This window comes from Duganella violaceipulchra (assembly GCF_019166075.1).
In the GTDB taxonomy this organism is placed as follows: domain Bacteria; phylum Pseudomonadota; class Gammaproteobacteria; order Burkholderiales; family Burkholderiaceae_D; genus Rugamonas; species Rugamonas violaceipulchra.
In genome coordinates this window covers 1-57,671 of the sequence record NZ_JAHTGR010000024.1, presented here as the reverse complement: position 1 = coordinate 57,671, position 57,671 = coordinate 1, and the positions used below count along the sequence as shown (strand labels likewise).

Below are 57,671 nucleotides of genomic sequence, written 5' to 3'. Positions count from 1 at the left end.
AGCTTGCAGCCCTCCAGCCGTTCCGCTGATATCTCCACTTCATAGTCGTCGATGTACTTGGTCGGCACGGCTACCTCCCTGATGGCTGGCGTCACGCTACCAATGTACGCGCTCCGGACCGGTAATGTCGCGCAGTTTCTGCAATCCTTTACAATCGCGGCACTGCTGTCACAAATACAACGATGAACAATACCCAGAATGTCCGCCGGCGCTCGCTGATCGCCGCTTGCAGCGCCCATGCCATTCATGACGGCCTGACCGATGTGATCTACGTGCTGCTGCCGATCTGGCAAGCGCAATTTGCCATCAGCCTGGCGATGGTGGGCCTGCTGCGCGGCGCCTACTCGGGCATGATGGCGGGCTTCCAGCTGCTGGCCAGCCGCATGGCCAGGCGCTGGGGGCGCGAGCGCATGCTGATCGGCGGCACCGCGCTGGCCGGCATCGCCTACCTGATCGCCGGCCTGGCCGGCGGCATGACGGTGCTGCTGATCTCCCTGTTGCTGGGCGGCCTGGGCGCCAGCACCCAGCATCCACTGGCCTCGTCCATCGTCACCGACACGCACGAGGCGGGCGGCGGCGTGAAGGAAGCGCTGGCGCAATACAACTTTGCCGGCGACATCGGCAAGACGCTGGTGCCGGGCGTGGTCGGCCTGTTGCTGGTGGTGGTGAGCTGGCAAGCCAGCGTGACCCTGATCGGCTGCCTGGGCCTGGCGGCGGCCGCGCTGCTGTGGTGGCTGTTGCCGACGGCGGCCGAGTCGGCGCGCCACCAGGCGGCGTCGGCCAAGGTGGCGGGCGGCAAGGGCTCGGCCAGCGGGCTGCGCGCGCTGATCGCGACCGGCGTGCTCGACAGCGCGGTGCGCATGGGCTTCCTGACCTTCTTGCCGTTCCTGTTGCAGAACAAGGGCGCCGGCAGCGCCGGCATCGGCATCGCCTTGTCGCTGCTGTTTGTCGGCGGCGCCTTCGGCAAGCTGCTGTGCGGCTACCTGGGCGCGCGCATCGGCATGATGAAGACGGTGTGGATCACCGAGTCCGCCACGGCGCTGCTGATGCTGCTGTCGGTGTGGTTGCCGCTGGTGGCGATGATGGCCATGCTGCCCTTGCTGGGCCTGGCGCTGAACGGCACCTCGTCGGTGTTGTACGGCACCGTGCCCGAGCTGGCCGGCGCGGGCAAGCGCGAGCAGGCGTTTGCGCGCTTCTATACCGGCACCATCGGCGGCGGCGCGCTGGCGCCGGTGCTGTTCGGACGCCTGGGCGATGTGGCCGGCGTGCCGGTCGCGGTGATGGCGCTGGCGGCGCTGCTGTTGTTGACGCTGCCGTTGTCCTACCGCGTGCAAAGCTCGCTGGACAGCTGAAACGCCGCCAATATCATTGGCCGCCTTGGTGAATTTCGTAATTGCGGCGTGCGGGGGGAGCTTGCAGAATGTACGCACAAGAATTCAAGTGAGACATCCCCCCATGAAATTGACCCGCTGGCGCCTGGCCTTATCCCTGCTCGCCCTGTCGGCATCCGCGCTGGCGGCGCCGATCCCCGACCTGGCGATCTACGCCGGCCATCCGCCGCCATCCTGGCACATCACCGTCGCGGACCCCGACACCCACGTGACCATGGACGGCGCCAGCGCCGCCACGCCGGCGTCGGTCAAGGAACCGAAGCGCCGCGTCGGCGCCCGCCGGGCCGGCAAGGCTGTGAGCCTGCGCTTCAAGGACAGCTGGTACGCCGGCCTGCGCGTGGAGGGCGGCAAGCCGGTCGATCTGCGGCCTTATCTGGCGCATGGCGTGCTGGCGCTGGATGTCAACGTCGCGGAGATGTCGAAAGGCGGCATCAGCTTTGCTCTCGGCTGCGGCGAGCAGTGCAGCCGCAGCGTGTCTTATGTGCTGCCGGCGCGCGCAGACGCCGGCAAGGGCTGGCGGCATGTGGTGTTCCCTGTGAGCTGCTTTGTGCACGAGGGCGACGATCTGAGCGCCGTCGCGCAGCCGTTCAAGCTCGACGCCACCGGCAGCGGCGAGGTGTCGGTGGCCAATATCCGCTACCAGGCCAGCGGCGAGCCCAACACTGCCTGCCCGGACTACAAGACCGTGTCGGTCACGCCGGACAAGCTGAACGAATCCTGGTCTATCGACTGGTGGACCCCGCGCCACGAGCAGAAACTGGCCGAGGCGCGGGCGCTGGGCAAATCGGCCGAAGTGGTGTTCATCGGCGATTCGATCACCGAGGGCTGGGAGAAGCGTGGCGCGCCGGTCTGGGAACGCCACTACAAGCCGCTGAACGGCTTGGCGCTGGGCTTCGGCGGCGACCGCACCGAGAACGTGCTGTGGCGCCTGCTGCACGGCGAGGTGGACGGCCTTGCGCCCAAGGTCGCGGTGCTGATGTTCGGCACCAATAACACCGGCCATCGCCAGGAGGACCCGTGCACCACCGCCGCCGGCATCCAGCGCAATATCGATGAGCTGCGCCGACGTTTGCCCGACACCAAGATCCTGCTGCTGGCGATCTTCCCGCGCGGCGAGAAGCCGGACGACCAGCTCCGCCAGATCAATGAAAAGGTCAACGCCATCATTGCCGGCTTTGCCGACCAGCGGCATGTTTTCTACCTCGACATCAACCAGGCTTTCCTGGCGGCGGATGGCACGCTGTCGAAGGACATCATGCCCGACCTGCTGCACCCGAACCAGCAGGGCTACGAAATCTGGGCCAAGGCCATGGCGCCGACCCTGAAGAAGCTGATGGCCGGCGGTCCGGCCTATGCGTGGGACAACGTCGCCATCGGCGGCAGCGGTTTTGTCTCCGGCATCGTCACCAGCAAGACCGAGCGGGGTCTGGTCTACCTGCGCACCGACGTCGGCGGCGCCTACCGCTGGGATGGCGCCGGCCGGCGCTGGATACCGTTGCTGGACTGGGTATCCGACCAGGAGACCGGCCTGTTGGGCGTGGAGTCGATCGCCATCGATCCTGGCGCGCCGGGCAGGGTGTATCTGTCGGCCGGCATCAGCTACCTGAACGGCGGGGCCAGCGCGATCCTGAAATCGAACGACTATGGCCGCAGCTTCACCAGGATCGACGTGAGCAAGCAGTTCAAGGTACACGGCAACGGCATGGGACGCGGCAATGGCGAGAAGCTGCAAGTGGACCCTGCCAACGGCAAGATTCTCTACATCGGCACGCGCGCCAACGGCATGTTCAAGAGCGTGGACGAGGGCCTGAGCTGGCAGCACCTGGACGGCCTGCCGGTGGCGGCCACGCCCAACCAGAACGGCATCAGTTTCGTCGTGCTGGACCCGGCCAGCGCGGCCGGCGGCGCCACGCAGCGCATCTTCGCCGGCGTGTCGCGCTATGGTTCGGTGGGCGCCAATCTGTATCTGTCCGGCGACGGCGGCAAGCGCTTCACCGCCTTGAGCGGCGGGCCCACCGCGCTGATGCCGCAGCGCGCGGTGCTGGCCAAGGGCAGCCTGGTGGTGGTCTACGCCAAGGGCGCCGGCCCGTGGGGCGACGTGGCGCACGGCGAAGGCATGGAGCAGGGCGCGGTGTGGAAGTACGATATCGCCGCCCGCAAGTGGAGCGACATCTCGCCACCGCTGAACCGCGCCTATGCCGGCATCACCGTCGATCCGGGCAGCCAGGACCGCATGATCGTGTCCACCATCGACTACTACCAGCAGCCCGGCGCCATGGGCGACAAGTTCTTTGAAACGCTGGACGGCGGCAAGAGCTGGAAAAGCATCGTCGACCAGGGCGTGCGGATCGATCCCAACGGCGTGAGCTGGATAGCGGGCAGCTTCATCCACTGGACCGCCAGCATCGAGTTCGATCCCTTCGATACCCGCAGCGTAATGGTCGTGTCGGGCAACGGCATTTTTAAAACAGACGACATCCACGCCGCGCCGGCGGTGTGGAAGTTCGAGGATGCGGGGCTGGAGGAATCGGTGCCGCTCAATTTGGTCAGCATTCCCGGCGGCCCGGTCGTTTCGGCCATCGGCGATTACGACGGCTTCCGTCACACCGACGTGAGCAAGTACGCGCCCATCCACACACCAACCATGGGCACCACCTGGGGTCTGGATTTTGCCGCCGCCAAGCCGAATGTGCTGGCGCGCGTGGGCAGCGCGATGTATGTGTCGCGCGACCTGGGCCTGAGCTGGAAAAAGACCGCCAGCATCAAAGGCCAGCAGGGGCAGCTGGCGCTGAGCGCGGACGGCAAGGTGATCGTGCATAGTCCGGGCAAATCGTCCACCAGCTATTACTCCACCGACGGCGGTGACAGCTGGAACGCCGTCATGGGCCTGAACGGTGCGCGCCCGGTGGCCGATCCGGTCAACGCCAGCAAGTTCTACGCGCTGAGCGGCGCCACCATGCTGGTCAGCACCGACGCAGGCGCCAGCTTCGCGCCGGCAGGCGGCCTGGCCAGCGCCAAGGGCTCGACCGTGGTGCGCGCCGCGCCCGGCCGGGAGGGCGATGTCTGGGTCGCGCTGTATGACGGCGGCCTGGCCCGTTCCACCGATGCCGGCGCTTCATTCGCCAAGCTGGCCAATGTCGGCTACGCGGCGGCGGTGGGCTTCGGCAAGGCAGCGCCGGGCGCAAGCTATCCGGCGGTGTACATCTGGGGCTCGGTGGACGGCGTGCGCGGCGTGTTCCGCTCGATCGACAGCGGCGCCAGCTGGCTGCGGATTAATGACGATAATCATCAATACGGCGGGCCGGGCGATGCCCAATTCGTTATCGGAGATGCCAATACCTACGGGGTGGTGTATATGAGCACGGCGGGTCGCGGCATAGTGACTGGCAAGCCGATTGTCTCCAATTAGGGACGGGTTCGCCTTTTTCATCGGAACAGGATCGGAAACATGCCACAATACTTGGTGCCGAGATTGAGGTCGTTGAAAATGTCGATGAAGTCCCACCGTATTGCGTTGCTGTTCAACGCAAACAAGATTTTTGACCGCGAGGTGATTGCCGGTATCGCCGCTCACCTGAGTAGTACCCGCGCCTCCTGGGATTTGTTCCTGGAGGAAGACTTCCGCCTGCGCCTGCCCGGCATCGAGCACTGGCAGGGTGACGGCATCATCGCCGATTTCGACGATCCCGCCGTGGCGGCCGCCTTGAGCCGCAGCCGCATCCCGGTGGTGGCGGTGGGCGGCTCCTACGCCGACGACAGCAGCTATCCGGACGCCGTGCCCTACGTCGCCACCGACAACTTCAAACTGATCAAGATGGCCCACGATCACCTGATCGAGGCCGGCCTGCGCAATTTTGCGATGTTCAGCCTGCCGGAAGCGCGGGAGAACCGCTGGGCGCAGGAGCGCGAGACCGCGTTCCGCACGCTGATGCGCAAGGACAAGATGGAGCCGCAGATCTACCGCGGCCTGGGCACCAGCGCGCCGTCCTGGGACGAGGCGGTGGAGCAGCAGATCAAGTGGCTGCACAGCCTGCCCAAGCCGGTCGGCATCATCGCCGTCACCGACGCCCGCGCGCGCCAGCTGCTGCAGGCCTGCATCATGGCCGGCATCGAGGTGCCGGAGCAGGTGGCGCTGATCGGCATCGACAACGATCCGCTGGCGCGCATGCTGACGCGCATTCCGCTCAGCTCCGTGATCCAGGGCGCGCAGGAGATGGGCCGCACCGCCGCCCACCTGCTGGACCAGATGCTGCACGGCGTGCGCCTGGGCGGCACGCGCATCCTGGTGCCGCCGGTCGGCATCAACGTGCTGACCTCGACCCGCCACGAAGCGCCCAAGCACCCGCACGTGATGCGGGCGCGCCACTTCATCCGCCAGTACGCCTGCCAGGGCATCAAGACCCACCAGGTGGCCGAATACGTGGGCATTTCGCGCTCGTCGCTGGAATCCTACTTCCGCCAGGAGCTCGATTGCAGCGTGCACGACGTGATCCTGCGCTTCAAGCTCGATGCCGCCACCGAGATCCTGGCGCGCGGGGAGCGCAGCATCGCCGACGTGGCGCTCAGCTGCGGCTTCACGTCGGTGCAGTACATGCACGCGGTGTTCAAGCGGGAGCTGGGTTGCACGCCACGCGCCTACCAGGACCGCGCCATGCTGGGTTGCGCCGATGAGAAATCCGCCGACGGCGCCGCCGTGCCCGAACTGCGCAGCGTCGCCTGAGCGGCGGGCGCGTAAAACATGACCGTGATTGGTGAGTTTCATAATTGCCGTCACTGGGGAATCGGGTCAAAATCCTCCACGCAGTTTGCTTGCCAGCTTGGAGAGAGACCTTGGAAAATAAGATGAAAACGATGCTGCCCGACGATATCGAACGGGCAGTTCTGGTGGGCCGCGTCTGGCGCAATGGCGTCATCGACGGGCCTTGCGTGGTCGCCGTCCGCAACGGCGAGGTGTTCGACATCACCGGCCACGCCCCCACCATGTCCGACCTGCTGGAGCGCGACGATGTCCTCGACATCGCCCGCAGCGCACCCGGCGAGTCGCTGGGCAGCGTGCAGCAGCTGATGGCGCATGCGCTGGAAAGCACCACCGCCGCCGGCGCTCATATCGGTATGCCCCGCCTGCTGGCGCCGTGCGATCTGCAAGCGATCAAGGCCTGCGGCGTCACCTTCGCCGTCAGCCTGCTGGAGCGCGTGATCGAAGAGCAGGCCGGTGGCGACGCCTCCCGCGCCAACGTCCTGCGCGGAGAGATCCAGGCCATCATCGGCTCCGACCTGTCGGCCATCCGTCCCGGCTCGCCGGAAGCGGCGCGGCTGAAGGCGGACCTGATCGAGCGCGGCCTCTGGTCGCCGTACATGGAAGTGGGCATCGGCCCGGACGCCGAGGTGTTCTCCAAGTCGCAGCCCATGTCGGCGGTGGGGCAGGGCGCGGATGTCGGCCTGCATCCCGATTCGAAATGGAACAACCCGGAGCCGGAGATTGTCCTGGCCGTCAACAGCCAGGCGCGCGTGCTGGGCGCCACGCTGGGCAACGACGTCAACCTGCGTGACATCGAAGGCCGCAGCGCGCTCTTGCTGGGCAAGGCCAAGGACAACAACGGCTCCTGCGCCATCGGCCCGTTCATCCGCCTGTTCGACGAGCACTTCACCATCGACACCATCCGCAACGCGGAACTGAGCATGCTGATCGAAGGCATGGACGACGGCTTCCACCTGGCCGGCGCCAGCCGCATGCGCGAAATCAGCCGCGATCCGCTCGACCTGGTGAGCCAGGTCTGCGGCCGTCATCATCAATACCCGGACGGCTTCATGCTCTTCCTCGGCACGATGTTCTCGCCGATCAAGGACCGCGACACGGCCGGCGGCGGCTTCACGCACCACCTGGGCGATCGCGTCAGCATCTCGACGCCGTCGCTGGGCACCTTGGTCAACCATGTGCAGCGTAGCGACACGATCACGCCGTGGACCTTTGGCGTGCGCGCCTTGCTGGCACGGGCGCGCGGCGCGGCCTCGGCGCGCGCCGTGCCGGCCCTGCAGACCAGGGTGCAGCAGGCGATCTATCCCAGCCTGGCCGGCAAGCGCGTGGTCATCACCGGCGGCGGCAGCGGCATCGGCGCCGGCATGGTGGAGGCGTTTGCGCAGCAGGGCGCGCAGGTGCACTTCCTCGACATCGCCGAAGAAGACTCGCTGGCGCTGCAAGGCCGCTTGTCGACCCAGGCGGTACCGCCGACCTTCGTGCGCTGCGACCTGACCAATCTCGATGCGGTGGCTGCGGCCTTCGAGCGTATCGGTTCTGTCGATGTACTGATCAACAACGCCGCCAACGACGACCGCCACAAGCTGGCCGACGTCAGCCCGGAATATTGGGACGAGCGCATGGCCGTCAACCTGCGGCACCAGTACTTCTGCGCCAAGGCTGTCGCCGTCGGCATGCAGCAGCGCGGCGGCGGTGTGATCCTGAACTTCGGTTCGATCTCATGGCACCTGGCGCTGCCGGAGCTGACCCTGTACATGACGGCCAAAGCCGCCATCGAGGGCATGACGCGCGGCCTGGCGCGCGACCTCGGTCCGCACAACGTCCGCGTCAACTGCATCATCCCCGGCGCAGTGCGCACGCCGCGCCAGGAAGCCCTGTGGCACACGCCGGAAGAGGAAGCGCGCATCCTGGCCGGCCAATGCCTGCCGCAGCGCGTGCAGGTGGATGACGTGGCCGCGCTGGCGCTGTTCCTGGCCTCCGACAACGCCGGCCGCTGCACCGGGCGCGATTACTTCGTCGACGCGGGCTGGTACGGCGCATGAGTACCGCACGCCGCTACCGTTCGCAGGATTGGTTCGACAATCCCGAACACATCGACATGACGGCGCTGTACCTGGAGCGCTTCATGAACTACGGGATCACGCCGGAGGAACTGCGATCCGGCCGCCCCATCATCGGCATCGCGCAGAGCGGCAGCGACATCAGCCCCTGCAACCGCATCCATCTGGAGCTGGCCAAGCGCGTGCGCGACGGCATCCGCGATGCGGGCGGTATCGCGATGGAATTTCCACTGCATCCGATCTTTGAGAACTGCCGCCGTCCGACCGCCGCCATCGACCGCAACCTGGCCTACCTCGGGCTGGTGGAAATCCTGCACGGCTACCCGATCGACGCCGTGGTGCTGACCACCGGCTGCGACAAGACCACGCCGGCGCAGCTGATGGCCGCATCGACGGTGGACATCCCCGCCATCGTGCTGTCCGGCGGGCCGATGCTGGATGGCTGGTTCGAAGGCGAACTGGCGGGTTCCGGCACCGCGATCTGGAAAGGCCGCCGCCAGCTGGCCGCCGGTGAGATCGACAACGAAAAATTCCTGCAGATCGCCGCCGCCTCGGCGCCGTCTGCGGGGCACTGCAACACCATGGGCACCGCCTCCACCATGAACGCGATGGCCGAAGCGTTGGGCATGTCGCTGACCGGCTGCTCGGCGATCCCGGCGCCGTACCGCGAACGGGGTCAGATGGCGTATGAAACCGGCCGGCGCATCGTCGAGATGGCGCGGCTCGATATCAAGCCGTCCAGCATCTTGAGCCGCGAGGCGTTCCTCGATGCGATCGTGGTCAACGCCGCCATCGGCGGCTCCACCAATGCGCAGCAGCACATCATGGCGATGGCGCGCCACGCCGGCGTCGAGCTGCACTCGAGCGACTGGATGGAGTACGGCCATGCCGTGCCGCTGCTGCTGAACATGCAGCCGGCCGGCAAATTCCTCGGCGAGCGCTTTCACCGCGCCGGCGGCGTGCCGGCCGTCATGTGGGAGCTGGAGCAGCAGGGCATGCTGCGTTCGGACCGGCCCACCGTCACCGGCCGCAGCATGCGCGACAACCTGGCCGGCCGCGAGACGCATGACCGCGAGGTGATCTTTGCCTTCGACCAGCCGCTGAAGAAGGATGCGGGCTTCTTTGTCCTGAGGGGCAATCTGTTCGACTTCGCCATCATGAAGACCAGCGTGATCTCGGACGCCTTCCGCGCCCGCTATCTGAGCACGCCGGGCAGCGAGAACATCTTCGAGAGCCGCGCCATCGTGTTCGACGGTTCCGGCGATTACCACGCCCGCATCAACGATCCGGCGCTGAATATCGACGAGGACTGCATGCTGGTGATACGCGGCGCCGGCCCGATAGGCTGGCCCGGTTCGGCCGAAGTGGTCAACATGCAGCCGCCCGATGCGTTGGTCAAACGCGGCATCAATGCGCTGCCGACGCTGGGAGACGGGCGCCAGTCCGGCACCTCGGACAGCCCGTCGATACTGAACGCATCGCCGGAGAGCGCGGTTGGCGGCGGCCTTGCCTGGCTGCGTACCGGCGACCGTATCCGCGTCGACCTGAACGCCGGCCGTTGCGATGTGCAGGTCGACCCGGTGGAGTGGGAGGAGCGCAAGAAGGACGGTATTCCGGCCATCCCTGCCAGCCAGACTCCATGGCAGGAAATCTATCGCAGCACCGTCGGACAAATGGAAAACGGCGCTTGCATGGAACTGGCTGTACCATATCGCGGAGTGGCCAATAACCAGGCGCGCCATAACCACTAGTTGGACAAAGATCCACCGAACAAACAGGAGACCGTAAGAATGAAGAAATTACTGAGCGCGGCGGCAGTCGCCGTCATGCTGGTGTGCGCCGGCGGCAACGCCATGGCCGACGCCAAGAACCCGAAAATCGGCTTTTCCATCGACGACCTGCGGCTGGAACGCTGGGCGCGCGACCGCGACTACTTCGTCGCCGCCGCCGAGCAGCAGGGCGCCAAGGTCTATGTCCAGTCGGCGGACGCCAGCGAGCAGCGTCAGATCGCCCAGATCGAGAATCTGATTTCGCGCGGTGTCGATGTGCTGGTGATCGTGCCTTACAACGCCACGGTGCTGAACAACGCGGTGCGCGAGGCGAAGAAGGCCAAGATCAAGGTGGTCTCCTACGACCGCTTGATCCTCAACGCGGATATCGACGCCTATATCTCCTTCGATAACAAGTTGGTCGGCGAAATGCAGGCGCAGGGTGTGGTGGCGGTCAAGCCCAAGGGTAACTTCTACCTGCTGGGCGGCGCGCCAACCGACAACAACGCCAAGATGCTGCGCGAAGGCCAGCTCAAGGTGCTGCAGCCGCTGATCGACAAGGGCGATATCAAGGTGGTCGGCAAGCAGTGGGTCAAGGATTGGAATCCGGCCGAGGCCATGTCCATCGTTGAAAATGCGCTGACCGCCAACGGCAACAAGCTCGATGCGGTGGTGGCGTCGAACGATGCGACCGCCGGCGGCGCGATCCAGGCGCTGGCATCGCAGAAGCTCGATGGCAAGGTAGCCGTGTCCGGGCAGGATGCGGATCTGGCGGCGGTGCGGCGCGTGATCGCCGGCTCGCAGACCATGACGGTGTACAAGCCGTTGAAGTTGATCGCTTCCGAGGCAGCCAAGCTGTCGATCCAATTGGTGCGCAATGAGAAGCCGGCGTTCAACGCCGAGTATCAGAACGGCTTCAAGCAAGTCAGCACGCTGCTGCTGAAACCTACCATGCTGACCAAGGCGAATATCGACCTGGTGGTCACCGATGGTTTCTACACCAAAGCCCAACTCGCGGCCAAGTAATTCTTCTGGCGGGGACGCGTTTCACGGGTTCCCGCACCTCACCTCTGCGAGAATCTGTATGTCCGGCTATTTGCTAGAAATGAAGGGCATCGTCAAGAAGTTCGGCGGTGTTCCCGCGCTCGACGGCATCGACCTGCAAGTCAGGCCCGGCGAGTGCATCGGTTTGTGCGGCGAGAATGGCGCCGGCAAATCGACCCTGATGAAAGTACTGTCCGCCGTCTACCCGCACGGCACCTGGGACGGCGAGATCCTGATGGACGGCCAGCCGCTGAAGGCGCAATCGATACGCGAAAGCGAAGCGGCCGGCATCGTCATCATCCACCAGGAGCTGATGCTGGTCCCCGAATTATCGGTGACCGAAAATCTATTCCTGGGCAACGAGATCACGCTGCCCGGCGGGCGCATGGACTATCCGGCCATGAACCAGCGCGCCGAAACGCTGCTCAAGGAGCTTAAGCTCAACGACGTCAACGTGGTGCTGCCGGTGATGAACTACGGCGGCGGCCATCAGCAGCTGATCGAGATCGCCAAGGCGCTCAACAAGAACGCGCGGCTGCTGATCCTGGACGAGCCATCGTCGTCGCTGACGGCGTCGGAAATCGAAGTGCTGCTCGATATCGTCCGCGGCCTGAAAGCCAAGGGCGTGGCCTGCGTCTACATCTCGCACAAACTCGATGAGGTGGAGGCGATCTGCGACACCATCGTCGTTATCCGCGACGGCAAGCATATCGCCACCACGCCGATGCAGCAGATGGATGTGCGGCAGATCATCGCGCAGATGGTGGGGCGCGAGATGAACCAGCTGTATCCGAAACTGGAGCGCACGCAGGGCGAGGTGATGTTCGAAGCCCGCAACGTGGTGTGCTACGACACCGAGAAGCCGGACCGCCGGAAGGTGGACAACGTCTCCTTCAAGCTGCGCCGGGGCGAGATCCTCGGCATCGCCGGCCTGGTGGGCGCGGGCCGCACGGAGCTGGTGTCCGCGCTGTTCGGCGCCTACAACGGCCGCTGCGAGGCCGAGGTGTGGCTCAACGGCGAGAAGATCGATACCCGCACGCCGCTCAAGGCCATCCGCGCCGGGCTGGCGCTGGTGCCGGAGGACCGCAAGCAGCATGGCATCATCCGTGACCTGGATGTGGGCCAGAACATCACGCTGTCGGTGCTGGGCCGCTATGCGCGCTTCACCCGCATCGACCGCGAGGCCGAACTGAAGACCGTCAGCGAGGAAATCGCGCGGCTAGGCTTGAAGACGGCCAGTCCCTTCCTGCCGATTACGTCGCTCTCCGGCGGCAACCAGCAGAAGGCGGTGCTGTCCAAGATGCTGCTGACGCGGCCCAAGGTGCTGATACTCGACGAGCCCACGCGCGGCGTGGACGTCGGCGCCAAGTACGAGATCTACAAGTTGATGCTGGAACTGGCCAGCCAGGGCGTGTCCATCATCATGGTGTCGTCGGAACTGGCCGAGGTGCTGGGCGTATCCGACCGCGTGCTGGTGATGGGCGAAGGCCGGCTGCGCGGAGACTTCATCAACCAGGACCTGACCCAGGAAATGCTGCTGTCTGCGGCGCTCGATCAATCATAGTGACCATGCATACCAACAAACTCAAACAACTGTTTACGCAGTATAAAATCCTCGCCCTGCTGATCGCCATCGCCATCATCTGGAGCTTCTTCAGCTGGAAGACGGACGGCGGCTTCATTTCGGCGCGCAACCTGTCCAACCTGATGCGGCAGATGTCGGTGACCGGCGTGGTCGCCTGCGGCATGGCCTTCGTCATCATCTCCGGCGAGATCGACCTGTCGGTAGGCTCGTTGCTAGGCCTCCTGGGCGGCGTGGCGGCGGTGCTCGACGTAACCCACCACATGCCGTTGCCCGTGACGGTGGCGGCGGTGCTGGCCTGCGGCCTGCTGCTTGGCCTGTTCAACGGCTATCTGACGGCGTATGCGGGCATACCGTCCTTCATCGTGGGCCTGGGCGGCATGCTGGCGTATCGCGGCATCGTGCTGGGCGTGACGGACGGCGTGACGGTGGCGCCGGTGTCGGAAGCGATGGTGCAGGTGGGGCAGGGCTATCTGTCGCCGGAACTGGGTGTGACGCTGGGCGTGGTGCTGTTCGCGCTGGCCGCCGTGCTGAGCTGGCGCCAGCGACTTAACCTGGGCCGCCACGGCCTGCCGGTGCCGCCGATGTGGCGCGACGGCGTGCGTCTGGCCGCCATCGGCGCCGTGCTGTTCGCCTTCGTGCGGACCTTGAACAGCTACGAAGGCATACCGCTGCCGGTGCTGTTGTTGCTGGTGCTGTTGGGCGCCTTCAGCTACGTCGCCACGCAGACCGTGTTCGGCCGCCGCATCTACGCGGTGGGCAGCAATATGGAGGCGACCCGCTTGTCCGGCGTGAACGTGCAGGCGGTGAAGCTGTGGATCTTCGGGATCATGGGCTTGATGTGCGCTTTGGCTGGCCTGGTCAACACGGCGCGGCTGGCGGCGGGGTCGCCGTCGGCCGGCACCTCGGGCGAGCTGGATGCGATTGCGGCCTGTTTCATCGGCGGCACTTCGATGCGCGGCGGCTCCGGCACCGTCTACGGCGCCTTGATCGGCGCGCTGGTGATGGCCAGCCTGGATAACGGCATGTCCATGCTGGACGTGGACACTTACTGGCAAATGATCGTCAAGGGCTGCATCCTGACGCTGGCCGTCTGGGTCGACGTGGCGACGCGCTCTGGCCGCCGTTGATGTTTTTCGCGCGGCCCATAGCATTAGCTGCGCCGGGCCGCGCGCTTCAGCCGCTACGTTGTCTGATCGACGCTACGCTTGCTGATTATCATTCTCCCGCTTGGTGAATTTCGCAATTGCGGCCAGTTGGCGTAACTTGCAAAATGGTCTCATAACATCGTATGACCTGGCACCCCGCCAGTAAGCCATAACGATAACAAAACCAAAAGCGAGACGCATTCAAATGAAAACTATCTCTTTGCGCTATTCAGCGCCTGTGGGCCCGCACGCCTGATATTTCTAAATTCATAACCGTCGACACTGGGAAGCACCAACAACAAATGGCCGAAGTGCCATGAATAGTCTTATAACTTTGGAGAGCATTAGATGAAACAGTTTAAGAAAACGGCGATTGCGTTGGGCCTGGCCCAGATGGCTGCCATGTCCGGCATGGCGGTCGCACAGACCGCGCCTGCCGATTCCGGCCAGACCGTGATCGTGACCGGCCAGCGCGCAGCGCTGCAATCGGCGCAGAAGATCAAACAGAATTCCGATGAAATCGTTGATTCCATCGTGGCCGACGATATCGGCAAACTGCCGGACCGCTCGGTGACGGAAGTGTTGCAGCGCATCGTGGGCGTGACCATCGACCGCACCATGTCCAAGGGCGATCCGGAGCACTTCTCGGTTGAAGGCTCGGGCGTATCGATCCGCGGCTTGAGCTATGTGCGCTCCGAACTCAATGGCCGCGATTCGTTCTCCGCCAACGGCGGCCGTTCGCTGAACTTCGAAGACGTGCCGCCTGAATTGATGGCCGGCGTCGACATCTACAAGAACCCGTCGGCGGAACAGGTCGAGGGCGCCGTCGGCGGCCTGGTCAACCTGCGCACCGCGATGCCGTTCGACTTCAAGGGCTTCCACGGCGCCATCTCCGGCCAGGAGACCTACTCGGAACTGAAGAAGGGCAAATCGTCGCCGTCGATGTCGGGCATGGTGTCGAACCGCTGGAAGACGCCGATCGGCGAAGTGGGCGCCTTGCTGGACCTGGCCTATTCGGAAAGCGGTACCCGCACCGACGCCTTCCAGGTCGAGCCTTACTATCCATTGAAGGACGCCGCCGGCAAAACCATCTGGGTGCCGAAGGGCGCGCAATGGCGCACGCTGGAGTTCAACCGCCGCCGCGAGGGTGCGTATGGCGCCTTGCAGTGGAAGGCCAACGATCAGCTCAGCAGCTCGCTGACCTACTTCAAATCGCGCTACACCATGACGTGGGACGAGCAGGCGATCTTCGCGCAATCGAGCCCGTACAACATCCAGGTCACCAACGGCACCTATGATTCCAAAGGCGCGCTGCTGACCGGCACCCTGACCGACACCAAGGACGGCGGCATCAACTTCGGCGACGATACCCGTTCCTCCACCCGCAAATCCGACACCACCGACCTGTCGTGGAACCTGCGCTGGCGTCCGAACGACCGCTGGACCGTCACCACCGATCTGCAGCACATCCGCGCCAGCACCCGCAGCCTCGATTCGACCGTGGCCACCGGCGTGCAGATGCCGAAGGAGCAGCTGGACCTGACCGGCAATGTGCCCAACCTGATTTTCGACGCGGCCGACCGCGCCAACCTGGCCGATCCCAAGAACTACTACTGGGCGTTCACGATGGAGCACCAGGACAAGAGCGTGGGCCATGAGACCGCGTGGAAGACCGACGCCAAGTACGACTTCGATCATCCGGTATTGCGCGACATCCGTTTCGGCGTGCGCCTGACCGACCGCGACGCGCTGACGCAGAACACCAACCCGAGCTACAACTGGTCGCCGATCTCGCAACCGTGGCAGCTGGGCTGGAACATCAGTGGCCTGGCTTATTTGAGCGATCCTCGCTTCAGCGGCAACACCAATCTGCACACCTTTAACAATTTCTTCAACGGCAAAGTCTCGGTGCCGTCGGTGGTGTTCCCGAACGTCTCGCTGGCGCAGGGCTTCCCGGACAGCTACGCGGCGCTGCACAAGTATCACGACATCCTGTGCGCGGAAGTGAGCACCTCCTGCGATACGTGGAAGGCTGCGACCTTCGGTACCGACCCTTCCGGCACCAACGACCAGACCGAGAAGACCCAGGCTCTGTATAGCCAGGTTCGTTTTGGCTGGGACAACCTGAAATATCCAATCGACGGCAATGTGGGTGTCCGTTATGTGAAAACCGCCAGCACCGCGCACGGTTACACGGTCTTCAAGTCGACCGCGCCGAATATCCCGGCAGGCAACACCACCACTGGTGTAACGGTGCCGGTCATCGCACCGTTCTCCAAGGCCGAGGACTACGAGAACAACTACCACAACGTGCTGCCTAGCCTGAACCTGCGCATGAAGGCGTCGGATACGCTGCAATTCCGCTTCGCGTTTGCCGGTGCGCTGTCGCGGCCGGACTTCGACAAGCTGCAAGCCTATACCGAGATGGAACAGACGGCCAGCACCACCACCAACACCGCCACGAACGTCACCACCATCAACAGCGTCAGCCAGATGGGTAAAGGTTCCGGCAACCCTTACCTGAAGCCTACCACCTCCAGGCAGATGGACTTGACGGCGGAGTGGTACTTCGCGCCGGCAGGTTCGTTCACCGCGGCGGTGTTCAACAAGCAGCTGAAAGACATCATCGTCAACCAGACCTACCTCTATGCGATCCCGGACGTCAATGGCGTCAAGCAGAACTTCGCGGTGACGGGACCGATCAACGGCGCCAAAGGCCATGCACGCGGTATCGAGCTGGCTTACCAGCAGTACTTCGACAAGCTGCCAGGCTTGTTGTCCGGCTTGGGCTTGCAGGCCAACTTCACCTTCGTCGACAGCAAGCGCGATCTGTACAAGCCCGTGTACCAGGCTTACTGCACCAGCGAGAACTCGGCGGCCAACGTCAACCTGACGTTGAACGGTTGCGACACCAACGGCACCACCTTCGGCAACCTGCCGCTGGAGAACCTGTCGCGTCAATCGTTCAACCTGGCGCTGATGTACGACAAAGGCCCATGGTCGGCGCGCCTGGCCTACAACTGGCGCTCGAAGAGCCTGCAGGCGGTCAATGTCAACGGTACCCAGGGCACCGACGGCACCGACACCAATCCGGCCAGCCCGGACGTCGGCAAGCAGAACGTGGTGTGGGGCCTGCCTGTGTGGGCGGATGCCTACGGCCAGCTGGATGCGTCGATGTTCTACAAGATCAACGAGCATATGTCGTTGGGCTTCGAAGCGCAGAACGTCACCAACTCGCAGTTCAAGCAGCTGATGCAGCAGAGCGTAGGCATGAAGGGCCGCGCATGGTTCGTCACCGGACCGCGCTACACTGCACAACTGCGTTACACCTTCTAACTTGAAAAAGGCCTGATCGCATGAAGCACACCGCCCGCCAGCTCGTCACCGTTTTGAGTTTTACCGCCTTGGCCGCAGCTGGCGCGGCGGCCGCCGATATGCCGCAGATTGTGAAGAAGGACGGCCGCCACGCCCTGATGGTCGATGGCGCGCCGTTTGTGATGTTCGGCGCACAGGTGCACAACTCCAGCAATTATCCGCTGGCCTTGAGCAAGGTGTGGCCGGCCATCCAAGACATGAACGCCAACACCGTTGAAATTCCCGTGGCGTGGGAACAGATCGAACCGGTCGAAGGAAAGTTCGATTTCAGTTATGTCGACACCTTGCTGGCGCAGGCGCGCCAGCACAAGGTGCGCCTGGTGCTGCTGTGGTTCGGCACCTGGAAGAATACAGGCCCGCAGTACACGCCGGAGTGGGTCAAGTTCGATAACAAGCGCTTCCCGCGCATGTTGGACAAGGACGGCAAGTCGATCTACTGCCTGTCGCCGAACAGCGAAGAAACCATGAAGGCCGACCGGAAGGCCTTTGTCGCGCTGATGGAGCATATCAAGAAGGCTGATTCGGCGCAGCGCACCGTCATCATGATGCAGGTCGAGAACGAAGTCGGCACCTACGGCTACGCGCGCGACTTCGCGCCCAAGGCGCAGGCGGCGTTTGAACAGAATGTGCCGCAAGCCGTACTGAATTACAAAAAATCGCCAGTGCCGCTGGCTGTCAGCGGCAGCTGGAAGCAGGTCTACGGCGATTACGCCGACGAATACTTCCACGCCTATTCCATCGCCAGCTACATCGAGGAAATCGCCAAGGCGGGCCGCGCCGTCTACAACCTGCCGATGTACGTCAACAACGCGCTGCGCGATCCGCTGGAGTCGCCGGTGATGCCGTGGAAGGGTAACTTCGCCAGCGGCGGCCCGACCTTCGACGTGATCGATATCTACAAGGCGGCTGCGCCGCATATCGACATCGCCGCGCCGGATGTTTATGCGCCGGAGTCGGACAAATTCCATGCCACGATGGACCGCTTCCAACGCGCCGACAATGCGCTGATGCTGCCGGAGATGAGCAACGCCGCGCAGTACGTGCGCTATGCCTACCTGGTGCTGGGCCGTGGCTCGCTGGCCTTCTCGCCGTTCGGCATCGACTACGCGGACTACAGCAATTTCCCGCTGGGTTCCAAGGCTACCGACAAGACGATGGTGACGCCGTTCGGGAAAATCTACGCCGCCTTCCGGCCAATGGAACGCCAGTGGGCCAAGTGGGCGTTTGAAGGTCGCACCCACGGCGTTGCCGAAGGCGACGACCGCAAGCCGCAGACCGTCGCGTTGAAGAATTGGACGGCCACCGTCAGCTTCCGCATGTGGCAGTTCGGTGATGCGGAGTGGTTGGCCAAGGTCAAGGACGTACCGGTGGATACCGAGCTGCCGAATGGCGGCGTATCGATCGCGCAGATTGGCGACAACGAGTTTATCGTGGTGGGACAGCATGCGCGCGTGAGCTTCGTCAGCAGCGACGGCAAGCCATCCATGCTGGCGCGCGCGGAGGAAGGTCACTTCGACCCGTCCGGCAAATGGATCATGGAACGCAACTGGAACGGCGACCAGACAGATTACGGCTTGAACCTGACCGGCAATCCGGTGGTTCTCAAGGTCAAACTGGGTACATACTGAAAAATACGGAGATTAAATGCGATTCAAATCGATAGTGCCGGCGGCGTCGTGCCTGGCGGTGATGGTGTCGGGCCAAGTGTTGGCCGGCACGTTTGAAAAGACCGCCACCGGCGTGGTGGTCAAGCCTGATTCGGGCGCGGCGAAGGAAGTGCGCCTTGAAGTCATGGGCGAGAACATGATCCACGTGATGAAGCTCGATCGCTCGGGCAAGGAACTGACGCCATCGCTGATGACGGTGGCTGCTCCTGTTAGCGGTAACTTCAGCGTTGCCGCTGCGGGCAAGGACAAGGTCACGCTGAAGGCGAAGAAGATCTCGGTGGAGGTCTCGCTGGCGACCGGCCAGGTGCAGTTCCTCAACGCCGCAGGAAAAGCCTTCCTGAGCCAGGCATCGGAGAGCATGGCGCCGGTCGATGTCGACGGCAAGCCGTTCATGGCGGTCAAGGAAGGCTTCAACCACGGCACCAAGGACGCCTACTACGGCCTGGGTCAGCACCAGAATGCGCAAATGAACCTGAACGGCGAGGACGTTCTGCTCATGCAGCACAACATGGCGATCGCCGTGCCTTTCGTCGTCTCGGACAAGAACTACGGCGTTTTATGGGATAACAATTCGATCTCGCGTTTCGGCGACGCCAAGCCGTATGGCCCGATGGTGCGCGACCTGAAGCTGGTCGATGGTGAAGGCAAGGCCGGCGGCCTGACGGCGCGCTACTACGTTGGCGGCAAGCTGGTACTGACGCGTCACGAGAAGGACATCGCTTACCAATACCTGAAGGACGTGGCCGAGAACTGGCCGAAGGAATTGGGCGACCTGAAAACGCTGAACGACGTCAAAGTAATTTGGGATGCGACGCTGAGCTCCGACAAGCCGGGTGTGCACAAGATGCAGCTGTACTCGTCGGACTATGCGACGTTGACGGTGGACGGCAAGCAGGTCATGGACGTTTGGCGTCAGGGCTGGAATCCGTGGTATCACAACTTCGAGGTGAAGTTCGAGGCCGGCAAGCCGGTCAAGCTGCACCTGGAGTGGAAGCCGACCGGCGGCATGGTCGCCATCACGCACAACGATCCGCTGCCCGATGCGGAACGCCACTCGCTGACCTTCTCGTCGGAAGTCGCGCAGAGCATCAACTACTACGTGATCAACGGTGACAGCATGGACAAGGTCATCGCCGGCTATCGCCATTTGACCGGCCAGGCGCCGATGATGCCTAAGTGGGCCTACGGCTTCTGGCAATCGCGCCAGCGCTATGAAACGCAGGAGCAGCTGCTCGGCGTGCTGCGCGAGTACCGCAAGCAGGGCTGGCCGGTGGATAACATGGTGCAGGACTGGTTCTACTGGCCGCAGGATCAATGGGGTTCGCACGATTTCGACAAGGCGCGCTTCCCTAATCCGAAGGGGATGCTGGACGAAGCGCACAAGGCTCATGCGCGCGTCATGATTTCGATCTGGGGCAAGTTCTATTCGAACACCGACAACTACAAGGAGCTTGCAGCCAAGGGCCATATGTGGACCAAGAACGTCGAGAACGGCGATCTGGATTGGGTAGGCCCCGGCTACAAGAACAGCCACTACGATCCGTACACCAAGGAGGCGCGCGACATCTACTATCGCCAGATGAAGCCGAAGCTGGTCGACATGGGCTTCGACGCCTGGTGGATGGATAACACCGAGCCGGATGTGCTGTCCAACACCCGTCCGGCGGACTTCAAGAAGCTGGTCGGGCCGACCGTGTATGGCGGCGGCGAGATCACCTTCAATCCGTATAGCCTGGTGCATACGGAGGGCTTCTACCAGGGGCTGAAGCGCGATCAGCCGGATATGCGCCAGTTCATCCTGTCACGCTCGGGCTTCGCGGGCATCCAGCGCAATGCGGTCGCGGTGTGGAGCGGCGATACGGCGAGCCGCTGGAACAACCTGTACGACCAGATATCGGCCGGCGTCAGCATCTCGATGTCGGGCATTCCGAACTGGACGCACGATATCGGCGGCTACGCGCAGGAGACCCGTTACCAGGTCGGCGATGTCGGCTCGGCGCAGGAAAATCGCGCCACCGGTGCGGCCAAGGGCAATGCGGAGGACATGAAGGAATGGCGCGAACTGAATCTGCGCTGGTTCCAGTTCGGCGCGTTCTCGCCGCTGTTCCGTTCCCACGGCGAAGTGGTGAAGCGCGAGATCCACGAGATTGCGCCGGAAGGATCGCCGATGCGCGATTCGATGGTCTGGTACGACAAGCTGCGCTATCGCATGATGCCTTACATTTACTCGGCCGCCGCCGACATCCACTACGAATCCGGCGCCATCATGCGCGGGCTGGTGATGGATTTCCCGAGCGACGAGGCGGTCAAGGATATCAAGGACCAGTACCTGTTCGGTCATAACCTGATGGTCGCGCCGGTGTATGTGTACGGCGCGCGTGAGCGCAAGGTCTACATGCCCAAGGGCGCAAGCTGGTACGACTTCTATACCGGCGAAGTGCACAGGGGCGGCAGCACGGCCGCGATCAAGGCGCCGGAGACCCGCATGCCGTTGCTGGTGAAGGCCGGTTCGATACTGCCGATGGGACCAGTGACGCAGTATGTGGATGAGACGCCGGATGCGCCGATCACCCTCAACGTCTACACCGGCGCTGACGGGAAGTCCAGCCTGTACGAGGATGATGGCGTGAGCAATGCCTACCTGCGTGGAGAGTTCAGCCGCATCGCGTTGAGCTACAACGACAAGACCGGCGCGGTCACCATCGGCGAGCGTGTGGGCAAGTACAAGGGCATGCCGGGCAAGCGCCAGTTCAAGCTGCGCTTCATCAAGGCCGGCGTTTCGAGTTCGGAGGATTTCGATGCGTCCGACAAGGTCGTCGCGTATGAAGGAAAGTCGATCACGGTCAGGAAATAAGATGGTTCGAAATATGTTGATCGCGGCGTGCCTGCTCGCCGCTCAGCTGTGCGGCGCGGCGGAAACGCGCGACCTCACGCTGCGTTATGACCAGCCTGCGCCCGATACGGCGCAAGGCTGGGAGCAGGAGGCGCTGCCGATCGGGAATGGCCGCATCGGCGCGATGATCTTCGGCCAGCTGGCGCGGGAGCGCGTCCAGTTCAACGACATCACCTTGTGGACCGGCGACGACAAGGTGATGGGCGCGTATCAGCCGTTTGGCGATGTTTATATCAACCTGCCGGGGCATGAGCAGGGGACGACGGCCTACGCGCGGCAGCTGGATATCGGCCAGAGCCTGCACAGCGTCAGTTACACGCACGGCGGCGTCAGGTTCAAGCGGGAGGCCTTCGCCAGTTATCCGGCGCAGGTGATCGCGATGCGGCTGACCGCCAGCAAGCGCGGGCAGTACACCGGATCGATCGAGCTGACCGACATGCACGACGCGCAGATCAAGGCGCTGGGAAAGCGCATCGTCGCCACTGGTTCCTTGCGCGGCAAGGGGCATGCGTCCAGCAACGCGATGGACTACACCAGCCAGGTGCAGGTGCTGAACGAGGGCGGGGCGCTCTCGGTCGATGGCAACCGGATCACTTTCACCGGCTGCGATGCGGTGACGCTGATACTGGGCGCAGGCACCAGCTATGTTCTCGATCCGGTCAAGCAGTTCCAGGGCGAGCATCCGCTGCCACGGGTGACTGCGCAGGTGAGCGCTGCGGTGCGTCCGTGGGCGGTGCTGCTGGCCGAGCACCAGATGGATTTTCACGCGCAGTTCAATCGCATGAGCGTGGACTTCGGCAGTGCCGTGCCGGCACGCCGCACGCTGCCGACCGACCAGCGTATCGCTCGCTACACGGCGGAGGGCAACGATCCCGGACTGGAGGCGCAGTTCTTCCAGTATGGCCGCTATCTGCTGATCTCCAGTTCGCGCGATTCGCTGCCCGCCAATTTGCAGGGGCTGTGGAACAACAGCCTTACGCCGCCGTGGAATTCGGACTACCACACCAACATCAACATCCAGATGAACTACTGGCCGGCGGAGCCTGCCAACCTGTCGCAGAACGCGCTGCCGTTCTTCGCGCTGGTGCAGGGCGTGGCGCCGGTGTATCGCCAGCTGACGGCCGACACCTTTTCCACCAGCGCCGGCAAGCCGGTGCGCGGCTGGACGGTGCGCACCGAATCGAATCCGTTCGGCGCCATGGGTTATGTGTGGAACAAGACCGGCAACGCCTGGTATGCCCAGCATTTCTGGGAACACTATGCGTACACGCAGGACAAGGACTTCCTGCGCAAGGTGGCGTATCCGATGATGAAGGAGGCGGTGCACTTCTGGCAGGACTATCTGAAACAGCTGCCCGATGGCCGCCTGGTTGCGCCGCTGGGCTGGTCGCCGGAGCATGGGCCGATCGAGGATGGCGTCACCTACGACCAGGAGATCGTCTGGGACCTGTTCAACAACACCGTCGAGGCGGCGGATGCGCTGGGCGACGACCAAGCCTTCCGCGCGCAAGTCGCCGCCATGCGCGACAAGCTGGCCGCGCCGCGCGTGGGCAGCTGGGGCCAACTGCTGGAATGGATGGACGAGAGAAAAGATCCGGTGCTCGATACGCCGGGTGATACGCATCGTCACGTGTCGCATCTGTTCGGGCTTTATCCCGGCCGCCAGATCTCGCCGACGCAAACGCCTGAACTGGCGGCGGCCGCGCGCAAGTCGCTGGAAGGGCGTGGCGATGCCGGCACCGGCTGGTCGATGGCGTGGAAGACGGCGTACTGGGCGCGGCTGCTGGACGGCGATCACGCCTATATGATGCTGCGCGGGCAGCTGGCCAAGCCGGGCGCGCGCGCCGCGCAGCAGAGCGGCAAAGGCAGCGAGGGTAACAACGCTGGTGGCACCTATCCGAACATGCTGGACGCGCATCCGCCGTTCCAGATCGACGGCAACTTCGGCGCGGTCGCGGCGATCTGCGAGATGCTGCTGCAATCGCAGACCGGGGCGATCCATCTGCTGCCGGCGCCGTCGTCGGCATGGCCTGCCGGCTCGGTCAAGGGCCTGCGCGCACGCGGCGGCTATGAAGTTGACGTGGCGTGGGCTGGCGGCAAGCTGACGTCGGCCACGATACGCCGCACCGCCGGCTCGGGTCCCGGCAAGGTGCGCTACGGCGACAAGGTGATTCCGCTGAACCTGAAGGCTGGCGAGAGCAGGCGGCTACGCTTGTAGTTGGCCGGCGGCCGTGAGCCAGGCACGATAGCGCCTGGTCAGCAGCACCATGCGGAACTGGCCGACGATCATGGTCAACAGCGGCGAGTAGCGGCGCGCCCGCGACGTGTCGCCGCCGCCGAGCGCACGCATGCGGCGTTTGACCAGCGCCATCGCGGCGACCGAGGCCATGGTCTTGTCTTTCCATTCCAGAGGTGGCGGCAGCGCCGTCGGCTCCTGGCCTGTGCGCCATTGCAGTGGCAAGTCCGGTACTTCCGCCAGCGCGGTGGCGATGCCGGCGACGGCGATGCCGCTGGCCAGCACCTGCTCGGCCACGGCCTTGCGGGCGATGCCGCCGGTGGTCATGACCGGCATGTGCGCCACTGCCGCCAGGTCCTTGGCGAATTCGAGGAAGTAGGCTTCGCGCGCCAGTGTGCGGCCGTCGATGGTGCGGCCCTGCATGGCCGGGCTTTCGTAGCTGCCGCCGGACAGTTCGATCAAGTCCACCGGCAGTTCGTTCAGCAGCAGCACGACCTGTCTGGCGTCGTCCTCGGAGAAGCCGCCGCGCTGGAAGTCGGCCGAATTGAGCTTGATGGACACGCTGAAGCCGGGCGACACGCGCGCCCGCACGGCGCGCACCACCTCCAGCAGCAGGCGCGCGCGGTTGGCCAGGCTGCCGCCCCAGTTGTCGCGGCGGCGGTTGGTCAGCGGCGACAGGAATTGCGAGATCAGGTAGCCATGCGCGGCGTGGATCTGCACCCCGTTGAAACCTGCCTGCTCGGCGGCGTATGCGGTGGCGGCGAAGCGGTTGATGACTTCCTCGATCTGCACGGTGCTCATCTCGACCGGCTGGGCAAACAGCTTGCTATGCTTGCCCATGTCCAGCGCCACCGCCGACGGCGCCCAGGCGTTGCCGCCCATGTTGGCCATCACCTGGCGGCCGGGGTGGTTAATCTGCATCCACACCTGCGCGCCTTGGCGGCCCGCCGTTTGCGACCATAGCCGGAACGGTTCGAGCGGCGTGCCTGCCTCCAGCACCACGCCGCCCGGACCGGTCATCGCGCGGCCGTCGATCATCACGTTGCCGGTGATGATCAGGCCCACGCCACCTTCGGCCCAGCGTTGGTATAAACGATTGAGCGCAGGGCCGGGAAGCTGTCCCGTGTCGGCCATGTTTTCTTCCATCGCGGCCTTGGCCAGGCGGTTGGGGAGGGTGCTGCCGTTCGGTAGTGTCAGTGCGGTGAACATCATGTCGGGTCCCTGCTTGGTGTACGAAATGATGTATCCTAAGATTGAAGTTCACTTTAAGGTCAAGCAAAAAATGAAAATAGGCGAATTGGCGGAGCGCTCGGGCCTTGCGCCGTCGGCGATCCGCTTTTACGAGAAGGCTGGTTTGCTGCCGAAGGCGGCGCGCGGCGCCAACGGCTACCGCGTGTATGCGGAGACGGCGCTGGAGCGCCTGCAACTGATCCAGATCGGCCAGAACCTCGGCTTCACGCTGGAGGCGATCCGCGCGGTGTCGCTGCTCGAAGGCGCGGCGTTCCAGGATGGGCTGCTGCACAACCTCGATGCGCGGCTGGGCGAGATCGAGCAGATGATGCAGACCTTGCGCACCCAGCGCGAATCGCTGCTGGACACGCGGCACAAGCTTCAGCAGTCCTGGGCGAACAATGAATGCTTGAGCAATGCCGACCTGGCGGCGCGCGGCCCGGCCAGAGCCTAGCGCACGCGCGCTCGCTATCAGCCGGTGGTGACTTCGGCGTCGGCCAGGAAGTTGACGATGGCCGGGTTGACCACGGCGCCGTGGGTGATCGGTCCCATATGGCCGCCGCGCGTTTGCAGCGCGGTGGCGTCGGGCAGGGCGGCGGCCAGCGCTTCGGCCAACTGGCGGGTCGAGGCCGGGCTGTGCGTGCCGGACATCACCAACGACGGCATCGTCAGCGCCGCCAGGTCGTCCAGCGTGGCCGCTTCGCCCAGCAGCGCCTGGAAGTCCAGCCGCACCTTGCCGATCATGGCGCTCATCTTGTCCTGCGCCGCCGGCGGCGCGGCGTCGAAGGCGCCGGCGCGGTTCCAGTAGTCGATGAAGATGCGGGTGGCGTCGCGGTCCTGGCCGGCGCCGCAGGCGTTGATGCGCTCCACCACGGCGACGATCTCGGCGCGCGCCGGATGCTGCGCCGGCAGCAGGTGGAAGGCCACCGGTTCGAACAGCGTCAGCGACAACACGCGCGCCGGCATGCGGCGCGCCATGTGCAGCGCCGAGGCGCCGCCGAAGGAGTGGCCGATCAGGTGGAAGGCTACACCCGGCTCCAGGCGCGAGGCGACGGCGGCGTTGACGGCGTCCACCTCGTGCGCCAGCGTGTGGACGTAATCGCCATCGACGTCGGCCGGGAAGGGCGAGGCGCCGTAGCCCAGCAGGTCGACGGCGATGCAGCGGAAATCGCTGTCGAGTTGAGCGATCAGGTCGGCCCACTGGGCCTTGGAACTCATGGAGCTATGCAACAGTACAACGGCTGGTTTCATTATCGGCACGGCAAAAAAAACGGAGCGCGTATTATACCGGCTCTTGTGCAAGCGGCCGCGCGGCACCATGTGTGGCCTATACCACGCACGACTTCACTTTTCGTACCGTGGACACGAGAGACGGGAGTAGAGTAGAGGTCATGAACAATTCCAAAAAAGTCGCAGGTTTTGCCGGTCTCGTCAGTGTGCTGTGGATGGGGCTGACGGCCGCGGTGGCGGCCAACCAGAAGCGTCTGCTGTTCAATCCGCTTGGCAGCAAGCGCGAGGTGCTCAAGCCTTACAGCAGCGGCCATCGCACGCGACCCATCGTGGTGCGCTCGAACGACGGCACGCGGCTGTCCGGCTGGCTGATGACGCCGCCGGTGGCGGGACCGCATCCGGGCGTGATTTATTTCGGCGGGCGGTCGGAGGAAGTGTCCTGGGTCGCGCGCGACGCGGGCAAGCTATTTCCTGGCATGGCGGTGCTGGCGGTGAACTATCGTGGCTATGGCGATTCGCACGGCGATCCGGCCGAGGAACATTTCGTCGACGACGGCCGCATGTTGTTCGACTGGCTCAGCGAGCGCCATCATGTCGACCCCAAGCGCATCGCCGTGGTCGGCCGCAGCCTCGGCTCCGGCGTGGCGGTGCAGGTGGCGATGCAGCGCGACGCCAATTCCATCGTGCTGATCACGCCCTATGATTCCATCCTGGCCATCGCCAAGCGCAAGTTCAAGGCGATACCGGTGGAGTACGTGCTGCGGCATAAATTCGAGTCGGTCAAGTACGCGCACCACCTGAAGGCGCCCACCTATGTGCTGCGCGCCGCCTTTGACGACGTGGTGCCGCATTCGCACACCGACCTGCTGGTCGAGAAGCTGGGGCAATTGCATGCGGACGAGATCGTTCCCGATTCCGACCACATGAACATCCCCTACCTGGAGGCGACGCAGGATCGCATCGCCAGCTTCCTGCGTGGCCGGTTCAGCCAGCCATGACGGGCCGGTTCATGCGTCGTGCTTCCATGTTGCTGCTGCTCGGTTGCGCCGGCCTGGCGCAGGCGGCCGCGCCCGCCCTGGTGCGCAGCCTGGCGGTGCAGGGCAAGTCCACCGATGGCAAGCCGGTGCCAGCCGGCGATATCGTCATGCCGCTGGTGCAGGCGGGCGATCCTGCGCTGTCGGCCAAAATCAACGACAAACTGTTTCTCGCGCAATTCGGGGTGCTGTCGCCCAAGACGCCAGGCAAGTCGGTGGGCGCGGCCGACGGCATCGCCCTCGATGGCGTCTCGACGCAGTCCTACGCGGTCGGCCGCAACGATGGCCGCATCCTGACCATCGCCTTCAACAGCGAATTCTGCGGCGCCTATTGCGAGACCAGCCGGCAGTACTACAGCTTCGACATGGGCAGCGGACGGTCGGTGCAGGCGGAGGACATCTTCACGGTGGCCGGCATGCGCGAGCTGGCGCGGCAGATGCGCAAGCAGCGCCTGGCGGCCTACCGCAACGAGGCGGCGCAGCGCAAGGCGGCGCTGGACGCGCTGCGCAAGGAAAAGAAAGCGTCCAAGGACGACCTCGACGATCTGGAGCAGCGTGTGGCGCTCAATTCCGAATGCGCCAGCAAGGAAAGTCAGCTGGCCAAGCAGTCGGATGCCGATTTGCTGGCGGCGTTCCGGACCTATCAGCTGGAGGCGGCCGCGCAGAAGTACAACATCTATTCGGAGCGCTGCTCCAGCCATGCCGAGCAGGCGCTGGACGATGTCGGCACCGTCAAGCTGGCGCTTTCCTATGCCGAGCTGTCGCCGCAGCTGAATGACTACGGCAAGGCGCTGCTGACGGGAACGGGAGCGGTGCCGCCGGCCGGCGGGTATTTCGGCCAGGTGCTGCATGGCCGCCTGGGGACGATGGCGGTGACGATGACGCTGAAAAAAGACGGCGACGGCGGCGTCGAGGGGACGTATTTTTACGATAAGTTCCGCCAGCCCATCGCGCTCGATGGCACTGAGCGCGACGGCAAGCTGGTGTTGAACGAGCGCAGCGGCGACAAGGTCAGCGCCACGCTGCAGCTGGGCTGGTCGGAAGCCGCGCATGCGCTGCAAGGCAGCTGGACCGGCAAGAAGGAGCTGGCCGTCAGCCTCGCTCCCTGAGACCGGCCAGCGCCGTCAGGCGTGACGGGCCAGCGCGCCGCCCGGTCCGGTCAGCTGCTTGTGCAGCCTGCGCAAGCCCATCCACACGCCGATGAACACCAGCGGCGCCGCCAGGCCGGTCAGGATGTCCGGATTGATGGGCACGTTGCTGGCCTTCATGGCCTTGCCCGCGTAGCCGATCAGGCCCAGCGTGTAGTACGAGATCGCCACCGCCGACAATCCCTCCACCGCCTGTTGCAGGCGCAGCTGCTGCGCCGCGCGCGCGTCCAGCGATTGCAGGATCTTGCGGTTTTGCCGCTCCTGTTCGATGCCGACTCGCGTGCGCAGCAGGTCGTTGCTGCGGGCGATACGCTTGGCCAGCGTTTCCTGCCGCTGCGAGACCGAGGTGCAGGTGTGCATGGCCGGCGCCAGGCGGCGGCCCATGAACTCGGCCAGGGTCGGCATGCCGGCGATGCGCACTTCGCGCAGTTCCTGGATGCGCGATTGCACCAGGCTGAAGTAGGCCTGCGCGGCGGCGAAACGGTAGCTGTTGTTGACCGACAGTTTTTCCAGCCGCGCCGCCAGGCTGGTGATGCGGTGGAGCAGCGCCTGCTCTTCGCGCGCCTCGTTGGGCGCGCCGTCCGACTGGTCGCTCTGCACCAGCGTGGCGGTCAGGTCGGCCAGTTCGTTCTCGATGCCGTTGAGCACCGGCTGGCTGGCTTCCGCTTGCGGCAGGCCCAGCAGCGCCATCATGCGGTAGGTTTCGATTTCCAGCAGGCGGCCGACCAGGCGCCCGGCCTGGAATTCGCGCAGGCTGAGGTCGCGCACCACGAAGCGGCTGAAGCCGTCCGGCTGGATCAGGAAGTCGGTCCACACCTCGGCGCCGCTGCCGACGCTGCTGCCGACCAGCGATTTGCCCTGGAACAGGTCGCGGATGGCGCGCACCGCGCCGCTGTCGTCCGGCTCGCCCTTGCACAGCAGCACATGGGCGGCGACGATGATCTTGCCGTGCAACCCGGCCAGCCATTCCTGCGGCACGTGTTGCAGCGGCATGCGCTCAAACGCTGGGGTCAAGTCTGAGATTCGGACACGAGCGCTGCCGTCGTCGCCGCTACGGCTGTCCTCGTGTCCGAATGTCAGACTTGACCCCTGGCGTTCGACGAAGGTGTAGGTGGCGAACTCGGTGTGGCATTCCCACTTCAGGCGGAAGCGGTCGAAGTCGTGGAAGAAATAGCGCGCCTGCGGGGCTGGCGCGGCCACGCCGTAGTGCAGGCACAGCTGCTCCAGGATCTGGTGCTGGCTGCTGCGGTGGAATTTCTGCGACGGCTGGTCCTGCTGCACGTAGAGCGCGAAATGGGTCAGGCTTTCCGGCGCTTGCAGCTGCAGGAAGGGGCGTGAGTGGATTTCCGCCGACAGCGGCACCCGCATCGGATGATTCAACTTGGCGAAATCGGCATTGGCGCGGTAAGCGAGAGACATGACCTTCCCCGTGATAGGACTGCGATCGGATGTGAAAAAACGCGCATTGTTGCGGTGCAGTATAACTAGCCCGGCGCACCGGCACAACCATGCATTCCGCATACCACTCATGCGGAACGCTGATGTTACCGGGGAATACGTGTACTAGCGATCACTTTTTGATCGCTAGTGATGCCGCTCAACGGGGCAGGGCTATGATCAGTTGCAGGCTGGCGTCCCAGCTGCGGGCCGCCGTGTCGAGGCGGAACACGGTGAACGGCACCTGGCCGACGATGTCGCCGACGCCGTCCCAGTCGATGTCGGCATAGGCGCCGGCGTAGTCGACGTCCTTGCCGGCCCTGACCAGCGCCAGGGCGGCGCCGATGGCTTCCGGCCTGACTTTCTCACCCGGCGCGTTCATCACGAAGCGCAGGCTGTCGCGCGCCATCAGACCGGTGGGGCTCTTGCTGTTGTTGACCAGGCCGGCGCGCTCGATGGCCAGCGCCATCACCATCGCGATGTCGTAGGTGGGGGCGGTGAAGTCCTGCGGCTCGCTGCCGTACTGGGCCAGGTAGCCGCTGCGGAAGCTCTGGTAGGAGCTGTTGCCGTAGGCGCCGATGGTGGCGGCCGAGCCGCTGGCGCCGCCGACCAGCTTGCCCGGATCGGCCAGGTTGTCGAGGAAGGTCTGGTTGCCGGCGGCGGTGCCGGGCAGCAGCCACATGGCGCCGCTCTGGAACGGCAGCGATTCGTTGAGCACGTTGGCCGAGATGTCGGCCGCCAGGATGCCGTTCAGGATCACGTCCGGCTTGGCGTCGTAGACTTGCTGCAGATAGCTGGCGAAGCCGCTCTTGAGGCCGAACGGGATGGTGACCGTGGCCACCACCTGCCCGCCCAGCTTCTGGAAGGCCGGCGAGAACAGGCTGGCCAGGCCGGCGCCGAAGGCGTCGCCGGCGTTGATCAGCACCACGGCGCGGCGCTTGCCCGCTTCCCACGCCACCTTGGCCAGCACCGGCGTGGCGTCGACGTCGGAGACGCCGATGCGGTAGATCAAGTCCTTGTCGGCCACCGTGCTCAGCGTCGGCGAGGAACTCGATTCGGTCAGAATGGGCACGCCCTTGGCCAGCGCCTGCGGCAGCAGGTTCAGCACACGGGTGGAGGTCGAGACGTTGAGCGCGATGACGCCGGCATCCAGCAGCTGCTGGCCCATGTCCTGGGCCTCGGCGTTGTCGCGCGCGACCAGCGCGATGGCGTTCAGGCGCTTGCCCAGCACACCGCCGGCGTCGTTGATCTGCTTGGCCGCCAGCAGGAAGGCGTCGCGGGTCGAGGTGCGCCAGCCCACCGAGGCGATGTTGATGGCGGCCGGATCGATCATGGCCTTGATCGGGTTGGCCGGCAAGGGCATGGTGGCGTCGCCGGTGCCGCCGCCGCCTCCGCCGCAGGACGCCAGCACGGCCAACGCGGCGGCGGCCAGCAGGCGGCTAGTAGCGGTATTCATATTGCACTCCATAGCGCCGTCCCAGCGAAGGATAATCGATGCCGCCCACGCCGGGGTCGACATAGCGGCTGTTCCACAGGTCGCGCACCTGCAGGCGCAGGCTGGAGCGGGCGTTGATGCTCCAGCGTGCGCCCAAGGTGGTGTCGACGTAGCTGGCCAGATGGTAGGCCTGGTTGGCCAGCAACACGTTGGAGGTGGCGGCCGGGCGCCGTCCGACGTAGCGGTTGTCCAGGCTGAGCAGCAGCTTCTGTCCCATCAGGCTGGCGCTGGCGCCGGCGTTGGCGCTGTTGGTGGGGAACAGTTCGCCGTCGCTGCGCTGGGCCAGCGGCGCCAGTGTGTAGCGGTTGAGGCCGCGGCTGCCGTTGGCGCGGCTCAGGTTGGCATAGGCGTTGAGCCAGTCGCGCTGGTAGCGCAGCTCCAGCTCCACGCCGTTGACCTTGCTGTCGCTGCTGTTGCGCGCCACCAGGTTGAAGAATTCCTGCTCCAGCGTGACCAGCTCGCTGACCTTGGTGTGGTAGACCGTCAGCGCGCCGTTCCAGTGCGGATGGGACGGCGTGCTCAGCTGCAGTTCCAGCGTGCGCGATTTTTGCGGCGCCAGGTTGGGGTTGCCCTTGACGTCGCCCGGCTGCACGGCGGTGCGGTACAGCAGCTCGGCCGACGGCGCCTGGAAGGCTGTGCCGCCCAGCACTTTCAAGCCCCAGTCGCCGGGCAAGGTGCCGACCACGCCGGCGCGCAGCGATTCCTGGGTGCCGTAGACCGAGTGCCGGTCCTGGCGGCCGCCGAGGATGGCCTGCCATTTGCCAACCAGCGGGAACTGCCATTGCGCGTACAGGCCGGTGTTGCGCAGCGTCTTTTCGCCAGGTTGGCTGAGCTGGAAATTGCTGCCGTCGACCAGGCTGTGGCGGCGGAACGATTCCAGCGTCTCGCGGTCGCGCAGCAGGTCGGCGCCCAACAGCAGGCTGGTCTGTGGACCGGGTTGCCACAGCCATTCGGCGCTGCCGTCGACCGCCTGGTAGCCGAAGTCGCGCAGCAGGTAGTAGTCGGCGGCGCCGGTGCGCACGATGTCGCCGCTGCCCGGCTCGCCCTCGCCGTAGTTGAGGCTGGCGCGCAGCGTATGCCATTCGTTGAAGCGGTGGCTGGCCTCCAGGTGCACAAAGCCCTGTTCCAGCACCACGTGGCTGGGCGGACGCAGCAGCGGATTCAGGTTGGCGTAGACGTTGTCGCTGTCCTGCCGCTGCCAGAAGGCGCTGGCTTGGAGCTCGTCGCTGGCGCCGCGCCAGCCGCCGCGCAGGTACAGGCTGCGCGGATCGGCGTCGTCCACCCGCGCCGGGCTGAGCGCGGCGTAGCGCTGGTAGTCGGGCGAGATGCGCGGCAGCGCCAGGCCGCTGCGGTCGGCCTTGGCCGCCTGCAGGCCCCAGGCCAGCCAGTACGGCGCTGGCGCGCCTTCGGTCGCGCCGAGCTGGACGCTGCCGCTGGCCGACAGCAGGTCGGCGCTGCGGCCGCCGCCCGACCATTCGTGGGCCAGCCCCAGGCGCTGCTCGCTGCCGTCGCGCCGGGTGATGACGTTGATGGCGCCCAGCAGCGCGTCGGCGCCGTACAGCACCGACACCGGCCCGCGCACGATCTCGATGCGCTCGACCATGTTGAGCGGGATGAATTCCAGTCCGGTCAACTGCTGCTGGGTGCTGCGGAAGGCGATCGGCTGGCCGTCCAGCAAAATCTTGATGGCGCGGCTGGCCGACTGCGCGCCGGCGTTGATGCCGCGCACGCCGAAGTTGTGGTTGAGGCGGTCGTCGCTCTCGACAAAGCCGGCCACGTGGGACAGCGCCTCGGCCAACGTCTGGTAGCCGTAGCGGGCGATGTCGTCGGCCGTGACCAGCGTCACCACGGCGGGCGTGGCGTACAGCGGGGTGGCGGTCTTGGTGGCGGTCAGCACCTTGACGTTGCGCAGTTGGTCAAGGCTGAGGTCGAAGAGCGTGTCGTCGTCATTGGCGCCGTCGGCGCCGGCGGCGGCCAGCGGCGCCGCGCAGGCGGCCGCCAGCAGTGCCAAAAGCAGGCGGGAGGCGCTGCGGTGCTGTGTGCGTTCGCTCAAGAGGATTCCCCTATGCTGCGCTATTTATTTAACAAAGTATTCACCAATTCCGACACGATCACAAGCTGCAAGTTTGCCCTCCGCACGATGCGTTGTGTTTAGAGAACAAGGCCTTTCCACGATGCGAAAAAATATTGCATCGGCGGCTATTCGGATAAAATCGATGTGCATGGGGAGGGGCGGGCGTGATGAGACGACTGGGCGCTGCGAAAAACAGGATGCTGGCCTCGCTGTTGCTGGCCAGCCTGCCGGCGACGCTGGCAGGCGTTTCCGCGCGCGCCGAGCAGGCCATCCCCGAGCAGCAGGTCAAGGCCGCCTACATCCTCAACTTCACCCGCTACGCCAGCTGGCCGGCGCCGGCGCTGGTCGAGCCGCATGCGCCGCTGGTGGTGTGCATGGTGGGCCCCGGCGCGGCGGACATGGCGCGCCAGTTGCAAAAACGCGCGGCCGGCAGCCATCCGCTGGAACTGCGCATCCTCAACCGTGTCGAGGAAACCGAACCTTGTCACGCGGTGTATCTGGCCATGCCCGAGCGCAGCCGCCAAAGCGCATGGCTGACGCGCATGCGCGAGCAGGCCATCCTCACCATCGGCGACTCCGCCTCCTTCCTGGCCGACGGCGGCATGATCAACATGCTGCTGGTGGACGGCAGCATCCGCTTTGAAGTCAACCTGACGGCGGCCAAGCATTCCGGCGTCAGCCTCAATCCCCGCATGCTGGCGCTGGCAGAACGCGTGGTCGGCGGAGAACCCAAGTGAGAGGCCTGCCCCAGCGCTGGCACGACCTGGCCTTGCAGCGCAAGCTGTTGATCGTCTCGCTGTTGACGGCGATGACGGCGATGCTGGTGGCCCTGGTGGCGCTGATCGCCTACGACTTCAGCGTGGTGCGGGTGCGACTGGTGGAAGACCTGGCCAGCCGCATGGACCTGGTGTCGCTCAACCTCGATGTCGACCTGAATTTCGGCGATCGTCCGGCGGCCGTGCGCACGCTGTCGGCGCTGCGCGGCACGCCGGACATCCACAGCGCCTGCCTGTTCGACGCGCAGCACCAGCCGTTCGCCAGCTATGCGCGCAGCGGCGCCGCGCAATGCGACTGGTCGGAGGAGATGGCGCCCTCCGGCCACAGCTTCCATGGCGATTACCTGTCGATGCTGGCGCCGGTGCGCTTCCAGCACGAGGTGGTCGGCTACCTGCAAGTGGAATATGCCTTGCAGCCGCTGGCCGAGCGCCTGAGCAAATACGGCCTGGTGCTGGCGGTGGTGTTGATGACGCTGATGATAGGCGGCGCGCTGCAGGCGCTCGGCCTGCGGCGGCTGGTGACCCAGCCCTTGCTGGCGCTGTCGAAAGTGGCGGACCAGGTGACGCGCGAGGAACGCTACGACTTGCGCGCGCCGCACTTTTCCAACGACGAGGTGGGGCGGCTGTCGGCCGCCTTCAACACCATGCTGGCCACCGTCGCCGCGCGCGATGCGGCGCTGCGGGTGAGCCAGTCGCTGCTGACCAATATCGCCGACAAGTCCTCGGCCGTCATCTACGTCAAGGACCTGGAGGGCCACTACCTGATGGTCAACGAGCGGCTGCGCCAGGTGCTGCCGCCAGGCTCGCCCGATCCGATCGGCCACAAGGACGCCGATATTTTCGACGACGATACCGTGCAGGTGATACGCGAGGGCGACCGCCGCGCGCTGGCATCGACCCATTCCTACATCTACGAGGAGGGCGTGCCGGATGCGCAGGGCATGGTGCGCACCTATATCTCGGAAAAATTCTGCCTGCGCGACGATCACGGCAAGGTGTGGGCGATGGGTGGCATCTCGACCGACATTACCGACCGCAAGAAGAGCGAAGTGGAACTGATCCAGTACCGCGACAAGCTGGAAGAGCTGGTGCAGCTGCGCACCGGCCAGATGGTCGACGCCAACAAGGACCTGGCCGAATCGCTGGAGACGCTGCGGCGCGCGCAGGATGAACTGGTGCGCAGCGAGAAGCTGGCGGCATTGGGATCGCTGGTGGCCGGCGTGGCGCACGAGCTCAATACGCCGATCGGCAACAGCCTGCTGGCGGTCAGCACGCTGATCGACCAGACCCGCTCCTTCACCAAGCTGACCGCCGACGGCATGAAGCGCTCGACGCTGCAGGCCTTTGTCGACGATGTCGCCAGCGGCGGCGAGATCGTGCTGCGCAATCTGCACCGGGCGGTGGACCTGGTGTCGAGCTTCAAGCAGGTGGCGGTGGACCGCACCACCTCGCAGTGCCGCGAGTTCCTGCTGTGCGACCTGGCCAATGAGATCCTGCTGTTGCTGCTGCCGTCGTTCAAGAAGAGCGGCATCACGGTGCGCCAGGAGATCCCGGTGACGATACAGATGAAGAGCTATCCGGGGCCGTTCGGGCAGGTGTTGATCAACCTGGTCAACAACGGCCTGACGCACGCCTTCGAGGGCCGCAGCGAAGGCGAGATCCTGCTCTCCGCCCGCATGCTCGATGCGGAGTGGGTGCAGGTGGTCATCCGCGACAACGGCGCCGGCATCGCGCCGGAAAACATGGGCCGCATCTACGATCCGTTCTTCACCACCAAGCTGGGAAAGGGCGGCTCGGGACTGGGCCTGAACATCGTCTACAACATCGTCTACGGCGTCTTGCGCGGCAAGATCGAAGTGGAGAGCGAACTTGGCGCCGGCACCCGCTTCGTGCTGACGCTGCCCGTCACGAGCTGACCGGCAGCAGGTTGGCGCAGGGCGCGCCGTTCATGTGGCAGGCCAGGTTGGCGAAGGTGACGGCGGCGATCTCGCGCATCGCCTCCACCGTGAAGAAGCCCTGGTGGCCGGTGACCAGCACGTTGGGGAAGGTCATCAGGCGCTGGAACACGTCGTCGGCGATGATGTCGCTGGAGTGGTCGTGGAAGAACAGGCTGGCCTCTTGCTCGTAGACGTCGATCGCCAGCGCGCCCAGTTGGCGCGACTTGAGCGCCTCGATCACGGCGGCGGTGTCGATCAGCGCGCCGCGCGAGGTGTTGACCAGCATCGCGCCCGGCTTCATGCGCGCCAGGCTGGCGGCGTTGATCATGTGGCGCGTGGCTTCCAGCAGCGGGCAGTGCAGGGAGACGATGTCCGACGCGGCCAGCAGCTGGTCCAGGCTGACGCGGGTCACCACGCCATCCAGCTGCGGCGCCGGCGCCGGATCGCTCACCAGCACCGTGCAACCCAGGCCCTTGAAGATGCGCGCCGCCGCCGTGCCGATCTGACCGGCGCCGACGATGCCGACGGTTTTGCCGTGCAAGGTCATGCCCAGCAGGCCGTCCAGCGCGAAGTTGCCTTCGCGGACGCGCGCGTAGGCGCGGTGCGTGTGGCGGTTGAGCGTCATCACCAGGGCCAGCGCATGTTCGGCCACCGCTTCCGGCGCGTAGCCCGGCACCCGCGCCATGAACAGGCCGAGGCGCGCGGCGGCGTTCAGGTCGACGTTGTTGAAACCGGCGCAGCGCAGCAGCACGGCGCGCACGCCCAGCGCGTGCAAGGCTTGCAGCACGGCGGCGTCCAGCTGGTCGTTGACGAACACGCAGACGGCGGCGCAGCCTTGCGCCAGCGGCACCGTGTCCAGCGTCAGCGGGTCGGAGAGGTAGACCGCGTCGACAACACCCGCCGCATGCTGCTGGCGCGCCTCGTCGAGGAAGCGGCGGTCATAGGGCTGGGCGCTGTAGACGGCGATCTTCATGGGGCGTCGATGTCGGGAACCATGACCAGCAGGTCGGTGACGCCGATGTCGACGCCCGCCTGCGACAGCAGGGTGCTGGCCTGGCCGCGATGGTGGGTCTGGTGATTGAAGAAATGCTGCACCACGCTGCCGAAGCGCTTGTGAAACAGATCGCCCTTGGTGTTGTGGTATTCGAAGGTCTGCGCCAGGTCGGCCGCGCTGACCTGCGCCGCCCATTGCGTGATGATGGCGTCCAGCCGCTGGCGGTAGGCCAGCAGCGGCGCCAGGTCTTCGCCAAAGCTGTGCGTCAGGCCGGACGGCGCGGGCAGGTCCAGCATGCCCGCCAGCGCGCTGAATTTGGCCGGGTGGGTGGCGAAGCGGCGCAGCCAGATGGTGTCGCCGGCCAGCAGGTGGTTCATGGTGCCGAGCAGGGAGCCGAAGAAGGCCTTGCGGTCGGCGGCCAGTTCGCCGTGCGGCAGTCGCGCCGCGGCGGCGTACAGCTTCTGGTTCATCGAGGCGTTGTAGGCCGCCATGAGGACGGTGGATTCTGGTGTCATTTTGGAAGGGCGCCTGGTTCTGGTTGCAGGAAGATCATCTGGTTGGCCGCGTCCAGCGTGATGCGGCGTTCATCGTCGTCGGGTTTCTTCTTCGGCGCCAGCATGTCGAGCAGGTCGCGGATGTGGGCCGCGCTGGACGGGACGGTGAGGTCCTCGATCTGCTTGTCCATCCGGTACTTGACGGTGCGCGTCGACTGTCTGGCCGATTGCTCCAGCGTGGCCTTGTCCAGCGCGCCGTCCTTGTACGCCAGCGCGGCGTTGCTGCTGGCGTTGTCGTCGACCAGCACGTAGTTGTAGGTCTGCGAGGCGCGATCGAGCGTCAGGGCCAGCAGGCCATCGGGCTTGCTGGGCGCGTGGTAGCTGGCCTTGAACTGCGACAGTTGCTGCTGCGCGAGCGAGCGGTCCAACTGGCTGCGGCCTTGCACGCTGGTGCTTTGCGAGGACTGGTAGTCGAAGCTGTCATGCTCGCCGAGACGCAGCGGATTGGGCGCGGTCTCGGTCTGCGTGATGGAGGCGCTGAAGTCGGCCAGGCCGGTGAGGATGGCGTGGTCCTGGTCCGCCAGCGTGACGCGCTGCCGCGGCGCGGCGGCCGGCTGGCCATAGTTGCTGTGCATCTCGGTGACGGCGTCCTTGAACAGGCCTGCCAGCTCCGCGTCGGCATGGCCGCGCATGGCGGCCTGGTCGAACTGGTGCAGGTAGTTGACCAGCGCCTTGGCTTGCTGTTCCTTGCTGCCCCAGGCTGCGGGCTGGCTCAGGTCGACGTTGATCTTCGCTTCGCCGGCCGGGCCGCTGAAACGCAGCGAGCGTTGCTTGGCGTCGGCGTGGAAGTCCAGCAGCTGCGTGTCGGTTTGATTCAGCTTGATTTGCGAGCTCAGGTCCACCGACGACAGCACGGAGGCGTCAAATCCGGCCAGACCGGCCAGGTCGATTTTCGGCGGCACGGCGGCCAGGCCGTCGATCGCTTGTTGAAAGGCGTCCGCGAGTCCGGCCAGCGCAGCGCGTTCGTCGTCACTGAGCTTGCCGCTGCTTTGCACCTGCACCGCGACGCCGTTGTCCGAGCTGTCGAGCGCCAGGGTGACTTTAACGCCGCTTTTGGCGGTGATGGTGAGGCCGGCCAGGTCGTCGCCTACACGATGCAGCGGCGGCAGTTGCGTGGTCACCAGGGCGTCGTAGGTGCCGGTGATCGGGTCCTGCGACGATCGCTGCACCGATTGCGAGAAGTCCGAGCTGTCGGTCTTGAAGCGCTCCAGCAGAGCGGCGCCAAGGTTCTTGAAGCGGCCGGCGGCCGGCTGTTGGTTGTAGTTGCGCGCGACCAGTGCGGAGACGGCGTCCTTGTTGTTGCGCTCCCAGACCAGCGGCGCGGGCGGCGCGCCATCGACCGCCTGTGCGGCGGCGGCGCTGAGCGTGACCACCGAGGCGGGCGTGGCGAGCGGCGCGATGCCGGTGGCGGCGGACGACATGCCGGTCGTCTCCGCCGTTGCGGGCGGAGACGTGACCGCGCTGTTTTTGCTTAACGGGGTTAAGGTTGTCATTACCTTATTATACGGCGATATCCCCTCAGTTCAGCTTCACCGGCGGCAGTATCTTTGCGCGCAGCCAGTCGGCCAGCGCCTGGGTGACGACGCGCGCCGTGCCGTGCAAACTGAGCAGGTGCTTCTGGTACAGCAGCTGATACAGCAGGCTGGCCGTGGCGCCGCCGACGCGGATGCTCTTGCCGGTGATGGCGCCGGTCAGCACACCCACCGCGGTCTGCGGCCCCAGCGAGACCAGCGAGCCGTAGTCGTGATAGCGGAAGTCCGGACGCGGCGTGCCGCTGCGGCGGGCCAGCAGGTCGGCCAGGAACATCGCCTGCTGGTGCGCCACCTGCGCGCGCGGCGGCGCCGCGCCCTTGACCGGACAGACGTAGCTGGCGCAATCGCCCAGCGCGTAGATCTGGCTGTCGTTGGCCGAGCACAGGCTGGAGTCCACCACGATCTGGCGCAGATGGTTGACGGTCAGGCCGAACGTCGCGCACAGCTGCGGCGCTTCGACGCCCGCCGCCCACAAGGTCAGGTCGGCGCAGTGGGTGTTGCCGGCGGCGTCGATCACGGCGTCGCGCTGGACTTCGGCGACGGCGGTGCTGGTCAGGACCTCGATGCCGAGCGCGCGCAGCTCGCGCGCCGCGCGGTTGGCCTGCTGCGGATGCAGCTGCGGCAGCAGGTGCTGGCCGCGTTCGAGGATGCTGATGCGGATATCGGTTTCCGGGTTCAGCGTGTGCACGCGGTAGGCGGCCAGGGCGCGGGCGCTGTTGCTCAACTCCGCCGCCAGTTCGACGCCGGTGGCGCCGCCGCCGACGATGACCACGTCGACCCCGGTCTTCTGTTCGCCGGCCTTGATGCAGGCTTCGATGAAACGGCGGCGGAAGGCTTCGGCTTCGTCCACGCTGTCGAGCGTGAGCGCATGCTTGGAGGCGCCGGGCACGTTGTAGAAATTGGTGACCGCGCCCAGTGCCAGCACCAGCTTGTCGTAGACGACGGTGCGGCAGACGCCATCGGTGCCGCTGCCCTTGCGCGGGGCCAGGGTGATGGTCTGGTGGGCGCGGTCCACGCACAGCACTTCGCCTTGCACGAATTCGAAATCATGTTCGACCGCCTGGGCGGGGAAGGACAGTTCCTCCACGCGCGGATCGCATTTGCCGGAAGCGACGGTGTGCAGCAAGGGCTTCCAGAAGTGGCCTGGGTAGCGGTCCACCAGCAGCACGCGGGCGCGCTTGCTGGCGCCGAGGGTGTCGCCCAACCGGGTTGCGAGCTCGAGTCCGCCCGCACCGCCTCCTAAGATGACGATGGTTTCCATTTTGCGTCTCCAGATAAGTGAAAAAATCTGTGCTGCGGCGAAGGCGCCGCTTGGTGCTATGCCGCCAGTTCGTGCTTTGCGCGCTGGTCTGGTGTGTAGGGACTGGAGCGCAGCTCGCGCAGCGCGTCGAAGGTGATGAACTGGCGTGGACGCACCACCTCGTTGCCGTAGGGAGCGACGGAGACGGTCCACAGGCCGGCTTCCTCGGCGGCGCGCAAGCCCGGCACTGCGGTGTCGATGGCGATGGCGTCCTGCGGCGCCACGCCCATGGCGTTCAGCGCGCGGGCGTAGGGGCCGGTGCCGGACGGGCCGTCGAAATTGGCGCCGCCGGTGACCACCGTGAACAGGCTGTTGACATCGGCGCCGAAGCAGCCGCTCAGCAGCGCCGAGGTGGCGGGCGCCGGAAGGTCGGTCAGCACGCAGATCTTGCAGCCGGCGTTGAGGGCGTCGTCGATCAGGGCCAGCGCGGCCGGCAGCGCCTTGGGCGGCTGGGCGCTGATGGCCTGATGGAACTGGCGGTGCTTGTCGGCGAACAGTTCGGCCACGCGGGCCTTGTCGCGCGAGAGCAGCTCGCAGGCGATGGCCGAACCGATGGCGCGGGCGTATCCGTGGGTGGCGGCGGCTGCGCGCAGCGCCGGCAAGGTCCAGCGCACCGACAGGCCGGCGTTGGCAAACGCCGCGTTGCATGCGGCCAGGTGCAGCGCTTCGGTGTCGAACAGTACGCCGTCCAGGCCCAGGAAGATTACGTCGATGCTCATGTCGGTCCCCGCTTAAAACGATGTCAGATGATTATGAATATACGGGTACAATGAACAAAAGAAAAATTAAACATTTTGGATAATCGATAAGGAATGACTTATGTATCACGCCAGCTTTCGCCAGCTACAGTCGCTGGTATTGGTCGCGCGCCATGAGAGCGTGTCGCGCGCGGCGGACGCGCTGCATGTGACGCAGCCCGCGGTTTCGTTGCAAATCCGCACACTGGAGGAGATCGCCGGCATTCCGCTGACGCGCAAGGATGGCCGCAACATCCAGCTGACGGCGGCCGGCGAGGTGATGCTGGAGTTCGCCGAACGCATCCTGCGCCTTTGGGAGCAGGCCGGCGACGAGCTGGCGGCGCTGCAGGGCGTCACCAGCGGTACCTTGCGCATCGGCGCGGTGACCACGGCGGAACACTTGTTGCCGCCGTTGCTGGTGCCGTTCACGATCGAGCGGCCCGACGTGCGGCTCAAGCTGCAGGTGGGCAACCGGGCGGAGATCGTGCAGATGCTGGCGCGCCACGAGATCGAGCTGGCCATCATGGGCACGCCGCCGCGCGAGCTGCGCACCAACGCCGCCAAGTTTGCGCGCCATCCGATGGCGTTTGTCGCCAGTCCCACGCATCCGCTGATGAAGAAGAAAAAGATCACGCTCAACGACGTGATGGCGGCCAACCTGATGGTGCGCGAGCGCGGCTCGGGCACGCGCACGGCGGTCGAGCGGCTGCTGCGCGACGCCGGCCATCCGCTGGAATTCGGCTCCGAGGTGTCGAGCAACGAGGCGATCAAGCGCATGGTGTCGGCCGGGCTGGGGCTGGGCTTCCTGTCGGTGCACGCCTGCGGCCTGGAGTTCGAGGCCGGCCTGCTGGCGATCCTGCCGATGCAGGAGAATCCGGTGGAGGCGGACTGGCACATCATGCACCTGACCGGCCAGCCGATCCCCAAGGTGGCCGCCGCGTTCCAGGATTTCGTCATCGAGAACGGCCAGGACCTGGTGCGGGCCGAGCTGGAGAGTTTCTACAAGCTGCTGGGGCGGCAGCGCAAGCGGGGCTGAGTCGTACCGGTCAAACCACCAATACACTTGCGCTCACTGTTTGCATAAGTGTACTGGTACAGTTAGGCACACTTTCCCTACAATGGTGGCTCCTGCCTGCTACCGGATACGCCCATGTCGCCCGATCTGTTGTTCCCTCTTTGCGCCTTTGCCGCCATCACCACCATCACGCCCGGCCCGAACAACGCCATGATGCTGGCCTCGGGTTTGAACCATGGCTTCACGCGCTCGCTGCCGCATCTGTTCGGCATTTGCTGCGGCTTCACGTTCATGATCTTCGCCACCGGCCTGGGCTTGCACGCGGTGTTCGAGCAGCTGCCGTTGTTGCAGCTGATCCTGAAATACGCCGGTGCCTTGTACTTGCTGTGGCTGGCGTGGAAGCTGGCGCACGCGGCGCCGATGAATGCGGAGCGGGCCGCGCGGTCCAGGCCGATGAGTTTTGCCGGCGCGGCGGCCTTCCAGTGGATCAATCCCAAGGCCTGGGTGATGGCGATCGGCGCGCTCACCACTTACCTGCCGCCCGGCTTCAAGGTGCTGGATGTGGCGCTGCTGGCCGGCGTGTTCGGCGTGATCGGCGTCTTCTGCGTCGGCTCGTGGGCGGTGTTCGGCGTGGCGATGCGGCGCGTGTTGCAGGATGCGCGTTCGGTGCGCATCTTCAATGTGGCGATGGCCTTGCTGCTGGTCGCCAGCTTGTATCCTATCCTGATACCATGACGCTTTAACGTCTACCGAGGATGATCGATGTTGCGTCAAATTGCTACCGCCCTGGTGTTGAGCGCTCCGCTGATGGCCGCCGCCGCCACCGTGCCGTCGGACCTGATGCGACCGGTGCCGGAGGAGGCCGCGCGCGGCTACGCGGTCAACTGGCTGCTCAAGATCGAGCTGGAGTCGGACCGGATGACGGACATCGAGCCATGCCGCAAGATACTGGCCGAGCGTGGTTTCTATCCGATGCTGTCGAAGACGGCCAGCTCCGCCGAACCGGCGCTGCATTTCAAGATCGCCGGCGTCAAGCAGTATGAGCAGGCCGACGCGGATGCCGATGCGGCGCTGGCGGCCGTGCAGCATGCGCAGTGCCCAGGTGCGCTGACCTGGACGGTGGAATCCAGGCATCGCCCGGCGGCACGCTAGGCCGGGCCGCTACGGCAGCCGCAAGGCGTGCAGGTCGGCGCAGATCGTCGCCAGATTGGCCGGCTGCGCGGCTTGCAGCGCTTGCAGGTAGCCGCGCGCGAACTGGACGGTTGCGGCGGCGGCCTCGTGCTGCTGGCCCAGTTCCCGCAACAGCCGGTCGGCCACCACCAGGTCGTTGTGCCGCCCCAGTTCCTCCTGCGTGGCGGACAGCGTTTTCAGATAGTTGCGCAGCGCCTTGCCGCTGTGCAGGGAATGGAAGAACTCCAGCGCGTAGCGGGCCCGCTTGGCGGCGATGCGCGTGCGGTGGATGGTTTCCGGGGCGCCGTCATCCATGCGCTGCGCACGTTTCAGCAGCTTTTTGTGCAGGCGCTTCATGGTGCTGTTGGCGAAGGCTGTCGCCGGTTCGTCCATGCCCTCGGCCGGCAGCTGCATCCATAATCCCATCGTCAACAGCAGGCGCGTGTAGCGTTGCGAGAGCAGGGCTTGCGCCGCTTCGCGCCGCTTGGCGTGGGCGGTCTTGAGCGCCAGCGTCTGCAGGTCGAGCACGCTGTTGCGGCCGCCGGGGCTGGCCTGGATATGCGTCAGCGTGGACGCCAGCAACACATCCCAGTCGCGCGCCGCGCCCAGTTCCGTGCCCAGCCAGTTGATGTCTTCCTGCAAGGCGGGCGGGCAGGGCGCACATGCCTCGAACAGCTTCAGCGCCGAGCGCAGGCGGCGCACGCCGACGCGCATCTGGTGCAGCGTTTCCGCGTCGTCGCCTTCGATGACGGCGTTTTCGTTGCGCTGGATGTGTTGCAGGCAGTTGTTGAGGATGGCCAGCCGCGCGTCGGCGGCGGTGGCGTCCGGCGCCAGCGACAGGCTTTGCGCGCGGTAGGGCACGGTGCCGGTCTGGCGGCACAGCATGTAGCCGCGCTCGGCCTTGTTGGTGTTGCTGAGGCGCATGGGGATCTGCTCCTGCAGCTGCAAGGCGAAGGCGAACAGGCTGGCCGGGTCGCCGTCTTTCAGTTCCAGTTCGATTTCGTTGACCGGCACCTGGTGGCCGTGGCGTTCGATGTGGCCGTGGTCGAGCACCAGTTCGATGTGGTTGCCGTCGACGTCCAGGTCCCAGCTGTGGCGCTGCACAGTCACCACGAACAGCGGTTCCAGCCGGGTTTTCAGGTCGTCGGCGGCCAGCACATCCAGCCATTGCTGGTGGTCGCCGATCAGCTTGCGCAGCTTGCCCAGGCGCGGCCAGGGACGGTCGACCGGGCCTTCCCATTCGTTGCGCCGGTGCAGGCCGCTCTGCACGCTGCCGCCGGCTTTCATGGTTTGTATCCAGGCGCCGTCGATCTTACGCACGCGCAGGCCGGCGCCGTGGCGCAGCAGGTGCAGGTCCGGCGTGTCGAAGTAGCGCGCCGACAAGTGTTGCGAGCGCACCGGCGCGCGCGCGTGGGCGGCGATCAGCGGATGCTGCAGCAGCAGGTCGTTGTCGGCGGGCGAGAGCAGTAGTTTGAGTTCGACTTCCATGGCTTCAGTGTAGAGGAAAAGCCGGCGCGCACGGCGCACGCCTTTGCCGGTAATGATCGATATCGCGTCTAGCGCGGATTCGGCAGATTCCGCAGAACTTGCGCCCATGCGGGCACGGCGGCGCGCCAGAAGGCGTCGATCTGGTCGGCCTGCAGCGCCATGCCGAGGAAGCGGGCGGCCGGCAGCATGGCGTCCTGCAACAGCTGTTGCGGGGCGGCGCCGTGGTCGAAGGCCATGGCGCCGGTCTGCTTGGACAGTTTCTCGCCCTGTTCGTTGGTCACCACCGGCACGTGCAGGTAGCTTGGCCGCGGCAGGCCCAGTAGCTGTTGCAGGTAGAGCTGGCGCGGCGTGGAGTCGAGCAGGTCGGCGCCGCGCACGATGTCGGTGATGCCCTGGGCGCCGTCGTCCACCACCACGGCCAGCTGGTAGGCCCAGAAACCGTCGGCGCGCCTGATGACGAAGTCGCCGACCTCGTCGGTCAGGTCCTGGCTGGCGGGGCCGGCCCAGCGGTCGTCGAAGTGCAGCACGCAATGGGGCGCTTGCGGCACCTTCAGGCGCAGCGCGCGGGCGCTCTTGCCGGGGGCGAGGCCGTGGCGGCAGGTGCCGGGGTAGATCAGCGCCTGCGCCTGGCGGCCGGTCAGGGTCAGCTGCGAATCGGCGATTTCCTTGCGCGAGCAGCCGCAGGGGTAGACCAGCCCGCCCAGTTGCTGCAAGGCTTGCTGGTACAGCCCGGTGCGGCGGCTTTGCCAGCTCACCTCGCCGTCCCAGTGCATGCCGCAGCGTTGCAGGGAGGCCAGGATGTGTTGGTCGGCGCCGGCCACGTTGCGGTCGCCGTCGACGTCTTCGATGCGCACCAGCCACTGGCCGTGGTGCACCTTGGCGTCCAGGTAGCTGGCCATGGCGGCCACCAGCGAGCCGATATGCAGGGGGCCGGTGGGCGAGGGGGCGAAGCGGCCGAGGTAGGGAGTGCGGACTGTCATGCCGCCATTTTAGCGTGGCGATCGCATACAATGTACGCGCGGCAAATTCAATGGACCGCGACCACCCCTTACGTCTCCAGGAAATCATGCAAAAAATGACCCCCTCCTATGTTGCCTCCGCCCTGGCCATCAGCCTGGCGCTGGCCTTCCCCGCCCACGCCGACAGCGCCAAAAACGCCATCGTGAAGGAAGCTCCGCTGCGCGCCCACCTGGCCTTCCTGGCCAGCGATGTGCTGGAAGGTCGCGGCACCGGCCAGCGCGGCGCCGACCTGACCGTTGCTTATCTGGAAACGCAAGCGCTGGCGCTGGGCCTGAAGCCGGGCAATGGTTCCAGCTATCGCCAGTCGGTGCAGATCGCCGGCGTCAAGACGCAGCCGGCCGAGAGCACGCTGAAACTGGAAGCGGGCGGCCAGGCGCTGCCGATCAGCTTTGGCAAGGACTGGGTGTTCGCGCCGGGCGATGCGAGCGCGTCGCACAGCTTCAATGCGGACCTGGTGTTCGTCGGCTACGGCATCACCGCGCCGGACGAGCAGTGGAACGATTACAAGGGCGTGGACTTGAAGGGCAAGATCCTGGTCATGATGGTCAACGACCCGCAGCCGACCGCCGAGCAGCCCAACCGTTTCAACGGCAAGGGCCTGACCTACTACGGCCGCTGGACCTACAAATTTGAAGAAGCGCGCCGCCAGGGCGCCGCCGGCGTGCTGCTGATCCACACCACGCCGACCGCGTCGTACGGCTGGAGCGTGATCCAGAACAGCTGGTCGGGCGTGGAGCGCTTCCAGCTGGCGGCGGGCACGCTGGGCACGCAGCTGCAGGGCTGGATGACCGACGACACCGCCCGCGCGCTGTTCAAGGCGGCCGGACAGGACATCGACGCGCTGCGCGCCGCAGCGGAACACAAGGATTTCAAGCCGGTCCCGCTGGCCGCCAAGCTGAACGGCGAAATGAAAGCGGCCGTGCGCAAGGTCGAGCAGTTCAACGTGGCGGCGGTGGTGCCGGGCACCGATCCCAAGCTGAAGGATGAGGTGGTGATCTACAGCGCGCACTGGGATCACCTGGGCAAACAGGGCAAGGATGGCGACCTTGGGGACACGATCTTCAACGGCGCGGTCGACAACGCTTCCGGTTCGGCGGCCTTGCTGGCGATGGCGCAGGAAGCGGTGCGCGCACCGGCCAAGCGCAGCCAGATGTTCCTGTGGGTGGCCGCTGAAGAGCAGGGCCTGCTGGGCAGCGCGGCGTATGCCGCGTCGCCGCTGTGGCCGCTGGCGAAGACCGCCGCCAACCTGAACCTGGACAGCCTGAACTTCGTCGGCGCCACGCGCGACATCGGCACCCAGGGCAGCGAGCGCACCGAGCTGGGCAAGCTGGCCGAGACGGCTGCCAAGGCGATGGGCATGCACATCGCCGAAGCGGAGCCGGATCTGGCGGGCGGCTACTTCCGCAGCGACCACTTCAACTTCGCCAAGAACGGCGTGCCGGCGTTCTCGATCGAATCGGGCCGCGAGTACATCAAGGACGCGGCCGGTTCGAAAGCCAAGGCGGCGGCTTACGACAAGCGCTACCATCAGGTGAGCGACGAGTACGACGCGAGCTGGGATCTGTCGGGCATGGTGCAGACGGCGCAATACACGCTGAACCTGGGCCGCCTGATCGCCAACGGCGCCAAGCTGCCGGAATGGAAAGCCGGCGACGCCTTCGCCAAGCCGCGCAACGCCAAGTAACACCAGCTGGGGTCAAGTCTGACATTCGGACACGAGCGCTGCCGTAGTCGTCATTACGGCTTAGCTCGTGTCCGAATGTCAGACTTGACCCCATTTCTTTTAGTGATGGAAGGCCAGCGTGATCGAGGTGCCCGTCAGGTCGATGCCCTTGAGCGAGATGCTGCCGAAGCTGGCACCCTCGGTGCCCTTGACGCGGATGTTGTTGAAGTTGAGCTCGCCGATCGACGATGGCAGGCTCAAGGTCAATGAACCGTCCTTGTTGATGGTGGCGGTGGCCTTGCTCGGATCGTAGACCACGTTCTTCATGCTGGTGTCCGCCTCCAGGAAACCCAGCACCGGATTGAGCAGCTTGGCCATGTCGCCCACCACTTCCAGTCCGTTGTGCTTGGCTTGCTTGACCACTTGCAGCACCTCGTCGCTGAGGCCCTGGGCCGAGGTGTCGCCCAGTTCTTCTTCGCTCAGCGCTTGCAGGCCCGGCCGCTCCTTGATCTGCAGGCCGCGCTGGTCCTTGCTCAGCAACACCGGCGTGCCCACCGCCAGCGACGGCAGCGCCTGCGCGGCGTAAGTTTCCATCGGCGCCAGCAGCGAGGTGGCGATGGCCGCCGCCATCCGCAGGCGGCGCTGTTTGCGCAGCGCTTCTTCGATGTGCTGCTGCGTGATCAGGTTCAGCTCGGCGAAGATGTCACCCAGCCGCTGGCCGGTGGTGCGTTGCAGCTCGATCGCGTTGGCCAGTTGTTCTTCGGTAATCAGCTTCTGCTTAACCAGCAGCTGACCCAGCATCGACTTGCTTTGATTATTCGACAACCATCCCATAGCCCCGTCTCCTTTTTTTGTTGTTATGCCGATTCTTTATGCCGATTTGCGCGGCGTGGTGGCGTTCATCGACTCGGGCTCGGGGCCCGGTTGATGCGCCATGTGCACGATGTCCGACGGCGCCATGCCGAACCAGCGCTTGCAGGCCCGGTAGAACGCGCTCGGTTCCGAAAAGCCCAGCTGGAAGCTGAGCATCTTCAGCGACAGTTCGCCGCAGCTGAGCGATTGCCGCGCCAGCTCGCGCCGGGTATCGTCGACCAGGTTGGTGAAGCTGGTGCCTTCCTCGGACAGGCGACGCTGCAGGGTGCGCTCGCTCATCATCAGCTGGGCGGCGACGTCGTCGCGGTGCGGCGGGCCTTTCGGCAGCAGGCTCGCCAGCAGGCCCTGCACCTTGGCGCTGAAGGTCGGCGGTTCGGCGCGCGCCAGGGTGGCCAGCACCCGCTCGCCGCTGCCCGGCACCAGCGGCGGATTGGCCGGCAGCGCCATCACCAGGTCGGTGTCGGAAAACTCCATGACGTTGTGCGGCATCGAGAACTTGACCGGGCAGCCGAACGTCTCCGCATACACGTAGGCGTTGGCCGGCTCGGGGAAGGTGTATTCGACCACCACCGGGGCGATGTCGTCGCGGCCGGCGGCGCAGCGCAGCGAACGCAGCAGCACGCACCAGACGAAGTCGTAGCGTTGCCGCGGCACGTCGCGGCGCGCGCCGGGCAGCAGCAGGCCGACCCGGGTGTGGCCGTGGCAGCGCTCGATCGAGCTTTGCACCGTCGGCGACACCAGCATGATGTGGCCCATCACGCCCAGCCAGCCGAGCCGGTGCGGCGAGGAGATCTTCAGGCCGATCAGCGGATCGCCGGATTTTTCCACCACCAGTTCCCACAGGTGGCTCAGTTTGTCGGACAGCGTGAGGGCGTCGCAGGCGAGGCCGTCCCCTTCGTCCAGTCCGGCTTGCGCGAACAGCGCTTCCGCTTCCACGCCGGAATGGGTCAGGCGCGATTTGACGCCGCGCACCAGATGCAGGGCGGAGGAGTAAGTCATGGCGTGACCGCGGTGCGCAGGCGCAGGCCGATTTTTTCCTTCAGGCCTTGCAGTTTCGGATCGATCACGGCGCGGGTGTCGGCGGCCACGCCTTCGCCCAGGGTCTTCTGCATTTCCGGCAGCATCGCTTCGAACTTCTTCTTGACCGGCGACTCCAGGATGGCGATCAGCTGCTTGAGTTCTTCCTCGGTGTAGCGCTCGGCCAGCAGCGGGGCGATGGTGGTCGGGATCAGCTTGTCGGCGCTGCCCTTGGTGATCGGCGTGGCCTCGGCCATGAACTGCTTGGCCTCGCCGACGATGTCGTTCATGGCGGCGTCGCGCTTGTCCGGCGCGGCGCGGCCCTGCAGCATGGCGCGCGCCTGTTGCACCGCGTCCGCCACCGGCGCCTGCAGCATCTGTTGGCCGATGTTGTCCGGGTTCCACAGCTTCAGCACCTTGTCGACCAGCGCCTGCTTGGCCGGCGGCACCGGCGCGGCCGCACAGGCGCCGGCGGAAATCAGGGCCAGCAGCATCAGGCCGCGCTTGCAATGGGTAGTGATGGGTGTCTTCATAGTGTGCTCCTTTAAAAATCAGAAACGCTTGTTGATCTCAAAACCAAAATAGCGCACGTGGATGTCGCCCTTGACGTTCTGGCCGGCATAGGGGTTGTAGATGATGTTCAGGAAGTTGCTGCAGTTCATATTGCAGTCGGTGTTGGCCGGCACTTCGTACTTGCCGGTCAGGTAGGAAGCGGTGACGCTGACTTCCATGTTCTTGCTGATCTTGTAGCTCAGGCCGGCGCTCAGCAGCTTGGTGTTGGGCAGCGGCGCCAGCAAGTCGATCTTGTTGTTCGGGATCGAGGTCTTGCGCGGCTCGAAGCCGAAGCGCAGCGCCAGTTTTTCGATCGGGAACAGCTGCACGCCGTAGGCCAGGTTGACCACGCTCTTGTAGCCGCGCGGGATCACCAGCTTGGTCGAATCCGGGATGCCGTACAGCCGCGCCACCTCCAGCAGCTTGACGCTCTGGTCGAACTGGAAGCGCAGCGCGTCCCATTCGCTCCAGCGGGCGTAGCTGGCGTCGACGTTGAGCTGGGCGTAGCGGATCGGTCTGAGCTTGATCCCCAGCTGCAGGTGCGAGGGGAAGGGGATGATGGCGCTCATATTGCCCTTCTGCGTGGCCGGGATCGAGGTCGGGAAGCCCAGCACGGCGCCGGCGATCGGGCCCAGCAGCGAGGCGTTCATGCCGCGCACGAAGTTGCGCAGCATCGGCTCGGTGTCGAACTGGTAGCTGCCGGTGTAGTGGGTCTTGGAGCCGCCCTGGTAGACCGCGCCCAGCGCCAGCCACGGCCGCGGTTCCCACAGCACGCCGAGGTTGATGGTGGGGTCGAACGGGGCGGTCAGTTCCAGCCGCATATTGGCGGCCTTCTTGAACGGGCTGACCATGCCGTCCTTGCCGCCGCCGCACACGCCGAAGCCGAGCACGTCGATGATGTTGCCGCCGTCCTCCGGGCACCAGCCTTTTTGCAGCTGGCCGAACACGCCCAGCAGCTCATTGGGGAAGCGCATATTGGTGTCGACCACGAAGGCGGCGTGGGCGATCGGGATGGCGACGCCGAAGCGCAGCGTGTCGGAAAACTTGTAGCCGACCGACGGCGACAGGTAGACCAGGCGCTGGATCTGCTCCTGCCGGCCCTGGTACTGGCCGGGGTCGTTGGGATCGGTGGTGCGGTCCAGGCTCATCGCCTGCGCCATATAGCTGTCGGTGGCGAAGGTCCACGGCGAACCGGCCTTGTTCCAGTACATGCCGACGCCGGGCACGGCCACCGCCGGCAGGCGCCAGCCGGGCATGCCGTAGCCGGGCACGTACATCACCTGGCGCACCGGGCCGGTGCGGGTGTTGGAGATCGGGTCGTCCTTCCAGCCGCCGATGTCGAAGTTCGGCCCCGGCGTGAAGCTGGCGGCGGTGCGGATCGAGGCCACGAAGTTGTGGATGCTCTCGCCGTCGCCGGTCAGCCGCGCCAGGCCGGCGGGGTTGAAGTGGATCGAGGCGACGCCGGGCGGATCGGCGGTGACGGCGTTGCCGAGCGACATGGCGACCACGCTGGTGGTCAGGTTCTCGGTCAGCGCGGCCTGCGCCGACAGCGGGCACAGCGCCGCGCACAGCGCGGCGGCCGCGGCGGCGGTGGCGCGGCGGCGCGCGTGGACGGGACTGGACGGGCTCATGGATCGCTACGCCGTCAGAAGTTGAGCGGGATGTTCATGCTCACCGTCATGTTCGGCGAGTCCGGCGTCAGGCCGATGCCGACCGACATGTTGACCGTGGTCTTGGGCGAGATGCGGTAGCCCAGGCCCATGTTCAGGATGCTGGAGGTCTGCATATGGGTCTTGGCTTCCAGGCCGTCGGCAAAGCGCAGCTTCGAGCCGGCCGAGATCGCTTCCTGGAAGGAGATTGTGGTGGAAATGCCATACGACAGCGCATACGCGAAGCCCATGCCGAAGCCGAGCGTGCCGCCCGGCGCCACGCGGGTCAGGATGCGGCTGCCGTTGACCTGCCACAGGTGCTTGGCCGGCAGGCTGGCGGTGTAGTTCAGCGAGCCGAACAAGGCGACCGGGTCGACGATCTTGTTGACGCTCAGGCCGGCCGTGAGGGCGCCGACGCCGCTGCCGGTGGCCTCGCCGCTGCCGGCGATGATCTTGAACGGGCTGCGCCCGGTCGGCAGGCGCACATTGCTGGTCACGGTCAGGTTGGGGGTGTCGCGGTGCGCCTCGAACGGCTGCCAGCGCGCGCCCAGCAGCAGGTCGCCCAGCGAGTTGGAGACACCGTTGGACAGGTTGTTGTCCGAGTAGCGCGAGATCAGCGGCAGGGTGACGTTGCCGGTGACGTTGTCGAGCAGGCCGTAGTCGGCCGAGAAGGTGTTGGTGACGCTGTGCGAGCTGGTGTTCTCGATGTTGAACAGGGTGGTGCTGCCGTTGGCCAGGTCGGTGACGATGCGTTCCTCGCCGACGTAGGCGTAGGTCAGGTCGTAGGTGACCGACAGCTGGTTGCGGCGGATCATCGAGTACTGCTTGTCGACGGCGGTCAGGGTCTGCTTGAGCAGCGCGCTCTGGTCGCCTTCGCCTTCCTTCTTGGCCAGGGCGTCGCGGGCGGCGTCGGCGCTGGCCGGGGCGGCGGCCGCGGGCGTGGTCTGTTGCGCCACAGCGGGCAGCGCCAGCAGGGTGGCGGCAATGGCTGCGGCGATAGGCAGGGTACGGAAAATCATCTTGGTCATCCTTGAAGAGTAGTGGCGCTGCGAGGGGTTAATTGCGATGCATCCAGGTGCCGGCGGCGCCTGAGTTGACGGCGCGCAGCAACTGCTGGGCCGAGTTGGACAGGCCGTCCTGCCGGCCCTTGCCTGTGACGCGGTCCATGTCGGTCACGCCCAGTTCCTGATCGGTCAGCGCCAGCTGCGCCACCGGTTGTTGATCCTTGGCCGGGGAGATGATGAACAGGGTGTTCTTGTCCCACCAGCGGGCGAACTCCTCGACCGAGAACACGATGTTGCCGGCCGACGGGTCGGCGATGAAGACCACGCCGTCGCGGATGCCGCGCAGCACCACGAAGTGCTTGGAGCCGGCGTAGTCGATCGGCACGATGGCCGGTTCGGTGAGCGTCATCAAGTCCTTGATCTCGGCCTTGAAGCCGGCGCCGGCCATGCCCAGCGAGCCGACGTAGCGCTTCATGTCGAGCAGCGAAAAGCCGCGCCGCTCGATGATTTTTTCCTTCTCGCCCTTGTCGAGCATGCCTTCCATGGCCTGCTGCTCGTTGACCATCACGCCCAGGTGGTAGTTGAGGATGGTGACCAGCGCGGCCGAGCCGCAGCTGAAGTCGAAGGCCTGGCGCACGATGTGCTTGTACTTGAGTTCGGAGAACGGTTCCATCGTCACCGATTGCACGTAGGCGCCGCCGCCGAGCCGGGCTTGCGGCATCTCGTACTGGCCCTTGGGGCGGTCCAGCGGCTCGTGGCGGGACATGACGCCGGCGCCGCCGATGACGGCGGCGATCACGGTCAACAGGATCATCAGCATGGCGTCAGCCCTCGCGCGCGGCGCGCGCCATGCGCGGGAGCGTGTCCCTACGCGCGCGACAATAATGCTGGCGGCACTGGCGGGAAAAACTGCGGGCGTAGGCTGCGCCCAGAGGCGTCGGGCGCCCCGTTGTTGGGTTCATCTTGTCTCCAGTATTTGTAATTAGAACGGTCGTGCTTTATTAAGGCGACAACTCGTCTTTCTTTTCTAGTAATTAATTAACGCATGGTTTGGCAAAACCGAGCATCTGTTTTTTTAGAGCTGTGACTCTAGTAAATCCGGGCCGAACTTATGCTACCCGGCGGGGCGTTGGCGGCCACCCTGGCCGCAACTATTTGACAACAAGCGTGCAACAACGACCACACTCCGCGTCCTCACTCTGCATGGCTCTCAGGGCCAAGTCGTTGGCTTTGCAAGTCAGTGCGACATGCTGGACCGGCGTCGGGAGCGACTCATATGATGGACTCAATTAATAGTCAAATATTAAGATTTTCACGGTACCAGGCAGTGCGCCGCAGCTCCTACCCGGAGCATGGGGACGGCCTGCAGGACGTGAACGCGGACAAAAAATTTCAATCACAACCCGGAGATAAAAAATGCAAATCGTTAAAACCGCAATCGCAGCAGCCCTGGCAACCCTGGCTTTCTCGGCATCGGCCATGACCCCGATCCAGGACGCAGAACTGAGCACCGTCAGCGGCCAGGACGGCGTGTCGATCGCTGCCAATCTGAACATCAAGATTGACTCCTTCGTCTACACCGACACCGACGCACTCGACGCCAACGGCATGGGTGGCGGTTCGATCAGCTTCAACGGCATCAAAGTTAACGGCCTGATCGCCGCTAACATCGACATCCTGTCGAAGGCTTCCTTCCTGGCCGCCGCTGGCGCCGCCGGCGTGACCAACCCAGGCACCTTCTACAACCCAGCGACCGGCGGCGACGTCGTCCAGATCGCCATCCCGGCAAGCGTGGTTGCTGACGGCCACTACCTGAACGTGTCGGTCGACGCGATCAAGATGGGCAACAACGCAGCATCGTTCGGTTCGGTAGCGATGAACCAGATCGACATGCGCGGCACCAGCGTCTGGATCTTCGCGCACTAATCGCGCCTTGTCCGCGCTGGCTCGCAGGGTCTGTAGCTTGGCCTGAAAAGTCAGCGCGGCATGCTGGACGCTTGCAACAGCGTAGCCCTAAGATGGTTACGCAGCATTGAAAAAAACACAAATACCTAGACCAAAACCTCACGGAGACGAGCACATGCAATTCATCAAAACCGCAGTAGCAGCAGCCCTGGCAACCCTGGCCTTCTCGGCATCGGCCATGACCCCGATCCAGGACGCGGAACTGAGCACCGTCAGCGGCCAGGACGGCGTGTCGATCGCTGCCAACCTGAACATCAAAATCGCATCGTTCACCTACACCGACACCGACGCGCTGGACGCGAACGGCATGGGTGGCGGTTCGATCAGCTTCAACGGCATCAAAGTTAACGGCCTGATCGCCGCTAACATCGACATCCTGTCGAAAGCCTCGTTCCTGGCCGCCGCCGGCGCCGCCGGCGTGACCAACCCAGGCACCTTCTACAACCCAGCGACCGGCGGCGACGTCGTCCAGATCGCCATCCCGGCAAGCGTGGTTGCTGACGGCCACTACCTGAACGTGTCGGTCGACGCGATCAAGATGGGCAACAGCGCAGCATCGTTCGGTTCGGTAGCGATGAACCAGATCGACATGCGCGGCACCAGCGTCTGGATCTTCGCTCACTAATCAGTCGAGCAACGGCGGCCGCGCCCGCGGCTGCCGTTCCCACATCATGAACCCCCTCTATTTCCTGCGTTCGCTGTGGCTGTGCGCGGCCCTGGCCTGCTGCACGCTGACGGCGTCGGCGCAAATGCAAGCGCTGAGCGAAGAAGAACTGTCCAACACGCGCGGACAGGGTTTGGTCGCGCTGACCAACACCAGCCTGGGCGGCTTCGACTTCAGCAAGGTCGCGCTGGACGCCGACATCACGCTGAGCGCCAACCTGCGCAATATGCGCCTGGGCGAATACACTGTCGCCGCCCGCAACGGCACCGGCGCCGACCTCGATATCGGCCTGTTGCAGTTCGGCCGCAGCGACGGCACCGAGGCGCAGCGCCTGGTCCACATCAGCAATCCCTATTTCGAATTCGTCTACAAGAACGCGGCCGACGGCGCCTCGCGCGAGGCGGTCGGCATGCGCTTCGGCTTTGAAGGCATCAGCGGCGACATCGGCCTGAAGATCAACAGCCTGTCGGGCTCGATGAAGGTCAGCGGCCTGGCGGCCGACGGCAGCGCGGTGACGCTCGACAGCCACACCGATGCGCTGGGCGGCAAGCGCTGGGACGGCGGCTGCAGCGCGCCTTGTTTGTCGCTGGCGCAGCTGGGCGGCGTGACGGCCGGTGATGCCGCCGGACCGAGCCGCGATTTCTGGATCTCCGTGTTGAAGACCGGCGTGCAATTCCCCAGCGCGGCCGGGGTGCCGGCGTCCGATGCGGCGCAGGCCGGCATCTGGCTGAACTGGCGCGACAAGCTGCAGGCGCTCAACACCAGCGGCCTGGTGCCGCCGAACCTGCCGAAGGGCCGTTGATGAGGGCCGCGCGCGCTTGCCTGCTGATGCTGTCGGCGGCCGTGTGCGCACCGGCGCCGGCGATGGAGGCCTTGAGCGATGCGGCGCTGTCGACGGTGCGCGGACGCGACGGCGTCAGCTTCGACCTGAACGGGTTCGCCATGAGCGGCGACGCGCGCGTGACCTACACCACGCCGATCGGTTCCAGCCTGTACGTGGAAAAATTCAGCGCCGCGCGCAGCGACAATCCGCTGCCGTTTTCCGATCCCTACAAACTCGACATCGTGGCCGGCGCGCCCGGCCTGGCCGATGTGATCAATATCGCCTTCCCCTTGAATGTCAACGCCGACCAGCGCTGGCAGGCCGCCTACGACTGGGGCGTGACGGCGGACGGCGTCACGCGCGAGCAGGGCAGCGTGGTGGTCAAGGACCTGGTGTTTTCCGGCGGCGGCCTGCAGTTCTCCACGCCGCAAGTCAACGACGGCGTGGCCTTCGGCGCCGCGCTGCGGATGGATATCGGCCAGCTGTCGTTCCAGCCGCGCGGCCGTACCGACGCCACCGAGGCGATGGTGCTGAGCGGCGTGCACATCGGCGGCGTCGATGGCAACGGCGTGTTCAACAACACGCCGTGGATGCTGGCCAATGTGGCGTCGCAGCCGGCGGTGATCAACGCGCTGACCGACGAGACCGGGCCGCGCCTGCACATCGGCATCGACTGGCCGGATGCGCGCTACGGCAGCGGCGTGGCGCCGGCCGGCGGCATCGTGGTCGACAATATTTCCTTCGTCAGCCCGGGGCAGGCGACGGTGGACCTGGGATCGTCGCGCATCGGTTCGATCCAGATCCAGTACCTCGACATAAAGTTCAAGCACTGATGGCGCGCGCGTTGTGCTTATCGCTGCTGTTGGCGGCCGGCGTGGCGCAGGGCGGGCCGTTGCAGGCGCTCGACGACCAGGAGTTGTCGCAGGTCAGCGGCCAGGATGGCATCAGCTTCGCGGCGCACATCTCGCTCAACGATCCGACGCTGGTGGGGGCGGTCAGCGACAGTCGGTTGTCGCTGGGCTTCAATGGCGACGGGCAGAACCGCTACATCGTGTTCAAGAATGTGCGCGGCATGGTGGACATGTTCGCCGTCAGCCTGGGCGTGCAGACGCGGCCCGACGGCGGCGGCGACTACATCGCCATCGGCTTGCCGGGTTATGTACGCTACACCAACTTCGGCTTCGAATCGCTGAGCGTGCAGATGGATCCGAACGCGCCGGTCACCGGCAACCTGGGCAGCCTCAACATCAACGGCACCGTCTCGCTGCAAGGCCAGGTCCGGCTCTGGTCGCATTAAACCTGGGGGCATAAACCTGGGGTCAAGTCTGACATTCGGACACGGCCTCTGCCGTAGACGCTGCTACGGCAG

At 65.3% G+C, this 57,671-nt stretch carries 45 protein-coding genes (1 of these 45 running past the window's edge); 26 read left to right on the top strand and 19 right to left on the bottom strand.

The genetic code is table 11. The features are described 5' to 3' along the window. A protein-coding gene (locus KVP70_RS29590) for a hypothetical protein (protein ID WP_217945967.1) crosses the window boundary here: on the bottom strand, positions 1-68 show its 5' portion. 187 nt of this gene lie to the left of the window's left edge; only the first 68 of its 255 coding nucleotides appear in the window; the start codon lies at positions 66-68; its stop codon lies off the left edge, out of view. Positions 69-182: 114 nt separating this feature from the next. Between KVP70_RS29590 and KVP70_RS29585 the strand changes: the two genes are divergently transcribed. From KVP70_RS29585 to KVP70_RS29530, 12 genes are all read left to right on the top strand, one after another. Beyond that, the gene (locus KVP70_RS29585; protein ID WP_217945966.1) at positions 183-1,352 is read left to right on the top strand and encodes an MFS transporter; all 1,170 of its coding nucleotides are present in this window, start codon (positions 183-185) and stop codon (positions 1,350-1,352) included. Positions 1,353-1,455: 103 nt separating this feature from the next. Next, complete coding sequence (locus tag KVP70_RS29580) at positions 1,456-4,800, top strand: GDSL-type esterase/lipase family protein (RefSeq protein WP_217945965.1); 3,345 nt, start codon at positions 1,456-1,458, stop codon at positions 4,798-4,800. Positions 4,801-4,884: 84 nt separating this feature from the next. Beyond that, complete coding sequence (locus tag KVP70_RS29575; protein ID WP_217945964.1) at positions 4,885-6,111, top strand: XylR family transcriptional regulator; 1,227 nt, start codon at positions 4,885-4,887, stop codon at positions 6,109-6,111. Positions 6,112-6,233: 122 nt separating this feature from the next. Then, positions 6,234-8,189, top strand: a complete 1,956-nt coding sequence (gene xylB, locus KVP70_RS35055) for a D-xylose 1-dehydrogenase (protein WP_217945963.1) — start codon at positions 6,234-6,236, stop codon at positions 8,187-8,189. Beyond that, a complete protein-coding gene (locus KVP70_RS29565) occupies positions 8,186-9,958 on the top strand; it encodes an IlvD/Edd family dehydratase (RefSeq protein ID WP_217945962.1) in 1,773 nt (590 codons plus the stop codon). The genes xylB and KVP70_RS29565 overlap by 4 nt, the downstream gene beginning before the upstream one ends. A 39-nt stretch (positions 9,959-9,997) precedes the next feature. Continuing rightward, the gene (gene xylF, locus KVP70_RS29560) at positions 9,998-11,002 is read left to right on the top strand and encodes a D-xylose ABC transporter substrate-binding protein (RefSeq protein ID WP_217945961.1); all 1,005 of its coding nucleotides are present in this window, start codon (positions 9,998-10,000) and stop codon (positions 11,000-11,002) included. Between the two features lie 58 nt (positions 11,003-11,060). Next, positions 11,061-12,584 (top strand): D-xylose ABC transporter ATP-binding protein, encoded by a 1,524-nt coding sequence (xylG, locus tag KVP70_RS29555; protein ID WP_217945960.1) that lies wholly within the window; start codon positions 11,061-11,063, stop codon positions 12,582-12,584. Positions 12,585-12,589: 5 nt separating this feature from the next. Continuing rightward, entirely contained in the window at positions 12,590-13,732 is a 1,143-nt protein-coding gene (locus KVP70_RS29550; protein WP_217945959.1) for a sugar ABC transporter permease, read from the top strand. Positions 13,733-14,098: 366 nt separating this feature from the next. Next, complete coding sequence (locus tag KVP70_RS29545; protein ID WP_217945958.1) at positions 14,099-17,086, top strand: TonB-dependent receptor; 2,988 nt, start codon at positions 14,099-14,101, stop codon at positions 17,084-17,086. 20 nt (positions 17,087-17,106) lie between these two features. Next, a complete protein-coding gene (locus KVP70_RS29540; protein ID WP_217945957.1) occupies positions 17,107-18,753 on the top strand; it encodes a GH35 family beta-galactosidase in 1,647 nt (548 codons plus the stop codon). Between the two features lie 16 nt (positions 18,754-18,769). After that, entirely contained in the window at positions 18,770-21,646 is a 2,877-nt protein-coding gene (locus KVP70_RS29535) for a TIM-barrel domain-containing protein (RefSeq protein WP_217945956.1), read from the top strand. 1 nt (position 21,647) lies between these two features. Further along, positions 21,648-23,903: a glycoside hydrolase family 95 protein gene (locus tag KVP70_RS29530; RefSeq protein WP_229225178.1), complete on the top strand. Its 2,256-nt coding sequence runs from the start codon at positions 21,648-21,650 to the stop codon at positions 23,901-23,903. Here the strand turns inward: KVP70_RS29530 and KVP70_RS29525 are convergent. Continuing rightward, positions 23,892-25,133, bottom strand: coding sequence for an NADH:flavin oxidoreductase/NADH oxidase family protein (locus KVP70_RS29525; RefSeq protein WP_217945955.1), 1,242 nt, complete (start codon positions 25,131-25,133; stop codon positions 23,892-23,894). The two genes, KVP70_RS29530 and KVP70_RS29525, sit on opposite strands and share 12 nt — an antisense overlap. A gap of 70 nt (positions 25,134-25,203) precedes the next feature. Between KVP70_RS29525 and KVP70_RS29520 the strand changes: the two genes are divergently transcribed. Then, positions 25,204-25,605 carry a MerR family transcriptional regulator gene (locus KVP70_RS29520; protein WP_217945954.1) on the top strand — a complete coding sequence of 134 codons (402 nt, stop codon included), beginning with the start codon at positions 25,204-25,206 and terminating at the stop codon, positions 25,603-25,605. 17 nt (positions 25,606-25,622) lie between these two features. Here the strand turns inward: KVP70_RS29520 and KVP70_RS29515 are convergent, their stop codons facing one another. Continuing rightward, positions 25,623-26,402, bottom strand: coding sequence for an alpha/beta fold hydrolase (locus tag KVP70_RS29515; protein ID WP_217945953.1), 780 nt, complete (start codon positions 26,400-26,402; stop codon positions 25,623-25,625). A gap of 140 nt (positions 26,403-26,542) precedes the next feature. Between KVP70_RS29515 and KVP70_RS29510 the strand changes: the two genes are divergently transcribed. After that, positions 26,543-27,379 carry an alpha/beta hydrolase gene (locus tag KVP70_RS29510; protein ID WP_217945952.1) on the top strand — a complete coding sequence of 279 codons (837 nt, stop codon included), beginning with the start codon at positions 26,543-26,545 and terminating at the stop codon, positions 27,377-27,379. A gap of 11 nt (positions 27,380-27,390) precedes the next feature. Next, positions 27,391-28,524: a hypothetical protein gene (locus KVP70_RS29505; RefSeq protein WP_217945951.1), complete on the top strand. Its 1,134-nt coding sequence runs from the start codon at positions 27,391-27,393 to the stop codon at positions 28,522-28,524. 15 nt (positions 28,525-28,539) lie between these two features. On the opposite strand, the gene KVP70_RS29500 is transcribed toward KVP70_RS29505, so the two are convergent. The 3 genes from KVP70_RS29500 to KVP70_RS29490 form a co-directional block, all read right to left on the bottom strand. Continuing rightward, the gene (locus tag KVP70_RS29500; RefSeq protein WP_217945950.1) at positions 28,540-29,982 is read right to left on the bottom strand and encodes a DUF3422 family protein; all 1,443 of its coding nucleotides are present in this window, start codon (positions 29,980-29,982) and stop codon (positions 28,540-28,542) included. Between the two features lie 178 nt (positions 29,983-30,160). After that, complete coding sequence (locus tag KVP70_RS29495) at positions 30,161-31,456, bottom strand: ABC transporter substrate-binding protein (RefSeq protein WP_217945949.1); 1,296 nt, start codon at positions 31,454-31,456, stop codon at positions 30,161-30,163. Beyond that, positions 31,440-33,548, bottom strand: coding sequence for a TonB-dependent receptor plug domain-containing protein (locus KVP70_RS29490; protein ID WP_217945948.1), 2,109 nt, complete (start codon positions 33,546-33,548; stop codon positions 31,440-31,442). The genes KVP70_RS29495 and KVP70_RS29490 overlap by 17 nt, the downstream gene beginning before the upstream one ends. A 188-nt stretch (positions 33,549-33,736) precedes the next feature. Here KVP70_RS29490 and KVP70_RS29485 point away from each other — a divergent pair, with 188 nt between their 5' ends. After that, positions 33,737-34,306, top strand: a complete 570-nt coding sequence (locus KVP70_RS29485) for a TOL_0243 family YfiR-like periplasmic protein (RefSeq protein WP_229225182.1) — start codon at positions 33,737-33,739, stop codon at positions 34,304-34,306. Further along, positions 34,303-36,261: an ATP-binding protein gene (locus KVP70_RS29480; protein WP_217945947.1), complete on the top strand. Its 1,959-nt coding sequence runs from the start codon at positions 34,303-34,305 to the stop codon at positions 36,259-36,261. Before KVP70_RS29485 ends, KVP70_RS29480 begins: the two co-directional genes overlap by 4 nt. Here the strand turns inward: KVP70_RS29480 and KVP70_RS29475 are convergent. The 5 genes from KVP70_RS29475 to KVP70_RS29455 all read right to left on the bottom strand — a co-directional run bounded on the left by KVP70_RS29475 (position 36,251) and on the right by KVP70_RS29455 (position 41,381). Then, complete coding sequence (locus KVP70_RS29475; protein ID WP_217945946.1) at positions 36,251-37,255, bottom strand: 2-hydroxyacid dehydrogenase; 1,005 nt, start codon at positions 37,253-37,255, stop codon at positions 36,251-36,253. The genes KVP70_RS29480 and KVP70_RS29475 overlap by 11 nt on opposite strands. Further along, complete coding sequence (locus KVP70_RS29470) at positions 37,252-37,791, bottom strand: DinB family protein (protein WP_229225176.1); 540 nt, start codon at positions 37,789-37,791, stop codon at positions 37,252-37,254. The genes KVP70_RS29475 and KVP70_RS29470 overlap by 4 nt, the downstream gene beginning before the upstream one ends. Further along, positions 37,788-39,251 carry a hypothetical protein gene (locus tag KVP70_RS29465; protein WP_217945945.1) on the bottom strand — a complete coding sequence of 488 codons (1,464 nt, stop codon included), beginning with the start codon at positions 39,249-39,251 and terminating at the stop codon, positions 37,788-37,790. Before KVP70_RS29465 ends, KVP70_RS29470 begins: the two co-directional genes overlap by 4 nt. Before the next feature lie 97 nt (positions 39,252-39,348). Then, positions 39,349-40,623, bottom strand: a complete 1,275-nt coding sequence (locus KVP70_RS29460) for an NAD(P)/FAD-dependent oxidoreductase (protein ID WP_217945944.1) — start codon at positions 40,621-40,623, stop codon at positions 39,349-39,351. Between the two features lie 56 nt (positions 40,624-40,679). After that, positions 40,680-41,381: an HAD family hydrolase gene (locus KVP70_RS29455; RefSeq protein ID WP_217945943.1), complete on the bottom strand. Its 702-nt coding sequence runs from the start codon at positions 41,379-41,381 to the stop codon at positions 40,680-40,682. A gap of 100 nt (positions 41,382-41,481) precedes the next feature. Here KVP70_RS29455 and KVP70_RS29450 point away from each other — a divergent pair, with 100 nt between their 5' ends. The 3 genes from KVP70_RS29450 (at position 41,482) to KVP70_RS29440 (ending at position 43,566) form a co-directional block, all read left to right on the top strand. After that, the gene (locus KVP70_RS29450; protein WP_217945942.1) at positions 41,482-42,435 is read left to right on the top strand and encodes a LysR family transcriptional regulator; all 954 of its coding nucleotides are present in this window, start codon (positions 41,482-41,484) and stop codon (positions 42,433-42,435) included. A gap of 114 nt (positions 42,436-42,549) precedes the next feature. Further along, the gene (locus KVP70_RS29445) at positions 42,550-43,149 is read left to right on the top strand and encodes a LysE family translocator (RefSeq protein WP_217945941.1); all 600 of its coding nucleotides are present in this window, start codon (positions 42,550-42,552) and stop codon (positions 43,147-43,149) included. Positions 43,150-43,176: 27 nt separating this feature from the next. Continuing rightward, positions 43,177-43,566 (top strand): hypothetical protein, encoded by a 390-nt coding sequence (locus KVP70_RS29440; RefSeq protein ID WP_229225175.1) that lies wholly within the window; start codon positions 43,177-43,179, stop codon positions 43,564-43,566. Between the two features lie 9 nt (positions 43,567-43,575). Here KVP70_RS29440 and KVP70_RS29435 read toward each other — a convergent pair whose 3' ends face one another. Both KVP70_RS29435 and gluQRS read right to left on the bottom strand, forming a co-directional pair. Then, positions 43,576-45,072, bottom strand: coding sequence for a CYTH and CHAD domain-containing protein (locus KVP70_RS29435; RefSeq protein ID WP_217945940.1), 1,497 nt, complete (start codon positions 45,070-45,072; stop codon positions 43,576-43,578). Between the two features lie 68 nt (positions 45,073-45,140). Further along, a complete protein-coding gene (gene gluQRS, locus KVP70_RS29430) occupies positions 45,141-46,052 on the bottom strand; it encodes a tRNA glutamyl-Q(34) synthetase GluQRS (protein WP_217945939.1) in 912 nt (303 codons plus the stop codon). Between the two features lie 86 nt (positions 46,053-46,138). Here gluQRS and KVP70_RS29425 point away from each other — a divergent pair, with 86 nt between their 5' ends. After that, positions 46,139-47,776, top strand: a complete 1,638-nt coding sequence (locus KVP70_RS29425) for a M28 family peptidase (RefSeq protein ID WP_217945938.1) — start codon at positions 46,139-46,141, stop codon at positions 47,774-47,776. Between the two features lie 99 nt (positions 47,777-47,875). Here KVP70_RS29425 and KVP70_RS29420 read toward each other — a convergent pair whose 3' ends face one another. The 6 genes from KVP70_RS29420 to KVP70_RS29395 are packed head-to-tail and all read right to left on the bottom strand — an operon-like array spanning position 47,876 to position 53,670. After that, on the bottom strand, positions 47,876-48,589 hold the full coding sequence (locus KVP70_RS29420) for a cyclic di-GMP-binding domain-containing protein, MshE-related (RefSeq protein WP_217945937.1): 714 nt from the start codon (positions 48,587-48,589) through the stop codon (positions 47,876-47,878). A 36-nt stretch (positions 48,590-48,625) separates the two neighbouring features. Beyond that, complete coding sequence (locus tag KVP70_RS29415; RefSeq protein ID WP_217945936.1) at positions 48,626-49,627, bottom strand: AraC family transcriptional regulator; 1,002 nt, start codon at positions 49,625-49,627, stop codon at positions 48,626-48,628. Beyond that, positions 49,624-50,178 carry a DUF2059 domain-containing protein gene (locus KVP70_RS29410; protein ID WP_217945935.1) on the bottom strand — a complete coding sequence of 185 codons (555 nt, stop codon included), beginning with the start codon at positions 50,176-50,178 and terminating at the stop codon, positions 49,624-49,626. The genes KVP70_RS29415 and KVP70_RS29410 overlap by 4 nt, the downstream gene beginning before the upstream one ends. Before the next feature lie 18 nt (positions 50,179-50,196). Continuing rightward, a complete protein-coding gene (locus KVP70_RS29405; RefSeq protein ID WP_217945934.1) occupies positions 50,197-51,828 on the bottom strand; it encodes an OmpP1/FadL family transporter in 1,632 nt (543 codons plus the stop codon). A 14-nt stretch (positions 51,829-51,842) separates the two neighbouring features. Next, a complete protein-coding gene (locus KVP70_RS29400; RefSeq protein WP_229225174.1) occupies positions 51,843-52,865 on the bottom strand; it encodes a transporter in 1,023 nt (340 codons plus the stop codon). A 37-nt stretch (positions 52,866-52,902) separates the two neighbouring features. After that, a complete protein-coding gene (locus KVP70_RS29395; RefSeq protein WP_217945932.1) occupies positions 52,903-53,670 on the bottom strand; it encodes a C39 family peptidase in 768 nt (255 codons plus the stop codon). Positions 53,671-54,266: 596 nt separating this feature from the next. On the opposite strand from KVP70_RS29395, the gene KVP70_RS29390 reads away from it, so the two are divergent. The 5 genes from KVP70_RS29390 to KVP70_RS29370 all read left to right on the top strand — a co-directional run bounded on the left by KVP70_RS29390 (position 54,267) and on the right by KVP70_RS29370 (position 57,599). Beyond that, positions 54,267-54,776: a DUF6160 family protein gene (locus KVP70_RS29390; RefSeq protein WP_217945931.1), complete on the top strand. Its 510-nt coding sequence runs from the start codon at positions 54,267-54,269 to the stop codon at positions 54,774-54,776. 154 nt (positions 54,777-54,930) lie between these two features. Next, positions 54,931-55,440 carry a DUF6160 family protein gene (locus tag KVP70_RS29385; protein ID WP_217945930.1) on the top strand — a complete coding sequence of 170 codons (510 nt, stop codon included), beginning with the start codon at positions 54,931-54,933 and terminating at the stop codon, positions 55,438-55,440. Between the two features lie 46 nt (positions 55,441-55,486). Further along, positions 55,487-56,281: a hypothetical protein gene (locus KVP70_RS29380; RefSeq protein WP_217945929.1), complete on the top strand. Its 795-nt coding sequence runs from the start codon at positions 55,487-55,489 to the stop codon at positions 56,279-56,281. Next, a complete protein-coding gene (locus KVP70_RS29375; RefSeq protein WP_217945928.1) occupies positions 56,281-57,135 on the top strand; it encodes a hypothetical protein in 855 nt (284 codons plus the stop codon). The genes KVP70_RS29380 and KVP70_RS29375 overlap by 1 nt, the downstream gene beginning before the upstream one ends. Continuing rightward, positions 57,135-57,599, top strand: coding sequence for a DUF6160 family protein (locus tag KVP70_RS29370; protein WP_217945927.1), 465 nt, complete (start codon positions 57,135-57,137; stop codon positions 57,597-57,599). The genes KVP70_RS29375 and KVP70_RS29370 overlap by 1 nt, the downstream gene beginning before the upstream one ends. The last annotated feature ends 72 nt before the right edge of the window (positions 57,600-57,671 follow it).

What these genes read in the sequence shown, in the direction of transcription:
- KVP70_RS29585 (WP_217945966.1), top strand. Translation starts at nt 183, where the DNA reads ATGAACAATACCCAGAATGTCCGCCGGCGCTCGCTGATCGCCGCTTGC.
- KVP70_RS29580 (WP_217945965.1), top strand. Translation starts at nt 1,456, where the DNA reads ATGAAATTGACCCGCTGGCGCCTGGCCTTATCCCTGCTCGCCCTGTCG.
- KVP70_RS29575 (WP_217945964.1), top strand. Translation starts at nt 4,885, where the DNA reads ATGAAGTCCCACCGTATTGCGTTGCTGTTCAACGCAAACAAGATTTTT.
- xylB (WP_217945963.1), top strand. Translation starts at nt 6,234, where the DNA reads ATGAAAACGATGCTGCCCGACGATATCGAACGGGCAGTTCTGGTGGGC.
- KVP70_RS29565 (WP_217945962.1), top strand. Translation starts at nt 8,186, where the DNA reads ATGAGTACCGCACGCCGCTACCGTTCGCAGGATTGGTTCGACAATCCC.
- xylF (WP_217945961.1), top strand. Translation starts at nt 9,998, where the DNA reads ATGAAGAAATTACTGAGCGCGGCGGCAGTCGCCGTCATGCTGGTGTGC.
- xylG (WP_217945960.1), top strand. Translation starts at nt 11,061, where the DNA reads ATGTCCGGCTATTTGCTAGAAATGAAGGGCATCGTCAAGAAGTTCGGC.
- KVP70_RS29550 (WP_217945959.1), top strand. Translation starts at nt 12,590, where the DNA reads ATGCATACCAACAAACTCAAACAACTGTTTACGCAGTATAAAATCCTC.
- KVP70_RS29545 (WP_217945958.1), top strand. Translation starts at nt 14,099, where the DNA reads ATGAAACAGTTTAAGAAAACGGCGATTGCGTTGGGCCTGGCCCAGATG.
- KVP70_RS29540 (WP_217945957.1), top strand. Translation starts at nt 17,107, where the DNA reads ATGAAGCACACCGCCCGCCAGCTCGTCACCGTTTTGAGTTTTACCGCC.
- KVP70_RS29535 (WP_217945956.1), top strand. Translation starts at nt 18,770, where the DNA reads ATGCGATTCAAATCGATAGTGCCGGCGGCGTCGTGCCTGGCGGTGATG.
- KVP70_RS29530 (WP_229225178.1), top strand. Translation starts at nt 21,648, where the DNA reads ATGGTTCGAAATATGTTGATCGCGGCGTGCCTGCTCGCCGCTCAGCTG.
- KVP70_RS29525 (WP_217945955.1), bottom strand. Translation starts at nt 25,133, where the DNA reads ATGATGTTCACCGCACTGACACTACCGAACGGCAGCACCCTCCCCAAC.
- KVP70_RS29520 (WP_217945954.1), top strand. Translation starts at nt 25,204, where the DNA reads ATGAAAATAGGCGAATTGGCGGAGCGCTCGGGCCTTGCGCCGTCGGCG.
- KVP70_RS29515 (WP_217945953.1), bottom strand. Translation starts at nt 26,402, where the DNA reads ATGAAACCAGCCGTTGTACTGTTGCATAGCTCCATGAGTTCCAAGGCC.
- KVP70_RS29510 (WP_217945952.1), top strand. Translation starts at nt 26,543, where the DNA reads ATGAACAATTCCAAAAAAGTCGCAGGTTTTGCCGGTCTCGTCAGTGTG.
- KVP70_RS29505 (WP_217945951.1), top strand. Translation starts at nt 27,391, where the DNA reads ATGCGTCGTGCTTCCATGTTGCTGCTGCTCGGTTGCGCCGGCCTGGCG.
- KVP70_RS29500 (WP_217945950.1), bottom strand. Translation starts at nt 29,982, where the DNA reads ATGTCTCTCGCTTACCGCGCCAATGCCGATTTCGCCAAGTTGAATCAT.
- KVP70_RS29495 (WP_217945949.1), bottom strand. Translation starts at nt 31,456, where the DNA reads ATGAATACCGCTACTAGCCGCCTGCTGGCCGCCGCCGCGTTGGCCGTG.
- KVP70_RS29485 (WP_229225182.1), top strand. Translation starts at nt 33,737, where the DNA reads ATGAGACGACTGGGCGCTGCGAAAAACAGGATGCTGGCCTCGCTGTTG.
- KVP70_RS29475 (WP_217945946.1), bottom strand. Translation starts at nt 37,255, where the DNA reads ATGAAGATCGCCGTCTACAGCGCCCAGCCCTATGACCGCCGCTTCCTC.
- KVP70_RS29470 (WP_229225176.1), bottom strand. Translation starts at nt 37,791, where the DNA reads ATGACACCAGAATCCACCGTCCTCATGGCGGCCTACAACGCCTCGATG.
- KVP70_RS29465 (WP_217945945.1), bottom strand. Translation starts at nt 39,251, where the DNA reads ATGTCGTCCGCCGCCACCGGCATCGCGCCGCTCGCCACGCCCGCCTCG.
- KVP70_RS29460 (WP_217945944.1), bottom strand. Translation starts at nt 40,623, where the DNA reads ATGGAAACCATCGTCATCTTAGGAGGCGGTGCGGGCGGACTCGAGCTC.
- KVP70_RS29455 (WP_217945943.1), bottom strand. Translation starts at nt 41,381, where the DNA reads ATGAGCATCGACGTAATCTTCCTGGGCCTGGACGGCGTACTGTTCGAC.
- KVP70_RS29450 (WP_217945942.1), top strand. Translation starts at nt 41,482, where the DNA reads ATGTATCACGCCAGCTTTCGCCAGCTACAGTCGCTGGTATTGGTCGCG.
- KVP70_RS29445 (WP_217945941.1), top strand. Translation starts at nt 42,550, where the DNA reads ATGTCGCCCGATCTGTTGTTCCCTCTTTGCGCCTTTGCCGCCATCACC.
- KVP70_RS29440 (WP_229225175.1), top strand. Translation starts at nt 43,177, where the DNA reads ATGTTGCGTCAAATTGCTACCGCCCTGGTGTTGAGCGCTCCGCTGATG.
- KVP70_RS29435 (WP_217945940.1), bottom strand. Translation starts at nt 45,072, where the DNA reads ATGGAAGTCGAACTCAAACTACTGCTCTCGCCCGCCGACAACGACCTG.
- gluQRS (WP_217945939.1), bottom strand. Translation starts at nt 46,052, where the DNA reads ATGACAGTCCGCACTCCCTACCTCGGCCGCTTCGCCCCCTCGCCCACC.
- KVP70_RS29425 (WP_217945938.1), top strand. Translation starts at nt 46,139, where the DNA reads ATGCAAAAAATGACCCCCTCCTATGTTGCCTCCGCCCTGGCCATCAGC.
- KVP70_RS29420 (WP_217945937.1), bottom strand. Translation starts at nt 48,589, where the DNA reads ATGGGATGGTTGTCGAATAATCAAAGCAAGTCGATGCTGGGTCAGCTG.
- KVP70_RS29415 (WP_217945936.1), bottom strand. Translation starts at nt 49,627, where the DNA reads ATGACTTACTCCTCCGCCCTGCATCTGGTGCGCGGCGTCAAATCGCGC.
- KVP70_RS29410 (WP_217945935.1), bottom strand. Translation starts at nt 50,178, where the DNA reads ATGAAGACACCCATCACTACCCATTGCAAGCGCGGCCTGATGCTGCTG.
- KVP70_RS29405 (WP_217945934.1), bottom strand. Translation starts at nt 51,828, where the DNA reads ATGAGCCCGTCCAGTCCCGTCCACGCGCGCCGCCGCGCCACCGCCGCC.
- KVP70_RS29400 (WP_229225174.1), bottom strand. Translation starts at nt 52,865, where the DNA reads ATGATTTTCCGTACCCTGCCTATCGCCGCAGCCATTGCCGCCACCCTG.
- KVP70_RS29395 (WP_217945932.1), bottom strand. Translation starts at nt 53,670, where the DNA reads ATGCTGATGATCCTGTTGACCGTGATCGCCGCCGTCATCGGCGGCGCC.
- KVP70_RS29390 (WP_217945931.1), top strand. Translation starts at nt 54,267, where the DNA reads ATGCAAATCGTTAAAACCGCAATCGCAGCAGCCCTGGCAACCCTGGCT.
- KVP70_RS29385 (WP_217945930.1), top strand. Translation starts at nt 54,931, where the DNA reads ATGCAATTCATCAAAACCGCAGTAGCAGCAGCCCTGGCAACCCTGGCC.
- KVP70_RS29380 (WP_217945929.1), top strand. Translation starts at nt 55,487, where the DNA reads ATGAACCCCCTCTATTTCCTGCGTTCGCTGTGGCTGTGCGCGGCCCTG.
- KVP70_RS29375 (WP_217945928.1), top strand. Translation starts at nt 56,281, where the DNA reads ATGAGGGCCGCGCGCGCTTGCCTGCTGATGCTGTCGGCGGCCGTGTGC.
- KVP70_RS29370 (WP_217945927.1), top strand. Translation starts at nt 57,135, where the DNA reads ATGGCGCGCGCGTTGTGCTTATCGCTGCTGTTGGCGGCCGGCGTGGCG.